The sequence below is a fragment of the Pseudarthrobacter sp. HLT1-7 genome (assembly GCF_059383435.1).
The window spans coordinates 1-57,250 of the sequence record NZ_JBWZCH010000006.1; the positions used below are offsets into that span (position 1 = coordinate 1).

At 67.6% G+C, this 57,250-nt stretch carries 54 protein-coding genes, 1 tRNA gene, 1 pseudogene and 1 riboswitch (1 of these 57 cut by a window edge); of the genes and pseudogenes, 36 read left to right on the top strand and 20 right to left on the bottom strand.

From position 1 onward, the window contains the following. The 5 genes and pseudogenes from AC50X6_RS07270 to AC50X6_RS07290 all read right to left on the bottom strand — a co-directional run. A pseudogene (locus AC50X6_RS07270) lies at window positions 1–326 on the bottom strand (hypothetical protein); the annotation flags it as partial. A gap of 194 nt (window positions 327–520) precedes the next feature. Further along, window positions 521–982 carry an AAA family ATPase gene (locus tag AC50X6_RS07275; RefSeq protein WP_494965575.1) on the bottom strand — a complete coding sequence of 154 codons (462 nt, stop codon included), beginning with the start codon at window positions 980–982 and terminating at the stop codon, window positions 521–523. A gap of 6 nt (window positions 983–988) precedes the next feature. Next, window positions 989–1,780 carry a spermidine synthase gene (locus AC50X6_RS07280; protein WP_494965576.1) on the bottom strand — a complete coding sequence of 264 codons (792 nt, stop codon included), beginning with the start codon at window positions 1,778–1,780 and terminating at the stop codon, window positions 989–991. Window positions 1,781–1,782: 2 nt separating this feature from the next. Next, complete coding sequence (locus AC50X6_RS07285) at window positions 1,783–2,991, bottom strand: aminotransferase class I/II-fold pyridoxal phosphate-dependent enzyme (protein WP_494965577.1); 1,209 nt, start codon at window positions 2,989–2,991, stop codon at window positions 1,783–1,785. Beyond that, the gene (locus tag AC50X6_RS07290; RefSeq protein WP_494965578.1) at window positions 2,988–3,917 is read right to left on the bottom strand and encodes an SDR family NAD(P)-dependent oxidoreductase; all 930 of its coding nucleotides are present in this window, start codon (window positions 3,915–3,917) and stop codon (window positions 2,988–2,990) included. Before AC50X6_RS07290 ends, AC50X6_RS07285 begins: the two co-directional genes overlap by 4 nt. A 48-nt stretch (window positions 3,918–3,965) precedes the next feature. On the opposite strand from AC50X6_RS07290, the gene coaD reads away from it, so the two are divergent. From coaD to mutM, 5 genes are all read left to right on the top strand, one after another. Next, the gene (gene coaD / locus AC50X6_RS07295; RefSeq protein ID WP_494965579.1) at window positions 3,966–4,445 is read left to right on the top strand and encodes a pantetheine-phosphate adenylyltransferase; all 480 of its coding nucleotides are present in this window, start codon (window positions 3,966–3,968) and stop codon (window positions 4,443–4,445) included. 193 nt (window positions 4,446–4,638) lie between these two features. Continuing rightward, entirely contained in the window at window positions 4,639–5,163 is a 525-nt protein-coding gene (locus AC50X6_RS07300; protein WP_494965788.1) for a YceD family protein, read from the top strand. A gap of 36 nt (window positions 5,164–5,199) precedes the next feature. Next, window positions 5,200–5,403 carry a 50S ribosomal protein L32 gene (gene rpmF, locus AC50X6_RS07305; RefSeq protein WP_009356569.1) on the top strand — a complete coding sequence of 68 codons (204 nt, stop codon included), beginning with the start codon at window positions 5,200–5,202 and terminating at the stop codon, window positions 5,401–5,403. A 20-nt stretch (window positions 5,404–5,423) separates the two neighbouring features. Then, complete coding sequence (rnc, locus tag AC50X6_RS07310; protein ID WP_494965580.1) at window positions 5,424–6,134, top strand: ribonuclease III; 711 nt, start codon at window positions 5,424–5,426, stop codon at window positions 6,132–6,134. Window positions 6,135–6,143: 9 nt separating this feature from the next. After that, complete coding sequence (gene mutM, locus AC50X6_RS07315) at window positions 6,144–7,109, top strand: bifunctional DNA-formamidopyrimidine glycosylase/DNA-(apurinic or apyrimidinic site) lyase (protein ID WP_494965581.1); 966 nt, start codon at window positions 6,144–6,146, stop codon at window positions 7,107–7,109. Here the strand turns inward: mutM and AC50X6_RS07320 are convergent. The 3 genes from AC50X6_RS07320 to AC50X6_RS07330 are packed head-to-tail and all read right to left on the bottom strand — an operon-like array spanning window position 7,061 to window position 11,786. Beyond that, window positions 7,061–8,083, bottom strand: a complete 1,023-nt coding sequence (locus tag AC50X6_RS07320; RefSeq protein WP_494965582.1) for an NAD-dependent epimerase/dehydratase family protein — start codon at window positions 8,081–8,083, stop codon at window positions 7,061–7,063. The two genes, mutM and AC50X6_RS07320, sit on opposite strands and share 49 nt — an antisense overlap. Beyond that, a complete protein-coding gene (locus AC50X6_RS07325; RefSeq protein WP_494965583.1) occupies window positions 8,080–10,770 on the bottom strand; it encodes an alpha/beta fold hydrolase in 2,691 nt (896 codons plus the stop codon). Before AC50X6_RS07325 ends, AC50X6_RS07320 begins: the two co-directional genes overlap by 4 nt. Next, window positions 10,764–11,786, bottom strand: coding sequence for a 3-oxoacyl-ACP synthase III (locus tag AC50X6_RS07330; protein WP_494965584.1), 1,023 nt, complete (start codon window positions 11,784–11,786; stop codon window positions 10,764–10,766). Before AC50X6_RS07330 ends, AC50X6_RS07325 begins: the two co-directional genes overlap by 7 nt. 271 nt (window positions 11,787–12,057) lie before the next feature. On the opposite strand from AC50X6_RS07330, the gene smc reads away from it, so the two are divergent. From smc to AC50X6_RS07345, 3 genes are all read left to right on the top strand, one after another. After that, entirely contained in the window at window positions 12,058–15,702 is a 3,645-nt protein-coding gene (gene smc, locus AC50X6_RS07335; RefSeq protein ID WP_494965789.1) for a chromosome segregation protein SMC, read from the top strand. A gap of 94 nt (window positions 15,703–15,796) precedes the next feature. Then, a complete protein-coding gene (ftsY, locus tag AC50X6_RS07340) occupies window positions 15,797–17,008 on the top strand; it encodes a signal recognition particle-docking protein FtsY (RefSeq protein WP_494965585.1) in 1,212 nt (403 codons plus the stop codon). 140 nt (window positions 17,009–17,148) lie between these two features. Then, window positions 17,149–18,843 (top strand): hypothetical protein, encoded by a 1,695-nt coding sequence (locus tag AC50X6_RS07345; protein ID WP_494965586.1) that lies wholly within the window; start codon window positions 17,149–17,151, stop codon window positions 18,841–18,843. A gap of 394 nt (window positions 18,844–19,237) precedes the next feature. Here the strand turns inward: AC50X6_RS07345 and AC50X6_RS07350 are convergent, their stop codons facing one another. Continuing rightward, window positions 19,238–20,494: an MFS transporter gene (locus AC50X6_RS07350; RefSeq protein WP_494965587.1), complete on the bottom strand. Its 1,257-nt coding sequence runs from the start codon at window positions 20,492–20,494 to the stop codon at window positions 19,238–19,240. Between the two features lie 252 nt (window positions 20,495–20,746). Here AC50X6_RS07350 and AC50X6_RS07355 point away from each other — a divergent pair, with 252 nt between their 5' ends. After that, a complete protein-coding gene (locus AC50X6_RS07355) occupies window positions 20,747–22,108 on the top strand; it encodes an ammonium transporter (protein WP_494965588.1) in 1,362 nt (453 codons plus the stop codon). Then, a complete protein-coding gene (locus AC50X6_RS07360) occupies window positions 22,105–22,443 on the top strand; it encodes a P-II family nitrogen regulator (RefSeq protein ID WP_264354265.1) in 339 nt (112 codons plus the stop codon). Before AC50X6_RS07355 ends, AC50X6_RS07360 begins: the two co-directional genes overlap by 4 nt. A gap of 104 nt (window positions 22,444–22,547) precedes the next feature. On the opposite strand, the gene AC50X6_RS07365 is transcribed toward AC50X6_RS07360, so the two are convergent. Next, window positions 22,548–23,936 carry a glucose-6-phosphate dehydrogenase gene (locus tag AC50X6_RS07365; RefSeq protein WP_494965589.1) on the bottom strand — a complete coding sequence of 463 codons (1,389 nt, stop codon included), beginning with the start codon at window positions 23,934–23,936 and terminating at the stop codon, window positions 22,548–22,550. Window positions 23,937–24,087: 151 nt separating this feature from the next. On the opposite strand from AC50X6_RS07365, the gene ffh reads away from it, so the two are divergent. Then, window positions 24,088–25,674, top strand: a complete 1,587-nt coding sequence (ffh, locus tag AC50X6_RS07370; RefSeq protein WP_494965590.1) for a signal recognition particle protein — start codon at window positions 24,088–24,090, stop codon at window positions 25,672–25,674. A 58-nt stretch (window positions 25,675–25,732) separates the two neighbouring features. Continuing rightward, window positions 25,733–26,482, top strand: coding sequence for an alpha/beta fold hydrolase (locus tag AC50X6_RS07375; RefSeq protein WP_494965591.1), 750 nt, complete (start codon window positions 25,733–25,735; stop codon window positions 26,480–26,482). Here AC50X6_RS07375 and thiC read toward each other — a convergent pair. After that, window positions 26,479–28,299: a phosphomethylpyrimidine synthase ThiC gene (thiC, locus tag AC50X6_RS07380; RefSeq protein ID WP_494965592.1), complete on the bottom strand. Its 1,821-nt coding sequence runs from the start codon at window positions 28,297–28,299 to the stop codon at window positions 26,479–26,481. The genes AC50X6_RS07375 and thiC overlap by 4 nt on opposite strands. Continuing rightward, a riboswitch (TPP riboswitch) is annotated at window positions 28,295–28,402 on the bottom strand. (Overlaps the previous gene by 5 nt.) 76 nt (window positions 28,403–28,478) lie before the next feature. Between thiC and AC50X6_RS07385 the strand changes: the two genes are divergently transcribed. The 17 genes from AC50X6_RS07385 to AC50X6_RS07465 all read left to right on the top strand — a co-directional run bounded on the left by AC50X6_RS07385 (window position 28,479) and on the right by AC50X6_RS07465 (window position 41,720). Continuing rightward, window positions 28,479–28,979, top strand: a complete 501-nt coding sequence (locus tag AC50X6_RS07385) for a GNAT family N-acetyltransferase (RefSeq protein ID WP_494965593.1) — start codon at window positions 28,479–28,481, stop codon at window positions 28,977–28,979. Between the two features lie 239 nt (window positions 28,980–29,218). Further along, a complete protein-coding gene (locus AC50X6_RS07390; protein ID WP_494965594.1) occupies window positions 29,219–30,094 on the top strand; it encodes a VOC family protein in 876 nt (291 codons plus the stop codon). Between the two features lie 248 nt (window positions 30,095–30,342). Continuing rightward, window positions 30,343–30,780 carry a hypothetical protein gene (locus AC50X6_RS07395; protein WP_494965595.1) on the top strand — a complete coding sequence of 146 codons (438 nt, stop codon included), beginning with the start codon at window positions 30,343–30,345 and terminating at the stop codon, window positions 30,778–30,780. Window positions 30,781–30,986: 206 nt separating this feature from the next. Next, window positions 30,987–31,409 carry a 30S ribosomal protein S16 gene (rpsP, locus tag AC50X6_RS07400; protein ID WP_326965452.1) on the top strand — a complete coding sequence of 141 codons (423 nt, stop codon included), beginning with the start codon at window positions 30,987–30,989 and terminating at the stop codon, window positions 31,407–31,409. A 1-nt stretch (window position 31,410) separates the two neighbouring features. Beyond that, entirely contained in the window at window positions 31,411–31,653 is a 243-nt protein-coding gene (locus tag AC50X6_RS07405) for an RNA-binding protein (protein ID WP_326965451.1), read from the top strand. Window positions 31,654–31,783: 130 nt separating this feature from the next. Next, window positions 31,784–32,416: a ribosome maturation factor RimM gene (rimM, locus tag AC50X6_RS07410; RefSeq protein WP_494965596.1), complete on the top strand. Its 633-nt coding sequence runs from the start codon at window positions 31,784–31,786 to the stop codon at window positions 32,414–32,416. Continuing rightward, window positions 32,417–33,241 carry a tRNA (guanosine(37)-N1)-methyltransferase TrmD gene (gene trmD / locus AC50X6_RS07415; RefSeq protein WP_494965597.1) on the top strand — a complete coding sequence of 275 codons (825 nt, stop codon included), beginning with the start codon at window positions 32,417–32,419 and terminating at the stop codon, window positions 33,239–33,241. Window positions 33,242–33,473: 232 nt separating this feature from the next. Continuing rightward, complete coding sequence (gene rplS / locus AC50X6_RS07420) at window positions 33,474–33,833, top strand: 50S ribosomal protein L19 (protein ID WP_307462529.1); 360 nt, start codon at window positions 33,474–33,476, stop codon at window positions 33,831–33,833. A gap of 105 nt (window positions 33,834–33,938) precedes the next feature. Beyond that, on the top strand, window positions 33,939–34,622 hold the full coding sequence (lepB, locus tag AC50X6_RS07425) for a signal peptidase I (RefSeq protein WP_494965598.1): 684 nt from the start codon (window positions 33,939–33,941) through the stop codon (window positions 34,620–34,622). Beyond that, window positions 34,623–35,489, top strand: coding sequence for a signal peptidase I (gene lepB, locus AC50X6_RS07430; RefSeq protein ID WP_494965599.1), 867 nt, complete (start codon window positions 34,623–34,625; stop codon window positions 35,487–35,489). It abuts the gene before it with no gap. Window positions 35,490–35,493: 4 nt separating this feature from the next. After that, window positions 35,494–36,177: a ribonuclease HII gene (gene rnhB, locus AC50X6_RS07435; RefSeq protein ID WP_494965600.1), complete on the top strand. Its 684-nt coding sequence runs from the start codon at window positions 35,494–35,496 to the stop codon at window positions 36,175–36,177. 105 nt (window positions 36,178–36,282) lie between these two features. After that, window positions 36,283–36,609: a DUF2469 domain-containing protein gene (locus tag AC50X6_RS07440; RefSeq protein ID WP_326965445.1), complete on the top strand. Its 327-nt coding sequence runs from the start codon at window positions 36,283–36,285 to the stop codon at window positions 36,607–36,609. Between the two features lie 122 nt (window positions 36,610–36,731). Beyond that, a complete protein-coding gene (locus AC50X6_RS07445) occupies window positions 36,732–37,088 on the top strand; it encodes a YraN family protein (RefSeq protein ID WP_494965601.1) in 357 nt (118 codons plus the stop codon). Further along, window positions 37,089–38,630: a YifB family Mg chelatase-like AAA ATPase gene (locus AC50X6_RS07450; RefSeq protein WP_494965602.1), complete on the top strand. Its 1,542-nt coding sequence runs from the start codon at window positions 37,089–37,091 to the stop codon at window positions 38,628–38,630. 80 nt (window positions 38,631–38,710) lie between these two features. After that, entirely contained in the window at window positions 38,711–39,898 is a 1,188-nt protein-coding gene (gene dprA, locus AC50X6_RS07455) for a DNA-processing protein DprA (protein ID WP_494965603.1), read from the top strand. A gap of 89 nt (window positions 39,899–39,987) precedes the next feature. Further along, on the top strand, window positions 39,988–40,914 hold the full coding sequence (locus AC50X6_RS07460; RefSeq protein ID WP_494965604.1) for a tyrosine recombinase XerC: 927 nt from the start codon (window positions 39,988–39,990) through the stop codon (window positions 40,912–40,914). Window positions 40,915–41,216: 302 nt separating this feature from the next. After that, on the top strand, window positions 41,217–41,720 hold the full coding sequence (locus AC50X6_RS07465; protein WP_494965605.1) for a DUF3145 domain-containing protein: 504 nt from the start codon (window positions 41,217–41,219) through the stop codon (window positions 41,718–41,720). A gap of 136 nt (window positions 41,721–41,856) precedes the next feature. Here AC50X6_RS07465 and fabF read toward each other — a convergent pair whose 3' ends face one another. The 6 genes from fabF to aceE all read right to left on the bottom strand — a co-directional run bounded on the left by fabF (window position 41,857) and on the right by aceE (window position 49,859). Then, window positions 41,857–43,092: a beta-ketoacyl-ACP synthase II gene (gene fabF, locus AC50X6_RS07470; RefSeq protein ID WP_494965606.1), complete on the bottom strand. Its 1,236-nt coding sequence runs from the start codon at window positions 43,090–43,092 to the stop codon at window positions 41,857–41,859. 152 nt (window positions 43,093–43,244) lie between these two features. After that, window positions 43,245–43,490, bottom strand: coding sequence for an acyl carrier protein (locus AC50X6_RS07475; RefSeq protein ID WP_326965438.1), 246 nt, complete (start codon window positions 43,488–43,490; stop codon window positions 43,245–43,247). 120 nt (window positions 43,491–43,610) lie between these two features. Next, the gene (locus AC50X6_RS07480) at window positions 43,611–44,684 is read right to left on the bottom strand and encodes a beta-ketoacyl-ACP synthase III (protein WP_494965607.1); all 1,074 of its coding nucleotides are present in this window, start codon (window positions 44,682–44,684) and stop codon (window positions 43,611–43,613) included. Continuing rightward, window positions 44,681–45,610 carry an ACP S-malonyltransferase gene (locus AC50X6_RS07485; protein ID WP_494965608.1) on the bottom strand — a complete coding sequence of 310 codons (930 nt, stop codon included), beginning with the start codon at window positions 45,608–45,610 and terminating at the stop codon, window positions 44,681–44,683. Before AC50X6_RS07485 ends, AC50X6_RS07480 begins: the two co-directional genes overlap by 4 nt. An 87-nt stretch (window positions 45,611–45,697) precedes the next feature. Beyond that, entirely contained in the window at window positions 45,698–46,942 is a 1,245-nt protein-coding gene (locus tag AC50X6_RS07490; protein WP_494965609.1) for a PucR family transcriptional regulator, read from the bottom strand. Window positions 46,943–47,108: 166 nt separating this feature from the next. Beyond that, window positions 47,109–49,859, bottom strand: coding sequence for a pyruvate dehydrogenase (acetyl-transferring), homodimeric type (gene aceE, locus AC50X6_RS07495; RefSeq protein ID WP_494965610.1), 2,751 nt, complete (start codon window positions 49,857–49,859; stop codon window positions 47,109–47,111). 426 nt (window positions 49,860–50,285) lie between these two features. Here aceE and AC50X6_RS07500 point away from each other — a divergent pair, with 426 nt between their 5' ends. The 4 genes from AC50X6_RS07500 to AC50X6_RS07515 all read left to right on the top strand — a co-directional run bounded on the left by AC50X6_RS07500 (window position 50,286) and on the right by AC50X6_RS07515 (window position 52,299). Beyond that, window positions 50,286–50,705 carry a DUF3052 domain-containing protein gene (locus tag AC50X6_RS07500; RefSeq protein ID WP_326965433.1) on the top strand — a complete coding sequence of 140 codons (420 nt, stop codon included), beginning with the start codon at window positions 50,286–50,288 and terminating at the stop codon, window positions 50,703–50,705. After that, window positions 50,702–51,217, top strand: coding sequence for a peroxiredoxin (locus AC50X6_RS07505; RefSeq protein WP_494965611.1), 516 nt, complete (start codon window positions 50,702–50,704; stop codon window positions 51,215–51,217). Before AC50X6_RS07500 ends, AC50X6_RS07505 begins: the two co-directional genes overlap by 4 nt. Window positions 51,218–51,221: 4 nt before the next feature. Next, window positions 51,222–52,142 carry an NAD-dependent protein deacetylase gene (locus AC50X6_RS07510; RefSeq protein WP_494965612.1) on the top strand — a complete coding sequence of 307 codons (921 nt, stop codon included), beginning with the start codon at window positions 51,222–51,224 and terminating at the stop codon, window positions 52,140–52,142. An 81-nt stretch (window positions 52,143–52,223) separates the two neighbouring features. Then, window positions 52,224–52,299: transfer RNA gene (locus AC50X6_RS07515), tRNA-Val, on the top strand. A 133-nt stretch (window positions 52,300–52,432) separates the two neighbouring features. Here the strand turns inward: AC50X6_RS07515 and AC50X6_RS07520 are convergent. Beyond that, entirely contained in the window at window positions 52,433–53,251 is an 819-nt protein-coding gene (locus AC50X6_RS07520) for a bacteriorhodopsin-like (RefSeq protein WP_494965613.1), read from the bottom strand. A 173-nt stretch (window positions 53,252–53,424) separates the two neighbouring features. On the opposite strand from AC50X6_RS07520, the gene AC50X6_RS07525 reads away from it, so the two are divergent. Both AC50X6_RS07525 and AC50X6_RS07530 read left to right on the top strand, forming a co-directional pair. Further along, the gene (locus AC50X6_RS07525; protein ID WP_494965614.1) at window positions 53,425–53,877 is read left to right on the top strand and encodes a MarR family winged helix-turn-helix transcriptional regulator; all 453 of its coding nucleotides are present in this window, start codon (window positions 53,425–53,427) and stop codon (window positions 53,875–53,877) included. 100 nt (window positions 53,878–53,977) lie between these two features. Further along, complete coding sequence (locus AC50X6_RS07530) at window positions 53,978–54,256, top strand: hypothetical protein (protein ID WP_494965615.1); 279 nt, start codon at window positions 53,978–53,980, stop codon at window positions 54,254–54,256. A gap of 205 nt (window positions 54,257–54,461) precedes the next feature. Here AC50X6_RS07530 and AC50X6_RS07535 read toward each other — a convergent pair whose 3' ends face one another. Then, window positions 54,462–55,517, bottom strand: coding sequence for a D-2-hydroxyacid dehydrogenase (locus AC50X6_RS07535; RefSeq protein WP_494965616.1), 1,056 nt, complete (start codon window positions 55,515–55,517; stop codon window positions 54,462–54,464). 49 nt (window positions 55,518–55,566) lie between these two features. Further along, the gene (locus AC50X6_RS07540) at window positions 55,567–56,295 is read right to left on the bottom strand and encodes a FadR/GntR family transcriptional regulator (RefSeq protein ID WP_494965617.1); all 729 of its coding nucleotides are present in this window, start codon (window positions 56,293–56,295) and stop codon (window positions 55,567–55,569) included. A 702-nt stretch (window positions 56,296–56,997) separates the two neighbouring features. Here AC50X6_RS07540 and gnd point away from each other — a divergent pair. Then, window positions 56,998–57,250 carry the start of an NADP-dependent phosphogluconate dehydrogenase gene (gnd, locus tag AC50X6_RS07545; RefSeq protein WP_494965618.1) on the top strand. The gene runs 1,184 nt beyond the window's last position, so 253 of the gene's 1,437 nt are visible here — the first part of the coding sequence; its start codon is at window positions 56,998–57,000; its stop codon lies off the right edge, out of view.

Sequence of the window (57,250 nt, forward strand, 5' to 3'; positions counted from 1 at the left end):
CGGGTGGCCTGGGCGTAGTCCGCGGCCAGCCGCACTTTCAGTGCCGCGGTCCGGGCCTCCAGCCGGGCCACGTCCGCGAGAGCGTCCAGGCAATCATCGGCCAGATCACGCACCGGATTGCCGTCCCGCAGCGAACCGGCACCGGACGGATCAACGTCTCCCAGCGAACCGGCACCGGACGGATCAGCGTCTCCCAGCGAACCGGCACCGGACGGATCAGGGTGGTCAGCGCCGGCGCCGATGAAGGCGGCAAGCTCAGCAGCGGACGCGGCGACAGCCGCCAGGGCCGCCCTGCTCTCCGCACTCCACGCTGTCCCGGTATCCATACACAAAGCCTAATAGGGAGCACCGACAATTGGAGGCGGCGGGCCGGGCCCGGGCACTGACTAACGCCCGCGAACCGGAGTCGTCTTCAAAGACGAGGGGTGGCCGCCGGTTTCCGGGCGTCTGACGGGAAATGGTTCCAGCACGCCAACTCCGTCGCGAACCACATGGCGAGAGGCGCCTTGGGTTCGCCCGGTCAGTTTCGCGCGGAGATGGCGATCAACGCATCAACGGTCCGGTCGAGCGGCCGGGTCGTGTCCAGCTCGTGCGTCGCTCCGGCGCGCAACAGCGGCTCCACGTCCGCGATGTCCTGCACGATTTTTGCACGCTCGGCGTCCGACTTTCCGAAGTGGTTGGTGGTCCGGGTCCGCAGGCGTTCCAGAATCACATCGAGAGGTGCGCTCAACAGCACCACCGCATCGAACCGGTCATAGAAAAGCCCCTGGTTAGCGACAGTTCCCAGCACAAAAAGCGGCCCCTGCCGCGGCCGGGACAGCAACCCGTCCATAGAGGGCTCGTGCCACGACGGCTCGCCGCCGAGCACGCGGATCCAGCCGCCGTCGTCGGTGTCCACCGTGTCGAAGCCGCGCCGGGCCAGTTCACTCAGCACCGAAGACTTGCCAACGCCGGACATGCCGGTCAGGAGAACCGCAACCATCAGACCTCAGCCTGCCCGGTCCGAGAGGACGTCCAGGCCGACGCCGGACAGCACCGTGGCAGGGTGCGGCCCGCGGGCGGTCAGCGCCGCGGTCCACACCTCTGGCCACGGCCCCTGCGTCCCGGTCAGGATGATGTTGCCGGGATACCGTCCGGAGAACATGCCCGACTCGGCGAACGCCGCGACGTCCGCCATGGCCCGGCGCAACGCGGCCACCTGGCGGCGGACCAAGGTCAGCCCGGGTTCGTCGCCCACGTTAACAATCAGCACCCCGCGCGGACCCAGCCTCGCCGCGGCCTCGCGGTAGAAGTCCGTGCAGGCAATATGCGCCGGCGCGTCCGGACCGGAAAAGATGTCAAGGATTACGACGTCGAAGCGCAGCTCCGGGGGCAGCCCGGCCAGGGCCTCCCGGGCGTCGCCGATCAGCGTGTGCAGCTCCGTGCCGCCGGGCAGGGGCAGGTGCTGCAGCACAAAGTCCAGCAGTTCCCGCTCCAGTTCCACGGCGTACTGCACGGAGCCGGGCCGGGTTGCCTGGATGTAGCGGGCCAGCGTCAGCGCCCCGGCGCCGAGGTGGAGGGCACTGATGGGCGCACCCCACGGCGCCGCAAGGTCCACCACATGGCCGATCCGGCGCAGGTACTCGTAGAAGATGTCCGAGGGGTCCGCGAGGTTGACATGGGACTGCTCCGCGCCGCCGATGCTGAGCACAAAGCCGCCCTCGGTAAATTCATCCGGCTCGATCGTGGCGTGCTGGCCCGTGGTCCGCAGGAACCGCGGCGCCGCGGCGGATTCCGGCATCCCTAAAGCCTGTCACGCAGGGTCGCGAGCCGTTCGGCGGCCTCTTCGAGGACATCGATCTTCTTGCAAAACGCGAAGCGCAGCAGGCTTCGGGTGCGCTGGGCCCCTTCCGGATGGCAGAACACCGGAACCGGGATCGCCGCGACGCCCACCAGTGCCGGCAGGCGCCGGGCCAGGTCCACGGAGTCCGAGATCCCCAGCGGCGCGGTGTCGACGTTGACGAAGTACGTACCCTGCGGCGTGAAGACGTCCAGGCCGGCCGCGCGGAGGCCCTCGCTGAGGACGTCGCGTTTGTGCCGGAGTGTGCCGGCTATTCCGGCGTAGAACTCGTCCGGCAGGCCCAGGCCCACAGCGATGGCGCCCTGGAACGGGGTGCCGGAGCTGTAGCTGAGGAACTGCTTGACCGTCCGGGCGGCAGCGACGAGGTGCTCCGGGCCGCTGAGCCAGCCGATCTTCCAGCCGGTAAATGAGAACGTTTTGCCGGCCGAGGAGATGGTGAGGGTTCGCCCGGCCGCTCCGGGCAGGGTGGCCACGGGGATGTGCCGGACGCCGAAGGTGAGGTGTTCGTAGACCTCGTCGGTGATGATGACGGCGTCGAACTTGGTGGCGAGTTCGACGACGCGCTCCAGCACCTCCCGGGGGAACACCGCTCCGGTGGGGTTGTGCGGGTTGTTGACCAGGACCACTTTGGTGCGGTTACTGAACGCCGCTTCGAGGGCGTCCAGGTCGGGCATAAAATCCGGTGCCAGCAGCGGCGCGGTGACGTGGCGTGCGCCGGACAGGCCGATGATGGCGCCGTAGGAATCGTAGAACGGCTCGAAGGTGAGGACCTCGTCGCCGGGGCCCACGAGGGCCAGCAGCGAGGCGGCGATGGCCTCGGTGGCGCCGGTGGTGACGATGATTTCGCTCTGCGGGTCCGGGGTCAGGCCGTAGAACCGCTCCTGGTGGACGGCGATCGCCTCGCGCAGTTCAAGGATGCCTTTGCCCGGGGCGTACTGGTTGTGGCCCGCGGCGATGGCGGCCTGCGCGGCCGCCTTGATCTCGGCCGGGCCGTCCTCGTCCGGGAAGCCCTGGCCGAGGTTGATGGCGCCGGATTGCAGCGCGAGGGTAGTCATCTCCTCGAAGATGGTGACCCCCAGGCTGCCGTCCGCGGCGAGCAGGTTGGCGCCCGTCGCGGCACGCTGCCACGGGTACTGGAGCGGAGCGGTCACCGGGTGCCCGCCTGACCTGCGGCGTCCGTGCCGGTGGCCTGGCCCGGTTCTGCCGTCCGGGCGCCGTGCCCCGGTTCAACCGTGCCGGCACCGCGCCCGGTGAATTTGTCCATAGTGGAGTAGATCCCGAACACCTTTCCGCCCACGAAGTCCCAGGCCCGTACCGGCAGGATTCCCCTCAGGACCTTGCCGAGGGCCGCCATGGCCGGGGCGATCAGTTGGGGCTGCCCGGCGGCTGTAGCCCGCCAGGCCCGGTCCACGGCGTCATCCGGGGTCATCAGCGGGGTCATGAGGGGGCCGCGGGCGCCGTCGAACATGCCGGTGGAGATATAGCTGGGGCAGAACGTGGTGACCTTCAGGTGACGGTGGCCCTGCTGCTCCAGTTCCAGCCGGAGCGAGTCGCTCCAGCCGATCACAGCCCATTTGGAGGCGGCATAGACGCTCATCCGCGGGTTGGAGACGGTCCCGGCGGCGGACGCGATGTTCAGGATCCGGCGCTGCCGGCCGCCGTCGGACATCATGGCCGGCAGGAACGCATGGGTGACGTACATGGGGGCCAGCGCGTTGATATTCATGGTCGGGGCGATGTCCCGTTCCGGGCTGTGCTCCCAGAACAGTGCGCCGCGGACGATTCCCGCGTTGTTGACCAGCAGGGCCAGCGGACCCTCCGACGCCGCTTCCGCCGCGGCGTCGGCGATGGACCGGCGGTCCGCGAGGTCCACCGTGCGGACGACGGCGCGCGCCCCCAGGGCGGTCACCTCACCGGCGGTCGCCGCCAGTCCCTCCGCGTCAACATCCCAAAGAATGACGGTAGCGGCGCCCTCGCGGGCCGCGCGGAGGGCGTACAGACGGCCCATGCCCATGGCGGCGCCGGTCACGAGGACCACGCCGCCGGCCACGGTGAAGGGAATGCTCGATGCTGACATCCAGTCATGCTATCCCGGCCGGCGGCACGGATACGGTAGGTTCGGAGCATGAGACGCGCTATCTGCCCTGGCTCCTTTGACCCCATCCACAATGGACACCTGGAAGTCATCGCCAGGGCTGCGGGCCTCTTCGATGAAGTGATCGTGGGCGTCTCTACCAACTACGCCAAGAACTACCGTTTCACCCTCGAGGAACGGATCGACATGGCCAGGGAGACGCTGGCCTCCCTGCGCGGCATCGTGGTGGAGCCGGTGGGGGAGGGACTGCTGGCGGAGTACTGCCGCAAGCGGGGCGTCTCCGCGATCGTCAAAGGCCTCCGCTCCTCCTCGGACTTCGACTACGAACTGCCGATGGCCACGATGAACCGCCAGCTCTCCGGCGTCGAAACGGTCTTCCTGCCGGCCGAAAGCCACTACCTGCACTTGTCCTCCACACTGATCAAGGAAGTTTTCACCCTCGGCGGGAATGTCTCGGAGTTCGTTCCCCGGTCGGTGCTCAAACGGCTCCGCTCGGGCGAGGCGGTTTAGGACCAGCCGCGCAGAGGGTAAGCTTGATCGGTACTCGGCGGCCTGCTGCCGGTTGACGGCCCGGAATTGAGGCTGCTTGCGGTGTGAACCGCGGGCATGTCCCGGTTTGGGTCCGTCCGGAAGTTCAGGCTAAGATAATACGTCGGTCACATGTTCAACAGGAGTTCTCATTAAACGAGATGCTAGTTCGCCCCTGGCGTTCGACGTCAAGGATGTCGGACGTAGTCCGGGAAGCATGTGGACGCTGACGGAACATGTACCCGCACCACGTGATCTGGGTGTGGCGCTCATCGGTGTGCAGGAAGGCTCGGATGTTGGGCTGGATCTGCGGCTGGAGGCCGTACACGAAGGAATTCTGGTATCAGGAACCGTAACCGTCCAGGTGACTGGCGAGTGCGGCCGATGCCTGGATCCCCTTGCGTATGACCAAGAGGTCGAAGTGCAAGAACTTTTCTTCTACGCGGACGCTGAGTTCTCGGATGAAGAGGAAGAAGAAGAGCAACGTCGAGTCGAGCACGATCTGATCGATCTTGAGCCGGTGTTGCGGGACGCAGTTGTAACCATGCTGCCGTTCCAGCCGGTGTGCCGGGAAGACTGCCAGGGCCTTTGCTCCGAATGCGGAGTACGCCTGGAAGACGAGCCGGGGCATCACCACGAGATCGTAGATCCTCGCTGGGCTGCCCTAGCCGACCTGGCTAAGCCTGACCGGCAAAACTGATTTGTAAGTGTTGGACTAGAGAGAAATGAGTTAGCCGTGGCTGTTCCGAAGCGGAAAATGTCTCGCTCAAATACCCGCGCCCGCCGCTCCCAGTGGAAGGCAACTGCCCCCCACCTGGTGAAGACTGTCGAAAACGGACAGGTTACCTACAGCCTGCCGCACCAGGCAAAGGTCGTTACCGACTCGGCTGGCACCGCGCTGTTCCTTGAATACAAGGGCCGCAAGGTCGCAGACGTCTAATCCGCCAACTGGCTTAATAGATGTCTTCAACTGAAGAGCTTCTGAAGCGTCTCGGTGTCACTATTGACGCCGGGACGCTTCGTCTTGCGCTCACACATCGTTCGTACGCCTACGAAAACGGCGGAATCCCCACCAACGAACGGCTCGAGTTCCTTGGTGACTCCATTCTGGGGTTTTCCGTAACGGACGCGTTGTACCGGGATAACCCCACGCTGCCCGAGGGCGATCTGGCGAAGCGCCGCTCCGCCGTCGTCAGCACCCGGGCACTTGCGGGCATCGGCCGCAGCATCGGTCTTGGCGAGTTCATCTACCTCGGACAGGGCGAAAAGCTCACCGAAGGCAAGAACAAAGCTTCCATCCTCGCGGACACCATGGAGGCGCTGATAGGCGCCACGTACATTTCCAACGACATCGAGACGGCACGCCAGCTGGTCATGCGGCTGGTGGGGCCGCTGCTCGCGGACGCTGCCGCGCTTGGCGCCGGCACCGACTGGAAGACCAGCATCCAGGAGCTGGCGGCCAGCCGTCAGCTCGGGACCATCAACTACGCCGTGGAGGGCTCGGGCCCGGACCATGCGCGGGTGTTCGAAGCGATCCTGCGCATCGGCGGCAACGACTACGGCAGCGGCGCGGGAAATTCCAAGAAGGAAGCCGAGCAGGAAGCAGCCGCGGACGCCTGGCGCAGACTTTCCGCACCGGCTGCCGCGGCCAAGTCTCAGACCGGCAGCTAGGCACGGACTGTGCCCGAACTGCCCGAGGTGGAAGTTGTCCGCCGTGGCCTGGTGAGCTGGGTACGGGGCCGGACCATCACCGCCGTCGACGTGCTGGATCCGCGCTCCGTCCGGCGGCACACGCTCGGGCCGGAGGACTTCGCCGGCAACCTCGAAGGCGCCCGTGTCCTTGATGTGGTCCGGCGCGGAAAGTTCCTCTGGCTGCCGCTGGCGGACCCGGGAGCGGGGGATCCCGACGCACCGGCAGCGGAGAAACCCGCCGTCGCGCTGATGGCACACCTGGGCATGTCCGGCCAGCTCCTGATGCAGGACGCCGGCGTTCCGGATGAAAAGCACCTCAAAGTACGCCTGCGGCTCAGCCCGGCGGAGGGCATGCCGGAACAGCTCCGGTTCGTGGACCAGCGGATCTTCGGCGGACTTTTCCTGACCGCCCTGATCCCCACGGCGGACGGCGGTCCCGGCGGCCTCGCGGAAACGCCGCTGCCGCTGATCGCCGCGGAAGCCGCGCACATCGCCCGGGACCCGCTGGACCCGTACTTCTCCTTCGAGGGGTTCTACCGCCGGCTCCGCGCCCGGAAGACCGGCCTTAAACGGGCACTGCTGGACCAGGGGCTGGTCTCCGGGATCGGCAACATCTACGCCGACGAGGCCCTCTGGAAGGCCCGGCTGCACTACGCCCGGCCCACGGACACACTGCGCAGGGCGGAGGCCGAGCGGGTGCTCGACGCCGCCCGGGAGGTCATGACCGACGCCCTGGCTGCCGGCGGCACGAGCTTCGATTCCCTCTACGTCAACGTCAACGGTGCCTCCGGCTACTTCGACCGCTCCCTCAACGCCTACGGCCGCGAAGGCCAGGAATGCAAGCGGTGCGCGGCCGCCGGCCTGGTGAGCACGCTGCGGCGGGACCAGTTCATGAACCGCTCCTCCTACAGCTGCCCCGTCTGCCAGCCCCGGCCAAGGAACGGCCGCTGGTAGGGGAGCCTGCGCCCGTAGTGCTCGGCCAGCCTCGCCAGGCCCTGGTCAAGTGAAACCGCGGGGGCCCAGTTGAGGAGTCTGCGGGTCTCGCGCTGGTCGAACCAGTGGGCGGTGGAGAGCTGCTCAGCGAGGAATCGGGTCATCGGCGGTTCCCCTGCCCGGCCGGCCCGGGTCCAGACCCTCTCCACCACCGATCCTGCCGCCCGCGCGATCCGGCCCGGCACCGTCCACGACGGCGCCGGGACGCCGCCTGCGGCGCAGATTCCCGCCAGCAGCTCGCCCACCTGGCGGGGCTCTCCATTGCTGACGACGAGCGCCGCGCCGTGGATGTGCTCCATGCGGTGCAGTGCGGCGACGATAGCCGAGGCGGCGTTGTCCACGTAGGTGGTGTCGATCAGGGCCGCCCCGGCGTCAAGCAGCGGCAGCCGGCCGCGGCCGGCACGTTCCAGTACCCGTTCCACCAGTTGCGTGTCGCCGGGGCCCCAGACGATGTGCGGGCGCACCGCCGCGACCCGGAATTCCGGCGAGTCCGCCGCCAGCGCCAGCAGTTCGGCCTCGGCCTTGGTCCGGGAATAGTGGCCGTGCGCGCGGGCCGGGTCCGCCGGCTCGGCGCCCGCTCCGGCGATGGCGGCCCCGGAGTTGGCCACGGACGGGGAGGAGACGAACACCAGGTCCCGCACGCCGGCCCCGCGGGCTGCACGGAGCAGCCGGCGCGTGCCTTCGACGTTCACCTCGTGAAAGTCCGCGGCGCGCCCGGTGAAGGAGACCTTCGCGGCCAGATGGATGACGGCCTCGGCGCCCACCACGGCGCGACGGACGGCGTCGTGGTCCGTGACGGACCCGCAGAGGTCCACGGCGCCGTCGACGCTCGCGGGACGGCGCTGGAAGGTGGTGACGGCGTGGCCCTGGCGCACCAGCAGCCGCGCCACTTCCTGTCCGAGCAGGCCGCTCGCCCCAGTCACGAGGACCCTCACGGCTTGCCCGGCCGGCCGCCGGCCAGCACCGCGGAAGCCCACCGGGACAAGCGGGTCCGGTCGATCTTGGCGTTGTGGCGGATGTCGGTGGGCTGGGAGGGGACAACCAGCACGGCGGAGACGCTGACGCCTGCCTCCCGGGCCGCGTGCCGGACCAGCCCTGCGAGCTGCGCCGGGGCAGGACCGGCCCGGCGGGCAGGCGGTACGGTTTCGACGACGGCGACGACGGCCTGCGTCCCGGACGGGCCCACCCCGACGACGGCGGCCAGCCCGACGTCGTCCAGACGCTCGATGGCCTGCTCGGCGCCCACGGGCGTGACCACGCTACCCGGTGCGGTGACAACGTGCGCAAGGCGTCCTTCCACCCAGAGCCGCCCGGCGGCGTCGAAGTGCCCGACGTCGCCGGTGCGGTGCCACCCGGCCGTGCGGCCGCTCTCCCGCTGGGTCAGCCAGAGCCTGTCATAGGCTTCCTTCACGTGCGGGGCGCTCACGAGGATCTCGCCCGTCACTCCCGCCGCCGTGACTGCGTCCGTGACCGAGCCGGTCCCGGGTGCGGTGCCGTCCGCAGCAAGCGGGATGACGGCCACGCGGGCACCGTGCACCGGCCGGCCCACGCACACGCCGTTGCCGGCCCCCGCCATGGTTCCGGCGGCGGCGTCGGCCCCGGCGGCGCGGATCTGTTCGAGGCTGATGTCGGTGACTGGCAGCGCCTCGGTCATCCCGTACGGGGTGTGCAGCGCGGCCCGGGGCAGCAGCCGCGCTACGTCTGCGAGGAGGGCTTCGGCGACGGGCGCGCCAGCGGAGAGCAACAGCTCCACCCGCCCCAGGGTCTGGTGCCCGGCCCGGCTCAGGCCGCCCTGGGTCGCGAGGACGTTGCGCAGCGCCGCGGGGGAAGCGAAGACCACGGTGGCGTCGATGGCTGCGGCAGCGTCCGCCAGCGCGCGGGCCGTCAGGGTGCGGGGAGCGGTCACGTCCATGGCAGGCGTCACGGAGACGGCCCCCAGCGCTGGTCCCAGCAGGGCGAAGGGCGCGAAACCCGCCACCAGGCGTGCGCCAGGGCGGATTCCCAGTGTCGCGGCCACGGTGTCCCTCATCGCGGCCAGCCGCCGGTGGGTGTAGAGCACGCCCTTGGCGGGGCCGGTGGATCCGGAGGTGAAGAGCACGGCGGCGGGGGCGTCCGGGTCCGGAACCTGCAGCGGCGGTGATTTCTTCGCGATGAGTTTGCCCCGGCCGGCGAGGAAGGCCAGGGAGGTCTCGACGGCGAGCAGCCGGCGGCGGGCGGCCGGCAGGTCCCGCACGCTGATTCGCCGTCCGGGCCAGTTGAGTATCGATGCGGCGGCGAGGGCCTTGTCGATGCCGATGAGGAAATCCGGGGTGGCGCCCTTGACAGCGCGGCTCAGGCCGCGGGTGCCGAGGCCTGCATCGGCTACGACCACCACTGCGTCGAGCCGGAGGCAGGCGTAGAGGACCACGGTCAGGTCCACCCCCGGCGGAACCATCAGGCTCACCCGGCTGCCCTGCCGGACGCCGGCTTCCCGTAGTCCTGCCGCGAGCGCGGCAATATTCTGTTCCAGCTCCTGCCAGCTGAGCGAGCGGGCGACGCTGCCGTCCGCGGCCATTTCGGCGACGGCGGTGTCCCTGCCGGCGGGCCCCGCGGCGAGTTCCGTCAGCGGCGCCCACAGCGGCGGTGCGGAAAGGGCGGGGGCGTCGGCCGGGCGGTTGGCGGCGCCTGCCGGACGGCTGTCCGGGTGCTGGCCCAGGCTCTGCCAGGTCAGCCATTCGAAAACGGGCGTGGCGATGTCCCGGTCTTCCGCGACCAGGTGGCCGGCGCCCTCGAAGCGGTGCACTTCCGCGGACGGCAGCCGGCTGATGAGGTCCTTCAGGTACCGGTCCGAAAAGATCGGGTCCCGCGGTCCCCAGAGCATCAGGGCCGGAACCCGCAGCCCATGCAGCCCATCGGCAACGCGGCGCAGTGCCGGGAAGCTCGGGTGGGACGCCCCGGCGGGAATGTCCGCGACAAAGTTCCCCACGCCGGCGCGGCGGCCGGCGCCCCGGTACGGGGCCATAAAAGCGCTGCGGACATCCGCGGCCAGCGGAGGGCGGGCCAGGGAATGCGTCACCCGCAGGAAGGCGTCCGACGTCGTCGTTCCCCAGCGGTGCACTGCGGGGTGCAGGGCAAGCCGCAGCGCCGGCGGGATGCGGGAGCCCGAAGGTTGGTGGACGGCGGTGTTGGTCAGCACCACTCCGGCCAGCTGCTGTGGATGCGCCAGGGCCCAGCCGAGGCTGATCACGCCGCCCCAGTCGTGGCCGACGGTGACCACCGGCCCGCCCAGCCCAAGCGCGGCGGTGAGGTCGCCCAGATCGTTGATCCGGTCCGCCAGACGCCGGAATCTGCCGGTGCGCTCCGAGAAGCCCATATCCAGCTGGTCCACCGCCACCACGCGCCAGGGATGCGCGGGGTCGGATCCGGCGGCCAGCAGGGTCCGCCACAGGTAGGACCAGGTGGGGTTGCCGTGCACGCACAGCAGGGTGCCGGCAGGAGCCAGGCCGCGGCGGGAGAGCTGCGCGCCGTTGTCGAGCAGGTGCCAGCGGCGCACGGTTCCGGGCTCATCCGCGGCGGAGGTGGACGCCACATCTATCTCGCGCGACCACTCCGGGTCGACGCCGGGCCAGTCCGCGGCTACCAAACGATTTCCACCATGGCGGTGTTGAGCCCGGAACCGACCCCCATGCACAGCACGCGGTCCCCGGCTGCGAGGCTCTGCGCTTCGGCGGCTAGGGTCATGGGGAGGGAGGCCGGGCCCACATTGCCCCAGTGCGGGAACGTGATGGGCACCTTGTCCGGGTCCAGATCAATGGCGTCGATGATGGCCTGGGTGTAGGTGGTACTCACCTGATGCGTGACGTAGCGGTCCATCGAGGTCCAGTTCCACTCCGGCTGGGCCTCGTGCCAGGCGTCGACCACCAGCTGCAGGCCGCCGTCAAGCAGGCCCTTGGTATCGGTGGCCATGCCGTCAATGCCGCCCACGCACAGTTCATGGTGCTCGGTGCCGGCGCGCATCACGCCGCCGAGGATCCGGTGCGCCCCCGGGTGCCGGTCCGCCGGGCCCAGGACGGCAGCGGCGGCTCCGGAGCCCAGGGTGAGGGTGGCGAACTCGCGGTTGAAGTCCTCGCGGGTGGTCTCGGGACGCTGCAGCCGGGCCAGAGTGGCCTCCTGCGTTGCCTGGGCATCCTCACCGTTGACAATCACCGCGTACTCGATCTGGCCGGAGTCGATCATGTTGGCCGCCAGGGTCATGCCGTTGACGAATCCGAGGCAGGCGTTGGCTACGTCGAAGTTCATGGCCGACGACGGCAGGTTGAGTCCGTGGTGGATCTTCACCGCGACAGACGGTTCGAGGTTGCGCCGCGTCACGGATGTGTTAATCAGCAAGCCGACTTGGGACGCTTCGATGCCGGAGTCGGCCAGGGCTTTCGCGCCCGCCTCGATGGCGGCGTCGTCGAAGGATGTCCCGGCGGCCCACCAGCGCCGGTGCGTGACGCCGGCCACCCGTTCCAGCAGCTTCGGGGGAAACTTCAGCCGCCGCAGGGTCGAAGCCAGCCTGTGATCGAAATCCGTGGAACTGACGATCCTCGGAGCTTCGACGCTGCTCACCGAAAGCAAGGCGGTGTTGCGGTGCCGGAATGTCGCATTCCCTATCAAGTCAAGCCTCTGTTCGTGTCCGTACTGTGCTCCGGCGGTTGACCGCACCGTCAAGCACAAGCCCAAGAGCTTAACTATGCCCGGTGCAGATCTGTTCCCGCACATGCCGGCCGGGGCCGCTGCGACGGCTCCGCACGGGTTCTGCGCGGAATTGTCACCGCTCCGCAGTAGATTATAGGTAACCGGGGCCGTCCCCGACATCCGCGTCCGTCCACATTATGCGACCGTGAAACCGTGTGCCCAGTCCGCCGAGCAGGAGGCCAGAAACACTTTGCACCTCAAGAGCCTGACTGTCCGGGGATTCAAGTCGTTCGCGTCGGCCACGACTTTCGAATTCGAGCCCGGCGTCACCGCTGTGGTGGGCCCCAACGGTTCGGGCAAGTCCAACGTGGTGGACGCGCTGGCCTGGGTCATGGGCGAGCAGGGGGCCAAGACGCTCCGTGGCGGCAAAATGGAAGATGTCATCTTCGCGGGAACATCCGGGCGCCCGCCACTGGGCCGCGCCCATGTCTCGCTGACCATCGACAATTCCGACGGCGCACTGCCGATCGATTACAGCGAAGTCACCATCTCGCGCACCCTGTTCCGCACCGGCGGCTCGGAATACGCGGTCAACGGCGCCAGTTGCCGGCTGCTGGACATCCAGGAACTCCTCTCCGACTCCGGCCTGGGCCGCGAAATGCACGTGATTGTGGGCCAGGGGCAGCTGGACAAGATCCTGCACGCGACTCCCGAGGACCGGCGCGGCTTTATCGAGGAAGCCGCCGGCATCCTCAAGCACCGCCGGCGCAAGGAAAAAACGGTCCGCAAACTTGAAGCCATGCAGGCCAACCTCGCCCGGCTCGGTGACCTCACCGCTGAGATCCGGCGGCAGCTGACCCCGCTGGGCAAGCAGGCAGAGGTGGCCCGGCGCGCCCAGACCGTGCAGTTCGAGGTCCGCGACGCTCGCTCCCGGCTCCTCGCCGACGACCTCGTCCTGCTCCAGTCGGCCCTGGCGCAGGACGTCGCGGACGAGTCCGGCCTCAAGGCCCGCCGCGCCGTCGTCGAACAGGAACTCGACGACGGCCGGCAGCGCCAGGCGGCACTGGAACAACTCGCCGCGGAGGCGACGCCCAGACTGAACGCCGCGCGGGACAACTGGTATCAGCTCTCTGCGGGGCGCGAGCGGCTGCGGTCCCTCGGCTCCCTCGCCGGAGAACGACGCCGCCTCCTTGGGGCTGCCGATCCGGCCCCGGACACCGGCCGGGACCCCGATCAGCTCGACCAGCAGGCCGCCCGGGTCCGCGAGGAACAGGCCGGGCTGGAGCGTCAGATCATGGACCGCCGCGCTGCCCTGGACGCGGCGGCGGCCGCGAAGCAGGACGCCGAAAACGCCGCCGCCGCCGAGGACAAGCGGCTCGCTGCCCTGCTCCGCGCTGCCGCGGACCGGCGCGAAGGCCTGGCCAGGCTTGCCGGGCAGGTCGGCGCGGCACGGTCCCGGGTCGAGTCGGCCCAGGCCGAAATCGGACGGCTCCGCGAATCGCAGAAAGCAGGGGAGGAGCGCCGGCGGCTGGCCCAACGCGAGTTCACCGCGCTGGAAGCCCAGGTGGCCGGCGTCGAGGACGGCGAGGAAACCCTCGACGCAGACTTCGAGGACGCCAGCGCTGCCCTCGACGCGATCAACGCCGAAATCGATGACCTGACGGCGTCTGAACGCGAAGGCGAGCGGGAACGCGGCGCGCTGGTGGCCCGCCGCGACGCCCTGCAGCTCGGCCTGAACCGGAAGGACGGCTCAGGCCACGTGCTCGCTGCCGGGCTCCCGGGCGTGCTGGGCTCTCTGGCGTCCATGATCACCGTGGAGCCCGGCTTCGAGGCCGCCATCGCCGCTGCCCTCGGCAGCGCCTCTGACGCCGTCGTGGTCCACGATGCCGAGGCTGCCGCCGCAGCCGTCCGGCGTTTGAGGGACGACGACGCCGGCCGCGCCTCGCTGCTGCTGGCTAACGCCTCGCTGCTGCCGGCCGATGCCACAGCATCTTCGGGTGAGGCCGGGCAGCATGCGTCGGGCCGTGAACTTCCGGACGGCGCCCGCTGGGCCGCGCACCTGGTCACGCCTTCCGGGTCCGGCGGCCCTGCCCGCGGGCTGCCGTTGACCGGGCTGGAGTTGACCGGGCTGCTGGCGGGAGTCGCCGTCGTCGACGATCTGGACGCTGCGGCGCGGCTGATTGCTGCACGCCGCGACCTGACCGCCGTCACCCGCGCCGGTGACGTCTTCACCGCCCTGACCATTAGCGGCGGCTCCGCGACGGCGCCCTCGCTCCTGGAAGTCCAGGCCGCCGTCGACGACGCCGCCCGGAAGCTGGGAACGGTGACCGGCGCGCTGGAGCGCAACCGCTTCGCTCTGTCCGCCGCACGGGCCCGGAAGGCCGCGGCGCAGGACCGGGCCGATGCGGCGCTGGAGAAGCTCCACGATTCGGACGCCCGGCTGGCCGCCGTGGCGGAGCAGTTGGGCCACCTCAATTCCGTGCTGCGCAGCGCCGTCGCCGAAAGCGGCCGCCTCGCCGCGTCCCTCGCCAGGGCCGAGGCGAACATCGCCAGCGAACAGGAATCCCTCGACGCCGTGGCGGCCCGGCTCGCCGCCGCCCAGGAGGCACCCGCGGAAGAGGAGCCGTCCCCCGCGCACCGCGATGCCCTGGCACTGGCCGCCTCGCTGGCGCGCAGCGCCGAAATGGAGGCCCGGCTCGCCCTGCGCAGCGCCGAGGAGCAGCTCACGGCAACCCGCAACCGGGCCGCCTCGCTCGAACGCGCCGCAGCCACCGAACGCCGCGCCCGCGAGGACGCCGCCGAACGGGCCCGCCGCCGCCGGCTCCAGGGCCGGCGCGCCGCCGCCGTCGCTGCCGCCGTCGAACGCGTGATCGGCTTCATCGACGTGTCCGTGGAGCTCGCACGGCAGGAGCGGGACGGCGCCGAGGAGCGCAAGGAGCAGCTGGACCGCGGGCTCGCCGGAGTTCGCAGCGGCAACGACGCGTTCGCCCGTGAACTGGCCGAGCTCACCGATTCCGTGCACCGCGACGAGCTTGCCCGCGCACAGCAGCGACTGCGGATCGAAGCTCTTGAACTGAGAAGCGTTGAGGAGCTGGGGCTGACCGCGGACCAGCTCGTCGCCGATTTCGGCCCGGACCAGCCCGTGCCGCTGCCCGCAGGCGAAACGGGGGACAAATGGGCGGCCCTGCGCGCCCCGGTCGATGAGGAGGGCCGCGAGATCGCGGCGGGCAAGCCCTTTGTCCGCGAGGAACAGGAGAAACGGCTCAAGCGGGCCCAACGCGATTTGTCCGCGCTGGGCCGGGTCAATCCCCTGGCACTTGAGGAATTCGCTGCCCTCGAGGAACGCCACCAGTTTCTCAGCACCCAGCTCGAAGACCTCAAGTCCAGCCGGAAGGACCTGCTGGACATCATCAAGGAAGTCGATGACCGGGTGCAGAAGGTGTTCGCGGAAGCGTTCGAGGACACCGCCGCCCAGTTTGTCCGGATTTTTGCCCGGTTGTTCCCGGGAGGAGAAGGCCGGCTGGTCCTGACGGACCCCGCCGACATGCTCACCACCGGCATCGAGATCGAGGCCCGGCCCGCCGGCAAGAAAATCAAACGGCTCTCGCTGCTCTCCGGCGGCGAACGCTCGCTGACCGCGGTGGCACTGCTCGTGGCGATCTTCAAGGCCCGGCCCTCCCCGTTCTATGTCATGGACGAGGTGGAAGCGGCGCTGGATGACACCAACCTGGGCCGGCTCATCACCATCTTCGAGGAGCTGCGCGAATCCAGCCAGCTGATCATCATCACCCACCAGAAACGCACCATGGAGATCGCCGACGCGCTCTACGGCGTCACCATGCGCGGCGACGGCGTCTCCACCGTCATCAGCCAGCGGCTCGGCGCCCAGGTCTGAGCGGGACTGAGGATCCGGCACGGGTCTGAGGCTGCGCCGCCCGGGTCGTTTTTGCCCCCGCGCCGGTTATCTGCGTTTGTGAGAAGCTAGGGGAGTGAACGACATCCTCCCCATTCTCCTGCCCATTCTCGCTGCCCTGGTGGTCCTCGGCGGGCTTATTCCGGTCCTCATGAAGACCCGGCGGAACATCACCAGCTACCCCGGAAAGCGCGACGAGAACGATCCGGTGCAGCCGGGCGCGGGCGGTGGAACCCTTGTTGAGGAACGCCCCGCGCCGCCGCCCGGACGCAGCGCCCCGGCGGGCGCCGAGCTGGACGAGCTCGAAACCGTCGACGTGCCGGACAACGTCGCAGGCCTCGAAACCGTCCCGGTGGACACTCCGTTGCCGGTGGCCGGCCGACTGACCCGGCTGCGCGAACGCCTGGTAAAATCCAACAACATCTTCGGTAAAGGCCTGCTGGCGCTGCTGTCCGCGGACAACATCGACGAGAACGTGTGGGATGAGGTGGAGGAGACCCTCCTGCTGGCGGACCTCGGGACCGAACCGACCATGCAGCTGGTGGACGCGCTCCGCGAACGGGTCAAGGTCCTGGGGACGCGTTCCCCCGAGCAGGTCAAGGCCCTCCTCCGCGAGGAGCTCATCAAACTCGTGGATCCCACGATGGACCGCACCCTGCGGGTGGAGCGCCATGGTGACAAGCCCGCCGTCGTGCTGGTGGTCGGCGTTAATGGCGTCGGCAAGACCACTACGGTGGGCAAGCTCGCGCGCGTGCTGGTGGCCGAGGACAAGGACGTGCTGCTGGGTGCCGCCGACACCTTCCGTGCCGCCGCCGCCGAGCAGCTGGCCACCTGGGGGCAACGCGTCGGTGTCCCTACCGTCAAGTCCGATGTCCACGGTGCGGACCCGGCGTCGGTGGCCTATGAAGCGGTGCAGGCCGGCATCGACCAGGAAGTCGACGTCGTGATGATCGACACCGCTGGACGCCTGCAGAATAAGGTGGGCCTGATGGACGAGCTGAGCAAGGTCAAGCGCGTCATCGAAAAGCTTGCCGAGGTGGACGAGGTGCTCCTGGTCCTGGATGCCACGACGGGGCAGAACGGCCTCAACCAGGCCCGTGTCTTCGCCGAAGTGGTGAACATCACCGGCATTGTCCTGACCAAGCTGGACGGCACGGCCAAGGGCGGCATCGTGGTGGCCATCCAGAAGTCCCTAGGCGTCCCGGTCAAGCTGATCGGTCTCGGCGAGGGCGCGGATGACCTCGCGCCATTCGACGCCGAAAGCTTCGTCGACGCGCTGCTGAACTGACGTCTCGCGGGGAGTCCCTCAACCCTACTGACTCGCAGCAGGGGTTGTGTTCAGCGTTTTGAGCGCTCCAGGTCCTGCGGCTCCTGAGGACTTCGCTAGGCTGTGGGAAGATGCCAGTCAATAGCTGAAGAAAGTACTGAATGACCACCCAAGACCCCACACCCGAACACGCCCCCGAACAAGGGCCCAAGGAAGCGGCGGGAACGAAGCGAACCAAGCGGCGTCTTGTCGTCGTCTCGGCAATTGCGGCTATCGCCTTGTTGGCGTCCCTGATGTTCCTGTTCAGGCCCAGCAGCTCCACGGAGGCAACGAGCGTTCCCTCGACCGCTCCCACGGCTTCGCCTGAACCCACGCCGACGAAGACGCCAGCTCCCGCGCCGGAAGTCCAGTACTACAAGCAACCCGGGCCACCGGCCGGCTCACCCCTGGAAGCAGTTGAGCCACTCAAGGTAAGCGTCTCAAAGGACCTGGTGGGCACCTCTCTGGCCAAAGGCCTGGCCGGAATCTCGCTCGAAGCCACCGACCTGGCCGATCCGGCCCTCGGCAGCAGCAACGCCTCCCTGGTGAAACTGTTCCAAGAAGCAGACCAGCCGGTGCTCCGCTTCGGAGGCAACGCCGTTGACCGCCGCTTCTTCTGGACGTCCACCAACGAGGCGGTCCCTTCCAACTACACGGGAGATAAGGCACACCCGGTCAGGGCCGTGGGTCCCGCGGACCTGGCCCGGGTGAACACGCTGCTGGACGCCGTCGATGCCAAGATTGCCCTCACCGTTGACCTGGGCCACTACGACCCTGCCCGGGCCGCAGACCTGGCCCGCCATGCCACGGAAATCTTCGGTGCGAAGCTGCTCAGCATCACGGTCGGCAACGAGCCCAACGGCTACGGAGCCAACGGTGTCCGCCCCGGCGGATACAGCGTGGAGCAGTACGTCACGGAGCTCAAGGCCTACGCGAAAGCAATCAACGCTGCGGCGCCTGCTGTGCCGATCTCGGGCCCCGGCGCTTACGACCAGACGTGGTGGCAGCCATTCATTGATGCGGACATCCCGCAGAAGAAGATCCTGTCCTTTCACAACTACCCGCTCCACAGTTGCGACGGAAAGGCGGACCCCCAGGCCTCGCCGACCCTGGCGAATCTGATGAACCCCCTGATGCACGTCCGGGCCGAGGACTATCAGAAGGCGGCTCTGAAGGCCGGAAAAGATGCGGGCTTGGAAGTCTGGCTTCCGGAAACCGGCATCGCGGCCTGCCCCGGCTCCAATGAAACGTCACGCACCCACGCCTCCGCCCTCTGGACCGCCGATTACGCTCTCAATGCCGCGCAGTTGGGGATCACGCGGATCGGCTTCCACAGCTCGATGCTGACCTGCAAGGGCGGGCCCCCCATGTCCGCCATCTGCAGCGGCGGGGCGTACCTGAAGCCGGACGGAAATGTTTCCGGCCGGGCAAACTTCTTCGGCATCTCCATGGTCGCGGAGCTGGAGGGCGGAAAGTACCTGAAGCTGGATAACACAGGTGGCGGATTGACGTTCAGTTATGCCTTGCAGAACGCGGACGGTAGTACAACCGTCGCTATCGTCAATCAGAACAACCCCGAAAAGGCCGCGCAGACCGACGTGAGTCTCAAGCTCCCAGGAAAGGCCCTGACCGGAACCATGACGCAGCTCTCCGGACCAAGCTACAAGGCCGAGGACAGTACGGTAATCGACGGGGTAAAGTCAGAACCCATCCCCCTCCCCGAGCGTGCAACCGTCCCGGGCTTCGCCTACGGGTCGGATACCCAGAAGTTCAAGCTTACGGCGGGCACCGTCACCGTCCTGAACTTCAAGTACTAGGCAACTCAAGGAACTGACTCGCAGTTGTGGCCGTTTTGAGCCGCCGTTCTGAGCGCTCAAAACGGCCCCTGCTGCGAGCTGGTGGGCCTTTTCGTTCGTTCGTCGGGGGTCCGGGCGCGTTGGCCGTGCTCTGGGACATGCCCCGCGCCGGGGCCAGCGGGTGGACATAGTGTCATTCTGCCCAGTCGCGGGCGCGAAGAATGGGCATGTCCCGCTGGACTGGATACCGGCCCCAAAGGGACATGCCCCGCGCCGGGGCCAGCGGCTGGACATAGTGTCATTGTGCCCAGTCCCGGGCGCGAAGAATGGGCATGTCCCGCTGGACAGGACACCGCCGCGGCGCGAAAAGGTCCCGGCTCCGTCTGACCCCCGACGAACTAAACGAAAGTGACCGCTAGTTGGGCTTAGCCGCGTGGCCCGCCGGGCGCTGGAACGTTTCCCGCGCCATGAACCAGCCCGCGGCCGCCGCGATCAGGATTCCGCCGGTGACGCCGAAGGCCCAGCCGTAGCCGAGCCGGTCCGCCAGCAGCCCGGCCAGCACCGGCCCCACAATGGCGCCGCTGTCCGCCGTCATCTGGAAGACCGCGAGCACCCGGCCGCCGGAGCGCTGATTGCCGACCACATCGGCGATGGCGGCCTGCTGGGCGGGCCCGAGCAGGCCGGAGCCGATGCCGGCGACGGCGGTCGCCACGAGGAACCACAGCAGTTCGTGGGTGAAACCGATGGCCGCCGTGGCCGTTCCGGTCACCAGCAGGCCGGCAATCATCATCGGCTTCCGGCCCAGCCTGTCCGCGAGGCGGCCGGAGAACGTCAGCGCCACTGCGTTCGCCGCGGCGAACACGGCCAGCGCATAGCCCGCCGCTTCGGGCCCCGCGGAGAGGGCGGCCACCGCGAACAGCGGCACCGTGGCCATCCGCACCCCGAACGTCGCCCAGCCGTTGGCGAAGCTGGAGAACAATCCCGCGCGGTAGGCGCTGTCCCGCAGCGCTTCGCGGAGTTCCATGGCCGGCGCAGTCCCGCCCTCAGGGCGGGACCCGGCCGGAACATGGCTGAGCTGGGTCTGCACCACAATGGCAGCCAGCACCAGGGCCGCCGCGTAGGCCAGGAACGGCACGCGGAGGCCGAAGCTCGCGAGCAGTCCGCCCACAATCGGCCCGCAGACGTTGCCGATCAGGAAGGCCGAGGCATACGCCCCGGCGACCCGGCCGCGGCTTTCGGGCGGCGCCAGCCGGACCACCAGCGCCATCGAGGCCACCGTAAACATGACCGAACCCGCGCCGCCCAGGCCCCGGAACACCAGCAGCTGCCAGTAGTCCTGCGCGAAGGCGCAGGCCGCCGTCGACGACGCAACGACCAGCAGCCCGGCCACATAAACCGGCCGTTCACCGAGCCGCACGATCAGGGCCCCTCCCGCCGGCGCGAACACGAGCCGCATCAACGCGAAAATGCTCACGATGATGGCCGCCTCCGTATTGCCGACGCCGAACGTGGTTGCGAACTGGGGGAGCACCGGCGCCACCAGGCCGAACCCGACGGCGATCAGGAAGGCCGCGACCAACATCACCTTGATGTCGCGCGGCAGCCGGTCCCCGCCGGGTTGACCGGAGCCCGCCTGGGGCCGGGCGGCAGCGGGTTGGGGGGTCTTACTCATGGGTGGTCTTCCTGGCGGTGGGGGGGGAGTTGGGCGAAGCGGCCCGATTATCAGCGTGAAACATAACCGTAACAAGGACGATATGCACCATTTACTTCCGGGAGGTTCTTGTAACACCCCGGCAATCTAAATCCTCCGCCGGCGAAACACGGCCCGGCCAAACTCTTCTTAGAACGCAAACCGCGTAGAGGCACGCGGAAAACTCCGCAAAAGCAAATTCGGATCGCATCCAAGCAAGGGAGGACGTGCACCATGGAACTTACCGCAGGTCACGTATGGCTGATGGTGGCAGCGGCACTCGTGCTGTTCATGACACCAGGACTCGCATTTTTCTACGGCGGCATGACACGCGCCAAGGCAGCACTGAACATGATGATGATGAGCTTCATCTCCATCGGCATGGTCGGAGTGGTCTGGGTGCTCTGGGGCGCCTCGATGAGCTCCGGCGAAGGCTTTATGCAGATTGTCGGCAACCCCTTCGCCACGTTCGGGCTGGAGGGCGTCACCACCCCCGACGGACTCATCAAGGTGGGCTACGCAGCAACCTTCGCCATCATCACCGTGGCCCTGATCAGCGGCGCTATCGCCGACCGCGCCAAGTTCGGCGCCTGGACGGTGTTCGTCCCGGTCTGGGTCACGCTGGTCTATTGCCCGCTGGCCTACATGGTCTGGGGCGGCGGGCTGTTCGGCCCGGAAGGCGCCATCGGCCAGGCCCTGGGCCCCGCGATTGACTTCGCCGGCGGAACGGTAGTCCACATCAACGCCGGTGTTGCGGCCCTGATCCTCGTGCTGATCATCGGCAACCGCAAGGGCTTCGGCAAGGACCCCAACCACCGCCCGCACAACATCCCGTTCGTGATGCTGGGTGCCGCCATCCTCTGGTTCGGCTGGTTCGGTTTCAACGGCGGCGCAGCCACGACGGCGGAGCAGGGCGGCCTGATCTGGGTGAACACCCTCGCGGCTCCGGCCGCGGCCATGCTCGGCTGGCTCATCACCGAACGCATCCGCGACGGGCACCCGACCTCGCTCGGTGCGGCCTCCGGAGTAGTTGCCGGCCTCGTCGCCATCACCCCGGCCTGCGCCAACGTCAGCCCGGTAGGTGCCCTGTGCCTCGGAGCCGTCGCAGGCGCAGCCTCCGCACTAGCCGTCGGACTCAAGTTCCGCTGGGGCTTCGATGACTCGCTCGACGTCGTCGGTGTCCACCTGGTCTCGGGCATCATCGGCACCGTGGCGCTGGGCTTCATCGCCCTCCCGGTCGAAGGCATCGGCGGCGGCCTCTTCTACGGCGGCGGCCTCGCCCAGCTCTGGGCCCAGCTCGCAGTGGCCGGCATCGCCATCGCCTACTCGGCAATCCTGACCGCCGTGATCGCCCTGGCCATCCACAAGACGATGGGCTTCCGGGTCTCCCAGGAGCAGGAAGTCGTTGGCGTGGACCTCAGCCTGCACGCCGAGACGGCCTACGAGTTCGGCGTCGGCGGCCATGGCGGAAGCTTCCAGCCGCTGCATGAACTGATCACCGGTCGGCCCGCCGCCGACGGGGCAGCAGCCCCGGTAGACGCGGCGTCCAACGGCAAGAAGACCGCAGCAGCAGGCAAGGAAAGTGTGGGGGCATGAAACTGATCACAGCAATCGTCCGGCCGGAAAAGCTCGACGCCATCCGCGAAGGACTCGAAGCCTACGGCGTGCAGGGCCTCACGGTCAGCGCGGCGAGCGGCTACGGGCGGCAGCGGGGCTACACCGAGGTGTACCGCGGCGCCGAGTACAACGTGGACCTGCTGCCCAAGATCCGGGTCGAGGTCCTGGCCACCGACGAACAGGCGGACGACATCCTGGATGTCATCATCGCCAGCTCGAACACCGGCCGGGCCGGTGACGGCAAGGTCTGGACGATGGACGTGTTCGAGGCGGTACGGGTCCGCACCGGCGAGCGCGGATCGGCCGCCATCTAGCGCAGGCTTTGAGCAAGCGCCAGATCAGAAAGCGGGCCGGGTACCTGGACAGGTAACCGGCCCGCTTTAGTGCGTCCAACCGCCTGAAGCGAGGACGACGGCGGTCAGGCCGGCCAGCCCTCCGGCCCCTCGCTCCCGGCAGCGTACTCCTGAAGCGGCACGCTGTCCCGGGCCCAGGCCTTGAGGACGGGTTCGAGGATCCGCCAGCAGTCCTCTGCGGTGTCGGCCCGGACGGAGAGCAGCGGATCGCCGGTGAGGACGCCTTCCAGGACTTCGCCGTACGGCAGCAGTTCGGACGCGCTCAGCTCGGCCTGGAGCGTGGCCCGGTCCAGGCTCAGGACGTTGCCGGGGCCATTCACGTCGACGTCGAACTGCAGTGTGTCCGGGCCAAAACCGATCCTGAGCTGGTTGGGGGAGTCCACCCCGGTGAAACCCCGGGGCAGGTGCGGCACCGGCCGGAAGGTGACCACGGCTTCCTTGCGTTTGATGCCCAGCGCCTTGCCGGAGCGCAGGATGAACGGGACGCCCTGCCAGCGCCAGTTATCGATCCCCACCTGGACCTCGGCAAGCGTCTCGGTGCCCCGGGCCGCGTCCACGCCGTCCTCCTTGGCATAGTCCGGAACCTTCCGGCCGTCGCTGGAGCCGGCGGTGTAGCGGGCACGGCGTGTGCTCTTCGCGTAGGGCGCCTTGATGCTGCTGGCCCGCAGCACGGTGGCGACGGCGTCGCGTAGATCCCGCTCGTCCACTGACGCCGGGGGTTCCATCGCCATCAGGGCCATGATCTGCAGCAGGTGGCTCTGGATCATGTCGCGCAGGGCCCCGGCGCCGTCGTAGTAGCGGGCGCGCCCCTCCAGCGCGAGGTCCTCGTCGAAGATGATCTCCACCTTTTCGATGTGCTCACGGTTCCATACGGGCTCCAGGAAGGTGTTGGCGAAGCGCAGCCCCAGGATATTGAGTACCGTCGCCTTGCCCAGGAAGTGGTCCACCCGGTGGATGTGGTCCTCCGGGACCAGCGCGGCCAGGGTCGTGTTGAGGTGCCGGGCGGAGTCCTCCCCTGAGCCGAACGGTTTCTCCATCACCAGCCGTGTCCCCGCGGGGACCTGCTCCGGCGTCAGCGCCTCGCAGGCGAGCTGGCTGATCCTTGGCGGCAGCGCGAAGTAGACCGCCACGGGACCCTCGAGCCGCGCCAGCAGCCCGGCCAGCTGCCCGTCCGCCGTGACGTCCAGCCGGTGGTAGCTGGTGGTGTCACGGATCCGCTTCAGTTCCCGCCGGCCGTAGGCCTCGGCTTGGGAATTGGCGTCGGCGAAGGACTCCTCGACGCGGTCCCGCCACTGTTCCGGCGCCCACGGATCGGATCCGGCGCCGACGAGCGTCAGGCCTTCGGTGTGCCCGCGCGCCACGAGCCGGGCCAGCCCGGGGAGCAGCAGCCGGCCGGTCAGGTCGCCCGAGGCGCCCAGGATGAGCAGTGTTTTCACAGGTGTTTGGCTGGTCACGTAGCCAGCATGCCATCTTGAAGGCGCGTCTTGGTACCCTAGATAGTCGAGTCCCGTTGTCGAGGCGGTTCGTTCAGGCGAACATCAGCCGCGACGCTGGCGTGCCGGACCGGCCGCCATCTGAAGATCCACTGAAAGAAGTGCACGGCGCGTGTTCAATTCACTCTCTGACCGGTTGACAGCAACCTTCAAGAACCTCCGTGGCAAGGGCCGCCTGACCGAGGCGGACGTTGACGCTACCGTCCGCGAGATCCGGCGTGCCCTGCTGGACGCCGACGTTGCCGTGCCCGTGGTCCGCGAATTCACCGGACGTGTGCGCGAGCGTGCTCTCGGCGAAGAGGTCTCTGCCGCCCTGAACCCCGGCCAGCAGATCGTGAAGATCGTCAACGAGGAACTCATCGAGATCCTCGGCGGTGAAACCCGCCGGATCCGCCTCGCCAAGACCGGTCCCACGGTCATCATGCTCGCCGGCCTCCAGGGCGCCGGTAAGACCACCCTCGCCGGCAAACTCTCGAAATACCTCAAGGCCCAGGGCCACAGCCCCATGCTGGTCGCCTGCGATCTGCAGCGACCCAACGCGGTCACCCAGCTCCAGATCGTCGGCCAGCGTGCCGGCGTGCCGGTGTTCGCCCCGCACCCGGGCGCCACCTCCACCGAGCTGGATCACCCCGCCGGCGACCCGGTGTCCGTCGCCCGCGCCGGTGTCGAGGAAGCCCGCCGCACGCTGCACGACGTCGTGATTGTGGACACCGCGGGCCGTACCGGCGTCGACGCCGACATGATGGAGCAGGCCCGCCAGATCCGCCAGGCCATCGTCCCGAACGAGGTCCTGTTCGTGATCGATTCGATGATCGGCCAGGACGCCGTCAACACGGCCCTTGCCTTCGATGAAGGCGTCAATTTCACCGGAATCGTGCTCTCCAAGCTCGACGGCGACGCCCGCGGCGGTGCCGCGCTCTCCGTCGCGTCGGTGACCGGAAAACCCGTGATGTTTGCGTCCACCGGCGAGGGCCTGGACGACTTTGAGCTCTTCCACCCGGACCGCATGGCCTCGCGGATCCTGGACCTCGGTGACGTGCTCACCCTGATCGAGCAGGCGGAGAAGTCCTGGGACAAGGACGAAGCGGCCCGGATGGCGCAGAAGTTCGCCGACCAGGAAGACTTTACGCTGGACGATTTCCTCGCCCAGATGCAGCAGATCCGCAACATGGGCTCCATGAAAAAAATGCTCATGATGATGCCGGGAGCGCAGAACATCCGGCAGCAGCTCGAACAGTTCGACGAACGCGAAATCGACCGTGTCGAGGCCATTGTCCGCTCCATGACGCCGCACGAACGGGTAGCTCCGAAGATCATCAACGGCTCCCGCAGGGCCCGTATTGCCCGCGGCTCCGGCGTGCACGTCTCCGAGGTCAACGGCCTGCTGGAGCGCTTTGCCCAGGCGCAAAAGATGATGAAGAAGATGGCGGCCGGCGGCGGGATGCCCGGTATGCCGGGGATGCCCGGTACGGGCGGCGGCGGCGCCCGCAAGGGTGCCAAGAGTGCGCCTAAGAAGAAAGCCCGCTCCGGCAACCCGGCCAAGGCCGCACAGGAAGCCAAGGATGCCGCGGCCCGGCGTGCCGCCGGACCCAAGGCACTGCCCACCGGGGCGGCATTCGGCCAGCAGGGCGCGGACTTCGATCCCTCCCAGCTGAACCTTCCGAAAGGCTTTGACAAGTTCCTTGGCGGCAGCAAATAGGCGCTGCCGGCCGAGATGTCGGCGGCCCGTCCTCGGACCGGTGTCATAGGGTTGGACCATGTTCAAGCAGCGCGTAGTCTTCGTCCACGGAGCGGGCAGCTTCGGCGCTGCCGCGTGGCCGAAACAGCACGGAATGGCGCTGAACTACGACGCGCTGTTCCTGCGCCGGCACGGCTATGACCCCGCCGCCGAGCCGCTGGAAACGGACTTCGCCGCCGACGCCGCCATCGTCCTCGGTGCCCTGGCCGACGACGGCCGCGGCGAGGCCGGCGGCCACGTGGTGGCGCATTCCCAGGGTGCCATCGCCGCGATGATGGCCGCCGTCGAACGCCCGGATCTGGTGCACTCATTGACGCTGGTGGAACCGGCCTGCCTCTCGCTCACCGCGGAACTTCCGGCGACGGCCGCGCACCGCGCCCTGATGCAGCCGCTTTTCGAGGTCCGCCGGCACCTCAGCGATGAGGACTTCCACCGCGAGTTCGTCCGCCGGGTGTTTGCGGCCCACACTCCGGCGCAGGCAACCCTTGGTTCCCCGGACCCGGAAGACCAGCGGGAGGCCCGCCGGCTGCGGCTGCAGGCGCCGCCCTGGGAAGCCCCGCTGCAGATCGTCCCCGGCGTGCCCACCCTGGTCCTGACCGGCGGCTGGGAACCGCTGTATGAAGAGATCGCCGGCTACCTGCGGGAAACCGGTGCCCTGCACCGCACCGCGGCGGGCGGGCACCGGCCCCAGGACTCTGCTGAGGGAAACCGGCTCATCCGGGCGTTCATCGCCGGGGTCAGGCGGCGCCAGCACGCCCAGGCGTCCTAAACGGCCGGGGGTCCGCCCACGGAAGGCTCCGGCAAATAGACCTTGCCGCCGGAGGCCAGGAACTCCTTGCTCTTCTCCCGCATCCCTGCGGCCATTCCGGCGAGGGCCGCCTGGGAGTCCGCTGAGCCGAATTCGTCCCGGATGTCCTGGCTGATCCGCATCGAACAGAACTTCGGCCCGCACATGGAACAGAAATGTGCCGTCTTGGCCGGTTCCGCCGGCAGCGTCTCGTCGTGGAACGCCTCGGCTATGACCGGGTCCAGCGACAGCGCGAACTGGTCCCGCCAGCGGAATTCGAAGCGGGCCCTGGACAGGGCATCGTCACGTTCGTGGGCGCCGGGGTGGCCTTTGGCGAGATCGGCTGCATGGGCTGCGATCTTGTACGTGATCACACCGGTCTTCACATCGTCCTTGTTGGGCAGTCCGAGGTGTTCCTTGGGTGTCACGTAGCAAAGCATCGCGGTGCCGTAGCGGGCAATCTCCGTGGCCCCGATCGCCGAGGTGATGTGGTCGTAGCCCGGCGCGATGTCGGTGACCAACGGCCCCAGCGTGTAGAAGGGGGCGCCCTTGCAGAGTTCCTGCTGGCGTTCCACGTTTTCCCGGACGAGGTGTAGCGGTACGTGTCCGGGGCCCTCCACCATGACCTGCACGTCATACTCCCAGGCACGTTGCGTGAGTTCGGCCAGGGTGTCCAGCTCGGCGAACTGGGCAGCATCGTTCGCGTCCGCCGTCGCCCCCGGCCGCAGCCCGTCCCCGAGCGAAAACGCGACATCATAGCGGGCAAAGATTTCGCACAGCTCACCGAAGTGGGTGTAGAGGAAGTTCTCCTGGTGGTGGGCCAGGCACCAGCCCGCCATGATCGCGCCGCCGCGGGAGACAATTCCGGTGACCCGGTTGGCCGTCAGCGGCACATAGCGCAGCAACACCCCGGCGTGGATGGTCATGTAGTCCACCCCCTGCTCGCACTGTTCGATCACGGTGTCCCGGAAGATCTCCCATGTGAGGGCATTGGCCTCGCCGTTGACCTTCTCCAGCGCCTGGTAGATCGGCACCGTGCCGATGGGTACGGGAGAGTTGCGGATGATCCATTCCCGGGTGGTGTGGATGTCGTCGCCGGTGGAAAGATCCATCACAGTGTCCGCGCCCCACTGCGTGGCCCACTGGAGCTTGTCGACTTCCTCCGCGATGGAGCTGGTCACGGCCGAGTTGCCGATGTTGGCGTTGATCTTCACCAGGAAGGCTTTGCCGATGATCATCGGCTCGGATTCGGGATGGTTGACGTTGCTGGGAATGATGGCGCGCCCCGCCGCCAGTTCGGAGCGGACCAGTTCGACGTCGCAGTTCTCGCGCAGCGCGACGAACCGCATCTCAGGCGTGACGACGCCGTTGCGGGCGTAGTGCATCTGGGTCACCGTCCGGCCGTCGACGGCGCGGCGCGGGACCGGGCGCGTGCCCTGCCACTCGGCCGACGCGGCGCCCCGGCGCACGGCCGACTTTCCGTCGTCGAGCAGGGTCCGTTCCCGGCCGGTGTAGGGTCCGGTGTCCGCCCTGGCCTCGATCCAGGGGCCGCGGAACGGCTCCAGCCCCCGGACCGGATCGCTCCCGGGACCGGCGGTGCGGTACACCCGGAACGGCGGATTCGCTACGCCGCCCGGTGAATCCGCCAGCTTGATTTCCGTCACCGGGACGCGGATGCCGTGCTCGTCATCCGTGGTAAACGCCAGAGAGCGGGATTTCAGCGACTGGGTGGGGGCCGTGGGCTGACATTGGCCTGGCTGATTTTGGACGTGGCTGTGCTGTGTCAATTGCGTATTCACGGAAATACTCACTTCCTTCGCCGGCATTACCCGGACAGGTTCAACGGTCGCAAGCTGCTTCAGCCCGATCTCAGCCCCTGCAAGGGCACCCGTGTGGTCGTAGACGAAGCTATCACAGGGCTTCGGCGCCCGGCCGCGTGTGACGGCGCCGAGGGAGGCCGCGGTGCTAGCGTGGCATCGTGACTCAACCCAGGGCCGTGCCCCGCGTCAGGACGGCGACGCCGGAAGACCTCGCGGCGCTGCCGGTTCTCGAGGCAGCGGCCGACCGTCTCCTCGCATCGGAGTTAGCGCACCACGTGCTTCCGGCCCCGGAGCTGGCGACGCCGATTGAGCCGCTTTTTATGCTGGTCGCCGGAAACCCGCCCGTGGGTTTCGCCCGCGTTGACGAAGTCGGCGGCCAGGCGCACCTGGAACAACTTTCGGTGTATCCCGACTTTGCCGGGCGCGGGATCGGACGGTCCCTTGTTGAGGCGGCCATCGACGCGGCGAGGGGCCGTGGCTATGAGTCGATGTCGCTTTGTACTTTTGCGGACGTTCCGTTCAACGCTCCGTTTTACGCGAGCTGCGGCTTCGAGGAAGTTGCCGAGCCAGGGAAGGCGCTGGCGGCACTGCGTGCCCGCGAGGCGAAGCTGGGGCTGGATGCCCTGGGCCGGCGGATCGCGATGCGGATATGGCTTTAAGCTTCAGGCCATGACCAGCAGGCCGTCACGGATCGGAACGCCGGAACCCTCCTCGGACGCCGCCCCGGCGGCCCCGCAGCAGCCTGGCCACGCTGCACGAGCTCAAGCACAGCGTGCTGCGCGGAAAACCGGTCCGCCAGGAACAGAGGCGGGCACAGGAATAAATTGAAGCTTCAAGTAATTATCCTAGTGAACAGGTCATCGAAGGTCGATGGCCGCCTAAGCACCGGAGCGATCACATGACTGCAGCAGCCAGCACCCGGGATCTTCTTCCCGCCGAACTCACCATGGGCACCGTGATGCTCAAGGTCGGCGACCTGTTGCTCATGACGGACTACTACCAGCGCGCCCTCGGCCTGGACATCGTGGCCGAGCAGGACGGCGGACTGTACCTCGGACGTCGGCAGAAGCCGCTGGTCCACCTCGCCCCGGCGCCCGGGCTCAGCGTCCCGTCCCGCGGCGAAGCCGGCCTCTTCCACACTGCGCTGCTGTTCGAGGACCAACCTTCTCTGGCCGCGACTGTCGCCACCGCCGCCCAGTATGAGCCCCAGTCCTTCACCGGCAGCGCGGACCACCTCGTGAGCGAGGCCTTCTATTTCACCGATCCCGAAGGAAACGGGATCGAGCTGTACTGGGACCGTCCCCGCGATGCGTGGTCCTGGGACGGCAGAAACGTGGTCATGGACAGCCTGGCCCTCCCGCCGCAGCGCTACCTCGACGAGTTCCTCACCGAGGAATCCGTGGCCGGGCAGCGCGACGCCGACGCCGGCATCGGCCACGTCCACCTGCAGGTGGGCGACGTCCAGTCAGCCCAGGACTTCTACGTCGGAACCCTCGGGTTCGAAAAGACGGCGGGCTGGCATGGGCAGGCGCTGTTCGTCTCGGCCGGCGGTTACCACCACCACATGGCCATGAACGTCTGGAACAGCCGCGGCGCCGGACCCCGACGGGACACCCTGGGCCTCGGCGAGGTGCTGATCGAGGTGCCGGCCGGCGACGATGTGGGCGCCCTCGCCGACCGCCTCAAGACCGCGGGAGTGGAGTCCCACCACACCGGCGCCGAACTGCGTTTTGAGGACCCGTGGCGCAACCGCATCCGCGTGGCCGTTCGCTGAGCCGCCGCGGGAATCCCCACTGCAGTTACCCACGGCCGCAGTTGTCTCTGGGACATGTCCACCGCGTGCGGCCGGAAATGGACATAGTGGCTGTATGTCCATTGCTCAGGGTGAGGTGAGGACATGTCCATTTTTCGCCGTCGACACCGGGGGCATGTCCAGTCCTCGGCGGGGCAGGGCTGAAGCGACTAGGCTGAAGCGACGCCGAAAACAGCGGACCAGCGCCGCCGAACATAAGGACGAGATCCATGGGATTCACCGAAATCTTTGTCTCCACCCACGATGAAGCCCTCAAGCGCGCGGCCGCCCTCGACGGCGGGGATGCCGCCGGGGAGGGGTCCGTCCGGATCCCGGACATCAGTGACTTCGAAGTCGAACGGCTGGGTGACCTGGCCGGGACCGCCGTCCACGCCGCCGGTGCCGACTACGGGCTCGCGATGGTGGACGTGGCGAGCGACTCCCTGCTCGGCGTCCCGCCGGCTATGCTCCGGGCCCTCGCCGATCTCCTCAGCTACGAGACCGAAGGTGAAGGCGACGTCCTGGCGGACGTGGCTGAAAGCTGGGCCGCCGAGGAGGACATGCCCTTCGGTGTGGACCAGGCCGCCCGCTACGTCCGGCAGCTCGCCGAACTTGCTGCCGGCGTCGATCCCGCCACCAAGTCCGGGCTGTATGTTTGGACGTCCTGACAGGCCGTTAGGCGGCAAAATGGAGAGGCTGCGGGTGTCAAGTCGAAATCCCCGCGCTGATCTGGCACAATGGACGGGTACTTGATCTGCGTGGCCCCTCTCTCCGCGTCCGGATCTTGTCCTTTTAGAGCCCCCTAGTATGGCCCGCCCCACGGGTGCAGAACGCCGGGATCGACCCCGTTTTAGAAACAGGAGTGACCACTAAAGTGGCCGTAAAAATTCGCCTTAAGCGCTTCGGCAAGATGCGCGCACCGTACTACCGCATTGTCGTCATGGACGCACGCTCCAAGCGTGACGGCCGTGCCATCGAAGAGATCGGCAAGTACCACCCGACCGAAGAGCCCTCGTACATCGAGGTCGACGCGGACCGTGCCCAGTACTGGCTCGGCGTCGGCGCACAGCCGTCCGAGCAGGTTGCCGCGATCCTCAAGATCACGGGTGACTGGCAGAAGTTCAAGGGTCTCCCGGGCCAGGAGGGCACCTTGAAGACCAAGGCTCCCAAGCCTGCCTTTGTTACCCCGGAAAAGGGTTCCGTGATCATCCCGGAAGCCATCACCAAGAAGGCCAAGAAGGACGACGCAGCCGAGGCCCCCGCCGACGCCGCAGCAGAGACCACCGAGGCTGAGTAACTTGCTGGCAGAAGCGCTCGAACACCTGGTCCGCGGGATCGTTGACAGCCCTGAGGATGTCAAGGTCAGTGCGAAGAACAACCGCCGCGGGGACACCCTCGAGGTGCGCGTTCATGAGGACGACCTCGGACGGGTGATCGGACGCCAGGGCCGCACCGCACGCGCATTGCGCACTGTGGTGGCAGCGCTGGCGGACGGCGAGCCGGTCAGGGTCGACGTCGTCGACACCGACCGCCGCCGGTAACGCTTCCAGCACCACTTGTCTTGAGCCCGGCCCCTTCACCAGATAATGGTGGAGGGGCCGGACTGTTTTCCCCGTACATCCAGCCGGCAACAGGCCGGCACGGAATCACCAACCCCGAACAGAGGAACAGATGCAGCTTCAGGTGGCACGAATCGGCAAGCCCCACGGCATCCGCGGCGAAGTAACCGTCCAGGTGCTCACCGACGCACCCGGGGACCGCTTCGTCCCGGGCACCCGGTTCGTGGTGGAACCCGCCTCAGCCGGACCGCTCACCATCATCAGCGCCCGCTGGAACAAGGACATCCTGTTGCTCGCCTTCGAGGAGATCGAGACCCGCAACGAAGCGGAAACCGTCCGCGGCGCGAAGCTGTTTGTGGAAACCGAAGACCTCGACGACGATGACGACGACGAGGGCTGGTACGAGCACGAACTCGTTGGCCTTGACGTCCGCGTCGGTGACACGGTGGTGGGCAAAGTCTCCGGCCTGAACACCCTCCCGGTCCAGGACCTGATCGTGGTCACCGCGAACGACGGCACCGAAGTCCTGATCCCTTTCGTGGAGCAGATTGTCCCCGAGGTCAACGTCGGAGAAGGCTTCATCCTCGTGACCCCGCCGCCGGGACTCTTTGAGGTCAACGCCGACGACGACGCCGGGTCCGCTGACACGGCGAAGTCCGCCGGAGCCGCGAAGTCAACAGGCGTCGCGAAGTCTGCGGACGGCAGCACGGCCGAAGAAGGCGCCGGCACCGGGAACAACGCCTAAATGCGGATCGACGTCGTCAGCATCTTCCCGGACTATCTGGCACCCCTGGCGCTCTCGCTGATCGGTAAGGCCCGTCAGGACGGGCTGCTGGAGCTGAACGTCCACGACCTCCGGGACTTCACCACGGACCGGCACCGGAGCGTGGATGACACCCCGTACGGCGGCGGCGCCGGCATGGTCATGAAGCCCGAGCCCTGGGCCCAGGCCCTGGCCGCAGTGGCCGCTGCCCGGCCGCCCGCGGCCGGGCCCAACGCGGCGGCCAAACCGGTCCTCATTGTGCCGTCGCCGGCGGGGGAGCGGTTCACCCAGGCCACGGCCCATGAACTCGCCGGGGAGGACCGGCTGGTCTTCGCCTGCGGACGTTACGAGGGCATCGACGAACGGGTGCTGGAATGGGCCGCCGGCCACTTCACCGTGCGGCCCGTGAGCCTGGGGGACTACGTCCTCAACGGCGGCGAAGTGGCCGTGCTGGCCATGGTGGAGGCCATCGGCCGGCTGCTGCCCGGCGTCGTCGGCAATCCCGAATCCCTCGTGGAGGAATCCCATGCGGACGGGCTGCTGGAGTACCCCGTCTACACCAAACCCTCCAGCTGGCGGGACCGCGACGTTCCGGCCGTGCTCCTGAGCGGCAACCATGGCAAGATCGCGCAGTGGCGCCGCCACGAGCAGTACCGGCGCACCGCCGAGCGCCGTCCGGACCTGCTCGCGGAGTTCGACGCCGGCACGCTGCCCCGCGCGGACCGCACGGCCTTCGCGGACCTCGGGTACGACGTCGTCGACGGCCGGCTCAGGCGCCGCCCGGAGGTTGACGGGGAATCCGCCTGACCCGGATTGGCTGGAAGGCCGCGGATGTGGCAAAATTAGTGCTTGTGCCTGCTGGGTTGCGAACCTGCCACAGGGGGAGCGTCACCAACAGCCCGGCACCCCGGCGCCGTCAATTCCTGACGGGAGCCGGATCGACAAATTTTCGGCGGGAATCTCCGGCTGCTTCAGGCGCCCGGGTTTGGTCGCCGTGACCCAAAGTGAAGGACCTGTGGCGTTCACCAGGAGTGAATCAATGCATATCCTCGATTCCGTAGATGCAGCCTCGCTGCGCACCGATGTTCCGGTCTTCCGCGCGGGTGACACCCTCAAGGTGCACGTGAACATCATCGAAGGCAAGAACTCCCGTGTCCAGGTCTTCCAGGGCTTCGTCCTGGGACGCCACGGCGACGGCCTCCGCGAGACCTTCACCATCCGCAAGGTTTCCTTCGGTGTCGGCGTGGAGCGTACCTTCCCGGTGCACTCCCCGATCATCGACAAGATCGAGCTGGTCTCCAAGGGCGACGTGCGCCGCGCCAAGCTGTACTACATGCGTGATCTGCGCGGCAAGGCTGCGAAGATCAAGGAAAAGCGCGACTTCCAGCCCAAAAAGTAAGTCCCTTCCGGACTTCCTCCGCGGGTCCACGGAGCGTAGCCGGTTCGTTGCCGGAGCCTCCGCCACAGCGCCATTTAGTTCAGAACAGCGCTAGGGATACGGATCATGGAACAGACAAAGCGCCAGCCCAGGAAACTCGGCTGGCGTTTTGTGTTGCTGGCAGTTGTGCTGGCCGTACTCATCGGCGGAGTGGTCCGTTCCCTGTGGCTGGACGTCTACTTCATCCCCTCCGCTTCGATGGAACCGCTCTTCCGGGACGGAGACAGGATCCTCGTTTCCCGCACCGACTACCAGGCCGGGCCGGTGCGCCGCGGCGACATCGTCGTGTTTGACGGCCGGGGTTCCTTCGCCCCGCTGAACAGCGGCAGGGGGCCCGTCCCGGATACCCTGGCCGGCCTGGGACACTGGCTCGGGCTGGCCGGCGGCGAGGACACCTACGTCAAACGGGTTATCGGGCTCCCCGGCGACCACGTTCTGTGTTGTGACGCCGGCGGACGGCTCACAGTCAACGGCCGGCAGGTGGCGGAACCGTACCTGTACGGGGGAGACACCCCCAGCGACCTGAAGTTCAGTGTGATCGTGCCGGCCGGACGCCTCTGGCTGATGGGTGACCACCGTTCCATGTCGGCCGATTCCCGCAGCCTTCTGGGCGCCCCTGGCGGCGGCATGGTTCCGCTGGACCGGGTTATCGGCCGTCCGGTACAGATCATCTGGCCGCTTGATAGATTTACAGCAGTGCCGCGGCCCTCCGCGGCCGCCGCTCCAACGATGAACAAGAACGGACAGTAGATGCCCGAGACCGGACCCCGGACTCCCGATCCGCGGGGGCAGGACCAGCCCCGGGCTAACTCCTCGGCGATCCCCACCACGGAACACCCGGGGGTAGCTGACTACCCGGCCGAGAGGGAGCCCTCGCCCGGCGGGCCGGCGCATGCCGGCGCGTCCTCGGGACGCGCGAGGAGGGCGAAGGCCCGGGAACGGCACAGCCCGTTCTTCCTCTGGATGAAGGAAATCGCCACCGTGGTGATTGTCGCCATCGTATTGTCCTTCCTTATCAAGACGTTTCTGTTCCGGGCGTTCTACATCCCGTCCGAATCAATGGTCAACACCCTGGACGTGAACGACCGCATCTTCGTGAACCTCCTGGTCCCGGAACCCTTCGCGCTGGAGCACGGGGACGTCGTCGTTTTCCGTGACACGCAGGGCTGGCTGGTGCCCGCCGCCGAGAAGCCGGTGGGGCCGTTCACCTGGGTGCAGAACGGGCTGACGTTCGTCGGCCTGCTGCCGGACAACTCGGAGCAGCACCTCGTCAAGCGCGTCATCGGGCTGCCCGGCGACCGTGTGGCCTGCTGCGACGGCGGTGGCCAGCTCACGGTCAATGGCGAACCGCTGTCCGAGAAGTACATCAACCCCGCCGAAGTACCCCAGGTACGCGACTTCGACGTCGTCGTACCCGTCGGCAAGGTCTGGGTGATGGGGGACAACCGGAACCACTCCGCCGATTCCCGCGCCCACATGGAGAGCAATGGCGGTTTCGTGGATATCGCCGATATCGAAGGCAAGGCCGCCGTCATCGCCTGGCCGCTGAACCGCATCACCTCGCTGGACAACTACCCGGACGTCTTCCGCGGCGTGCCCGTCCCGGCCGGCAAGTAATGGCTTGCGCCTAGTGGCCGGCGCGACGTCCGCAGCACCTACCCTCGACTACGAGCGCCGTTTCCGCGGCGGCGCCCGGCTCCTCGCCGGCGTCGACGAGGTGGGGCGCGGTGCCCTGGCCGGTCCGGTCAGCGTGGGGATCGCCGTCGTGGACCTGGCTCGGCAGGAACTCCTCGCGGATGTGCGGGACAGCAAGCTGCTCAAGGTGGCGGACCGGGAACGGCTGGTGCCGCTGGTCCGGAGCTGGAGTGTCGCCTCCGCTGTTGGGCATGCCTCGGCCAACGAAATCGATGCACTGGGGATTGTGGGGGCGCTGCGGCTGGCCGGAACCCGTGCCTGGCTTTCCGTCCTTGCCGCCGGGGTGACCCCGGACGTGGTGCTGCTGGACGGCAGCCACAACTGGCTCTCGCCCCAGGCCCAGCCGTCGCTGTTCCACGACGGACCGTCGGAGGCGGGCTGCGACGCCCCGGTGCACACGCTCGTTAAGGCGGACATGCAGTGCCTGAGTGTCGCCGCGGCGTCCGTGCTGGCGAAGGTGGAACGCGACGCGCTGATGCGCGGGCTGCACAGCGAATACCCGGCCTTCGGCTGGGACGACAACAAAGGCTACGGCACCGCGGCGCACAAGGAAGCGCTCCGCGCCGCCGGGCCCACGCCGTACCACCGGGTCAGCTGGCAGTTGCTTTAGGTCTCGCCGTGGTCCCTGCCCGGTCCGGCTTGGCCTGGCAGGGCAGCGGGCCCGTGTGGACAGGGGGTGGCGCGGGGGCCGCGCCGGATGGTGCAAGATGGAACCATGAGTGCCGAGGACCTTGAAAACTATGAGACCGACATGGAGCTCCAGCTCTACCGCGAATACCGGGACGTTGTCGGGCTGTTCAGCTACGTGGTCGAGACCGAGCGGCGTTTTTACCTGGCCAACCATGTTGACCTGCAGGCCCGCAGCGCCGACGGCGAGGTGTACTTCGACCTGACGCTGCAGGACGCCTGGGTCTGGGACGTCTACCGTTCCGCCCGGTTCGTCAAGAGCGTCCGCGTCATCACCTTCAAAGACGTCAACGTCGAAGAGCTCCCGCGCAGCGAGGAGCTGTCTGTGCCCAAGGTCGAGGACCTGGGCAACTGATTCTTGCTGGTAGCCGGGGAAAGACTGCCCACTCTTCCTCCACACCACCAACCCTGAGTTGGCTTTCCACATAGCGTCCTGATCCTCTGGTCAGCCCTCCTGCGGTCCCGCAGGCTGGTGCCATGAGAGCTAAGGACGTGCTGGGCCGGCGCGGGGAGGAACTCGCAGCCGGCTACCTTGAAGCCCAGGGCATGCGGATCGTGGACCGGAACTGGCGCTGCCGGGAGGGCGAAATAGATATCGTCGCGCTCGACGGCGACGCGCTGGTCATCGCCGAGGTGAAGACCCGGAAATCCCTCGACTTCGGACACCCCTTCGAGGCTGTCGGCGTCGACAAACTTGCCAGGCTCCACCGTCTGGCTTCCGCCTGGTGCCGCGACCACGATTTACGGATGCCGCTCCGGCGGGTTGACGTGATTGCCGTGCTCGACGACGGCATCGGCGAGCCCTTTGTCGAACACCTCAAAGGGGTGGGATAAGTGGCGCTGGGCCGGACATACTCCGTTGCCCTCGTCGGCCTCAACGGCTACATCGTCGAAGTCGAGGCGGACATAGGCCAGACCCTCCCGGCATTCATCATCCTGGGCCTGCCGGACGCCTCGCTCAACGAGGCCAAGGAACGGATCCGCTCCGCCGCCCAGAACTCCGGCATTCCACTGAGCCGCCGCAAGATCACGGCCAACCTCATACCCGCATCGCTGCCCAAACGTGGCTCAGGCTTTGACCTCGCCATCGCCATGGCTGCGCTGCTGGCCTCTAACGATGTCCGATCCACCGGGCGCACGGTCTTCATCGCGGAACTGGGTCTGGACGGCAGGCTCCGCCCGGTCCGCGGCATTCTCCCCGCAGTCATGGCCGCGGTCCGGGCAGGCTTCCCCGACGTGGTGGTGGCGCAGGCCAACACCGCCGAGGCCGGGCTGGTGCCCGGCGCACGGGTGCAGGGCTACAGCACCCTCGCCCGTCTGGCCTTCGACTTCGGCGCCGATCCGCAGGAGCTGGCCCTCGACTTCGATCCCGAGCCCGGACCCGAGGACACCGGAGAGCAGGCCGTTACCCTCAGCCCGCCGGATATGTGTGATGTCTCCGGCCAGGCCGATGCCCGGCGGGCCCTGGAAGTAGCCGCAGCCGGCGCCCACCATATCCTGCTGACGGGGCCGCCGGGAGCGGGTAAAACGATGCTGGCGGAGCGGCTGCCGGGGCTCCTGCCCGATCTCGGCGATACCGAGGCCATGGAGGTGACCGCGATCCACTCGCTCTGTGCACTGACGTCGGCCTCCGTGCAGCTGCTGCGCCGGCCACCTTACGAGAACCCGCACCACACGGCCACCTCCGCGGCCATCATCGGCGGCGGATCCGGGTTGCCACGTCCGGGGGCCGCTTCCCGGGCCCACCGCGGCGTGCTCTTCCTGGATGAGGCTCCCGAGTACGAACGCCGGGTCCTCGACGCACTGCGGCAACCGCTGGAGAGCGGCGAGCTGGTTATCCACCGGTCAGCCGGCACTGCGGCCTACCCGGCCAGGTTCCAGCTGGTCCTCGCGGCCAACCCCTGTCCCTGCGGCAAGGCATCGGGAAAGGGCATCGACTGCATCTGCACTCCGACCATGCGGCGCCGCTATTTGGCCCGCTTGTCCGGACCTCTGCTGGACAGGGTCGATATCCAGCTGCACGTGGAGCGCGTGTCGCTCGCCGACTTCGGGCAGTCCGGCGTCGAGGAGGACACTGTCACCATCGCCGGACGGGTCAAGTCCGCACGCGAGCGCCAGCTCGGGCGGCTCCTTCCGTTCGGCATGGAGACGAATTCCCAGGTGCCCGGGAGACTGCTGCGAGGTGCCTTGCGGCTCGATGCCCGCACGACGCGGATCCTGGATCTCGCAATGGAACGCGGGGTACTCACGGCCCGCGGCTACGACCGGGTACTGCGCCTGGCCTGGACGCTTTCGGACCTGGCCAGGCGGGACACGCCCGATGCCGACGACGTCGGCCAGGCGCTCAACCTCCGGCAGGCGTCCGCGGCCGCCTAGCAGGTGTCGTGGCCTACCATCCCCGAAAAACTGCGCCGAGCGAACGCCTAGCGGACGATCAGCCCAAGAAAGGACACATTATGACCGAGACCGAAAGGACCGCGCGGGCGGCACTATCCCGGCTCTTCGAGCCGCAGGACAGTGCGGGCCTGGCGCTGGTGCAGATCGCCGGGGCGGAGGATGCGCTGAGAATTGCCACCGGTCAGCTGGCCGCCGGGCCGGAACTGGAACGCGAAATGTCGCGCCTGCTGGAGGACAACACCTCCGGCGGCGGCTGGACGGGCCTGGGGACTGCGCAGAAACGCTGGGCCCCGCGGGTGCCGGATCTGGCGCCAGGACGGGACTTGGCCACCCTGCAACGGCTCGGCGGGCGCATGATCATCCCCTCGGATGAGCTGTGGCCCCGGCAGCTGGCGGATCTTGGCCTGCAGGAACCCCTGTGCCTGTGGTGGCGCGGCCTTGAGCAGGAGCTGCCTCCTGCCGCCAGGTCCATTGCCCTGGTCGGCTCCCGCGACAGCACCTCCTACGGCTCCGCCGTGACCGGTGATCTCGCCTACTCGCTGGCTCAGCGCGGCTTCACCATCGTCTCCGGCGGCGCCTACGGAATCGATGCGCATGCGCATCGGGCTGCCCTGGCCGGCGGCAACGGCGGCGTGCCCACGATCGCTGTGATGGCAGGGGGAGTGGACCGGTTCTATCCCTCCGGCAACGAGGACCTGCTGCGGGCGGTCGCGAACCAGGGAGCCGTACTCGCGGAGGTTCCACCCGGCTCTGCCCCGACGCGGTACAGGTTCCTGCAGCGCAACAGGCTCATCGCCGCGCTGGCGTCCGTCACGGTGGTCGTGGAGGCCCGGTGGCGCTCGGGTGCGCTCAACACGGCCCACCACGCCGAAACTCTGGGCCGGGCCGTCGGTGCCGTGCCGGGGTCGGTCCACAGCGCCAACTCCGCAGGCTGCCATCGCCTGCTCCGCGACGGCGGAGCGGTCTGTGTCACCGATGCGGGGGAGATCGCCGAGCTCGCCTCCCCAAGCGGGGAATCGCTGCCTGAGGCCAGGACCGGTCGCGTGGAAGTCCATGACGGCCTGACGCTGGAAGACCTCATTTTGCTGGATGCCCTTCCGCTGCGGAGCACCAGCCCCGTCGAGAAGCTCACTGCCGTGGCAGGCCTGAGCGCTGACTCGGTCAGGGCCGGCCTTGGTCGGCTCGGATTACTGGGCCTCGCAGAGTCCCACCGCGGCGCCTGGAAGAGGTCCGGTAAAGCCGACTGAGGTCCGGCCGCGGGACCATGGCTGCCGGCAGACCCGCGGCTCGCCGTCGGGCTCCTTGATTGCCGGGCGATTGCTGCGAGAGTAGGGGCGTGTCTACCCAGAAGATCCCGGCCGCGCTGGCCACCGCCACCGAGCGCTTTGGCCGCTACCTCGAGGCGGAACGCGGGCGCTCAGCCCATACCGTGCGCGCCTACCTTTCTGATGTCGGCAGCCTGCTGGCCCATGCGGCGTCAGAGGGTGTTGAAGATCTCGCCGGGCTGGAGCTCGGCACCTTGCGGCGCTGGCTCGGCTCCCAGAGTGAAGCGGGCATGTCCCGGGCCACCCTGTCCCGCCGCTCCGCCACAGCCCGGGCCTTCACGGCCTGGGCCGTCCGTGAGGAACTCATCGACGCTGACCCCGCCCTGCGGCTGAAGGCGCCGAAGCGGGAGAAGACCCTGCCCGGAGTCCTGCACCAGGCACAGATCCGGCGGCTCGTCGAGGACACGGACTCCGCCGCGGCGGGGGGCGGGCCCCTGCCCCTGCGTGACCGGGCCATGGTCGAGGTCCTCTACGCCACCGGCATCCGGGTCGGCGAACTGGCCGGCCTGGACGTTGACGACCTCGACCCCGACCGCCGGACCCTGCGCGTTCTCGGCAAGGGCAATAAGGAACGGACCGTGCCCTACGGGCTCCCAGCCGCGCTCGCCGTCGACGACTGGCTCCGCCGCGGCCGGCCCGCCCTCGCCACGGACGGCTCCGGCCCCGCACTGTTCCTCGGGGCCCGCGGGAAACGCGTGGACCAGCGGCAGGTCCGCAGCGTCGTTCACGACCTCCTTGAAGCCCTCGGGGATACCGCCGCCACCGGCCCGCACGCGCTGCGGCACTCCGCCGCCACGCACTTGCTCGACGGCGGTGCGGACCTCCGCGCAGTGCAGGAAATCCTGGGCCACAGCAGCCTGGCCACCACCCAGATCTACACGCATGTTTCCGTCGAGCGGCTCCGCCAGAGCTACCAGCAGGCCCATCCGCGGGCCTGAAAGCAGGGATTCACGCCGCGCCCGCTGTCCGGAACGGGCCACAATTTGAGCCCGCCCGGCGCGCCGGGAAAGACGCGCCGAATTGCACTGGCGTAATTAGGTGGCGTACGGCAGAATGGGACTCACGCCCGGCAACTTTCAAGTGTTGCTTGAAGCTCTTGAGCATCAGGTCCCACCCAGGAACCGGGCAGTAACTTAATAGTCTGGCAAGGACCACCCGCATCACCACGGACCCGCGCAACAGACAGACATCCAGGCAAGAGGTCGTTGGGGAAGACGTACCTACAGCTATGGAGGATGGAATGTCTGTTGCACTGACCCGCGGTGTGTTGTTCGTTCACTCGGCCCCGACTGCCCTGTGCCCCCACGTTGAGTGGGCCATAGGCTCTGTCGTGGACAAGCGGACGTACCTTGAGTGGACTGCTCAGCCAGCTGCGCCCGGAATGTTCCGGGCCGAGCTGTCGTGGACCGGAAATCCGGGCACGGGGGCTCAATTGGCGTCCGCGCTCCGCGGCTGGGCGCATTTGCGCTATGAAGTCACGGAAGAGCCCAGCCAGGGCGTTGATGGCGGCCGCTGGTCCCACACGCCGGAGCTTGGCATCTTCCACGCCGTCACGGACGTGCACGGCAACATCATGGTCTCCGAGGACCGCATACGCTACGCCTACGAATCCGGCGCCGGCGACCCGTCCGCGGTGTACCACGAGCTCTCGCTTGCCCTCGGCGAAGCCTGGGACGAGGAACTCGAGCCCTTCCGGCACGCCGCGGAAGGCGCCCCGGTGCGCTGGCTCCACCAGGTCGGCTAAGCGCCGGGACCAAGGCTCGCCCCCACAACACTCCATAGCTACGCCAAACGCCAGATGGCGGCAATGTCCACGGAACATTGCCGCCATCTGGCGTCTCGGCGAGGAGCGCGCCGGCAAAGGCGCGCCCCAAGGAAAACTAGTTGCTGCGCACGGCGATGACGGCGTTGTGGCCGCCGAAGCCGAAGGAGTTGCTCAGTGCCACGATGCTGCCGGAAGGCAGGTCGCGGGCCTTGGTGACGACGTCGAGCGGGATCTCCGGATCCTGGTTCTCCAGGTTGATGGTCACCGGCGCCTTGCGCTCGTACACGGCCAGCACGGTCAGCACGGCTTCCACCGCACCGGAGGCGCCCAGCAGGTGCCCCATCTGCGACTTGGTGGCCGAGACCGCCACGTCGTCCACGTGCTTGCCCAGGGCGGCCTTGAGGGCCGCGTACTCGGGCTTGTCACCCACCGGGGTCGAGGTGGCGTGCGCGTTGACGTGCACCACGTCGTCGGCCTGGATGCGGCCGTCGAACATGGCAGCCTTCAGCGCGCGGGTGGCTCCCAGCCCCTGCGGGTCCGGGGCGGTGATGTGGTAGGCGTCGGCGGTGACCGAGGTGCCGGCCAGTTCGGCGTAGATCCGGGCGCCGCGTGCCAGCGCATGTTCCTCGGCTTCGAGGACGAGGGCGCCGGCCCCTTCACCCATAACGAAGCCGTCGCGGTCACGGTCGTAAGGCCTGGACGCATGCTCGGGATCGTCATTCCGGCGCGAGAGCGCCTGCATCGCGGCGAACGCGGCGATCGGCATCGGGTGGATGGCGGCTTCCGCGCCGCCGCAGACGACGACGTCGGCCTTGCCGGAGCGGATCAGGTCCAGGCCCACGTGGACCGCCTCGGTGCCGGAGGCGCAGGCGGAGACGGGGGTGTGGGCGCCCGCGCGGGCGCCCAGGTCAAGGCTGACCGCCGCTGCCGGGCCGTTGGGCATCAGCATCGGGACGGTCATGGGCAGGACCCGGCGGGGGCCCTTCTCGCGCAGGGTGTCCCACGCGTCCAGGAGGGTCCAGACGCCGCCGATGCCGGTGGCGAACGCCACGGCCAGCCGGTCGTGGTCGACGTCGGTGATGCCGGAGTCGGCCCAGGCCTCGCGGGAGGCGACGACGGCGAACTGCGTGGACGGGTCCATGCGCTTGGCTTCGACCCGGCTCAGGACGTCGGTGGCCGGAGTGGAAGCACGCGCGGCAAAGTGGACGGGCAGCTCGTACTTGGCCACCCAGTCGTCTTCAATGGTGTGCGCGCCGGAGACGCCCTTGAGCGCGTTTTTCCACATCGTGGGGACATCGCCGCCAATGGGTGTGGTGGCACCCAGACCGGTAATGACTACTTTGCGTGTCATGGGATCACTCTCTGTCGGTGCGCCCGCCGTATCGAAAACCTGGGAAGGCGGCCGGGGCTTGCGTTCGGAAAACTATGGGGTCTTGTATGTGCGGTTCCTGCAAACGGCGCGGTCCGGGGTGCAGCTGCGCCCCGGACCGGCCCGGGCCGAGACTAGGCCTGTGCGCTGGCGATGAAGCTGACGGCGTCGCCGACGGTCTTGAGGTTCTTGACCTCTTCGTCCGGAATGCGCACGCCAAACTTCTCTTCTGCGTTGACCACGATCGTCATCATCGAGATGGAGTCGATGTCCAGGTCCTCGGTGAAGGACTTGTCCAGCTCGACGGCTTCGGCGGCGAGGCCGGTCTCTTCGTTGACGATTTCGGCCAGACCGGCCAGGATCTCTTCGTTGCTAGCCATTGATGGCTCCTTTTCTTGTTATGCCCTGGACTGCCGGTGTGCCGGCCGCTTCGGGCGGAAATGATGCAAACCGAGGGTTCGGCTTGGTAAGGGATGTGAAGACGGGAGAGCGGTGGGCGCCTACGGAAGCACGATCACCTGGGCACCGAAAACCAGTCCGGCCCCGAAGCCGATCTGCAGTGCAAGCCCGCCGCTGAGCTGCGGGTTTTCCTGCAGCAGGCGGTGGGTGGCCAGGGGGATGGAAGCGGCGGAGGTGTTGCCGGCGTCGGCGATATCCCGCGCAATGATGACCGACTCCGGGAGTTTAAGCTTCTTGGCCATCTCGTCGATGATGCGCATGTTCGCCTGGTGCGGGATGAAGGCCGCCAGATCGTCGGCGGTGATGCCTGCGACGTCCAGGGCCTGCTGGGCCACCTTGGCCATCTCCCAAACGGCCCAGCGGAACACGGTCTGGCCGTCCTGGCGCAGCGTCGGCCAGACGGCGGGGCCGGTCGCGTCGCCGGTCCCGGCGGCTTCGTCGTCGCCGGGCGCCCCGCCGTGCTTGCCGGTGGTGGCGAGCTCGCGGAGGTCCAGCATGGAGTTGGTCATGCCGATCGCATCCCACTTGCTGCCGTCCGAGCCCCAGACCGACGGGCCGATGCCCGGGGTGTCGGAGGGGCCAATCACGACAGCGCCGGCGCCGTCGCCGAGCAGGAAGGAGATGCTGCGCTCGGTGTTGTCGATGACGTCGGAGAGCTTCTCCGCGCCGACCACCAGGACGTAGCTGGCCGCCCCGGAGCGGACCAGGGAATCGGCCTGGGCGATCCCGTAGCAGTAGCCGGCGCAGGCGGCGGAGATGTCGAAGGCGGGGGCCGGCGTCGCGCCGAGGCGGTCGGCGAGGCTGGCGGCGGCGGACGGCGTTGCATAGGGGTGGGTCACGGTGGAGACGATGACGGCGCCGAGCTGGGACGCCTCGATTCCGGCCTTCTGCAGCGCCTCGAGGGCGGCGCCTTCGGCCATGTCGATGACGCTGACCTCGGCGGGGGCACGGTGCCGGGTGACGATGCCGGTGCGCTGGCGGATCCACTCATCGGAGGAATCGATCCATTGGCACACGTCATCATTTGTGACGATCACGCTGGGCCGGTAGGCGCCGACTGCCATCACACGGGTGTTCTCGTGCAGGGGCAACTGCTTCAAAGTGGGCACGATCATGCCTGTCCTTCCAGTTCTGCGAATAGGGCCAGGGCGGCGGACAGGTCGTCCGGGGTCTTGACGGTAACGGTTTTGACGCCGGGCATGCCGCGCTTGGCCAGGCCGGCCAGCGTTCCGGCCGGGGCCAGCTCGATCAGGCCGGCCACGCCGCGCTTCGCGAGCGTTTCCATGCAGAGATCCCAGCGGACCGGGCGGGACACCTGGGCGATCAGGCTCTCGACGGCGGCGGCACCGTCGGTGACTTCCGCGCCGTCGAAGTTGGAGAGCAGGGGAACCTGCGGCGTGCGGGGGTGCAGCGAGGGCCGGAGGGCCCGCAGTGCCGCGACAGCGGGGGACATGTGTGAGGTATGGAAAGCGCCTGCAACCTTCAGCGGGATCACCCGGGCCTTCGCCGGCGGGTTCTCGGTGAGGGCCTTGAGCTGCTCCAGCGTTCCGGCGGCGACGGTCTGGCCTGCGCCGTTGACGTTCGCCGCGGTGGCGCCGCAGGCTTCAATCGCGGCCATGACCTCGGCCGGGTCCCCGCCCACGACGGCGCTCATGCCGGTGGGGACGGCCGCAGCCGCAGCGGCCATGCTGTTGGCGCGTTCGCGGACGAACGTCATGGCTTCGGTTTCGGTCAGGACGCTGGCCAGGGCCGCGGCCGTGATTTCACCGACGGAGTGGCCGGCGAGGATCACCGGAAGGGTGCCGAGTTCGACGTCGAACAGGGACCTTGCGGCGATCAGCCCGGCGGCGACGATCAGGGGCTGCGCGACGGCCGTGTCCTTGATGGTCTCCTCATCGGAGGTGGTGCCGTGGGCGGTGAGGTCGATACCTGCGATTTCGCTGAGGGAGGCCAGGTGGCCTGCGACGGACGGCAGTTCCAGCCAGGGGGCGAGAAAACCGGGGGTCTGGGAGCCCTGTCCAGGGCAAACGATTGCAAGCACGTATCCAGCTTTCCAAATTACTGCGTGATTATCGGTGTATTCATGCACCAAGCTCACGGGGTCGCTTTGTAGGAAGTCTACAACTGATCAGGCGCTGTTACGGGACGGCTGGCGTTCGGTGGCAGGCTTCGGCGGGGCCGCGAGCCGGCCTACCACCAGGGCTGCCTGAAGGACGAAGGCCTCCCGGGGCAGGAGTGGATCCCACCCGGTCACGTCGCAGACCCGCTTGAGCCGGTAGCGCACGGTGTTCGCGTGGACGAAGAGTTCCCGGGCCGTCGCCTCGAGCGAATGGCCCAGTTCGAGGTAGGTCCCGAGGGTCTCCACGAGTCCGTTGGAGGCCGCCAGCAGGGGCCGGTAGATGTTCTTGACCAGGGAGCGCCGGGCGGCGTCGTCGCCGGCGATCACCCGTTCGGGCAGGAGGTCATCGGCTGCCACCGGGCGCGGCGCGGCGGGCCAGGCACGGGCCGCGGTCAGACCCGCGAAAGCAGACTGGGCGGAACTGCTGGCCTCCAGCAGGGAGCCCGCCTCAGCGCCGTAAACCACCGGTCCCGGGGCGAAGAGTTCGGCCAGCTTGAGGTAGGCGGTCTCCCGGTCATGGACCCCGCCGAGGATCAGTATGAGCCGGTCACCCTGGATGCCGACGAGGGCGTCTTCGGCGAAGCGCCCGGCTGTGCGGCGCAGGTCGCTGACGTAGCTGGCACTCGGTTCTGACGGCGAATTTCCCACCATCACGGTAAAGCGTTCCTGTGCCTTCCAGCCCAGGGCGGCGATCCGGGACCGCAGGGCATCGGTGTTTTCGCCGCGCAGGATGGCGTCCACAATGAGCGCTTCCAGCCGGGTGTCCCAGGATCCGCGGGATTCGGCGGCGCGTGCGTAGACGTCGGCCGCGGCGAAGGCCACCTCGCGGGAATAGCGCAGCACCGCTTCGCGCAGGGCGGACTGGTCCGCCTCCGGCGCGATGATGGGCACCTGGTCCTCGACCACTTCGACCACGATCCGGATGAGCTGGAGGGCTTTCTGCAGGCTGATGGAGCGGGTGAGTTCGGTCGGTGCGGTGCCGAAGACGTCGGAAAGGATCCACGACGGCGAGCTGGGACGCTCGTACCAGCTGACGAAGGCCGCGATGCCGTTCTGGGCCACCATGCCCAGCGCGGAGCGTTCGTCGGAGTTCAGCCGACCGTACCACGGCAGCGACTTTTCCAGCTGGCGCAGCGTCGTGGTGGACAGTTGGCCCACGCTTCCCCGGAGCTTCTTGAGGGTCTCGGTCTTCTCCGGGGACATGGCCTTCGCGGCGGGCTTGCGTTTTGCGGGAGTGGTGATTGGCTCTGCCATGCATCGAGCATACGGTGCCTGCCGTCCAGGTCCCATTTGTGCAAAGGCTACAACGCAGGTTGATGGGGATCACAGCGCGTTAACGCCGACGGCGGCACCCACCCTCCGGTGGGGACCGCCGTCGAACGTCCGCTCTTACACTGTCCGCTCTTGCACTGACGGGCTGTTAGGAGTCGCCGCCCGCGTTGCCGGTGGTGCCGGCATTGACGTTGTGGAGGCGGTACTTCTCGATGGCCTGCGCCGGAGCCTGGGCATCCACTTCGCCGCGGCGGGCCAGCATCTGCAGCGAACGGACCACCACTGAGTGGATGTCGTTTTTGAAGAAGCGGCGTGCCGCTGCGCGGGTGTCGGAGAAGCCGAAGCCGTCAGCCCCGAGCGAGGCGAACTCGTTCGGGAGGAACTGGCGGATCTGGTCCGGGACGGCTTTCATGTAGTCGGTGACGGCCACAATCGGCCCGGTGGCGCCGGCGAGCTGTTCGGTGACGAACGGAACGCGGGCGGGCTGGCCGGGGTTGAGGAAGGCATCCTCCTCGGCGGCCATGGCGTCGCGGCGCAGCTCGGTCCAGGACGTCACGGACCAGACATCCGCGGAGACGCCCCAGTCCTCGGCGAGGACCTTCTGGGCTTCGAGGGCCCAGGGGACGGACACGCCGGAGGCGAGGATCTGCGTGCGGGGGCCGTCGATCTTGGCCGGTGCCAGCAGGTAGATGCCCTTGATGATGCCTTCGACGTCGAGTTCCGCCGGGGCCGGCGGCTGCACGATCGGCTCGTTGTAGACCGTGATGTAGTACATCAGGTTCCGCGAGGGGTCGGTCTCCGCAGGGCCGGGGCCGTACATCCGGTTGAGGCCGTCGCGCATGATGACGCCGATCTCATAGCCGTAGGCAGGGTCGTATGAGACGACGGCCGGGTTGGTGGAGGCCAGGATGGGGGAGTGCCCGTCCGCGTGCTGCAGGCCCTCGCCGGTCAGCGTGGTGCGGCCCGCGGTGGCGCCGATGATGAACCCGCGGGTCATCTGGTCCGCCGCGGCCCAGAAGGAATCCCCGGTGCGCTGGAACCCGAACATCGAGTAGAAGACGTAGACCGGGATCAGCGGTTCGCCGTGGGTGGCATAGGACGTTCCCGCGGCGGTGAAGGCCGCCACGGACCCGGCCTCGTTGATGCCGGCATGAACGATCTGGCCTGAGATGGACTCCTTGTACGCCAGGACCAGTTCGCGGTCCACGGAGAGGTAGTTCTGGCCGTTCGGGTTATAGATCTTCGCGGTCGGGAAGAACGCGTCCATCCCGAAGGTGCGTGCCTCATCCGGGATGATCGGCACAATCCGCTGGCCGAACTCCTTGTCCCGCATGAGGTCCTTTAGCAGGCGGACGAAGGCCATGGTGGTGGCGGCGTGCTGCTTGCCGGAGCCCCGGTTGGCGACTTCGTAGACTTTGTCATCCGGGAGGCTGATCTCGCTGTGCTTGGAGCGGCGCTCGGGGACGAAGCCGCCGAGTTCCTTGCGGCGGCCCATCAGGTACTGGATCTCGGGTGAGTCCATGCCCGGGTGGTAGTACGGCGGCCGGTACAGGTCGGCGTCGAGCTGCTCATCCGTGATCGGGATGCGCAGGTGGTCACGGAAGGCCTTGAGGTCCGCCATGGTGAGCTTCTTCATCTGGTGCGTGGCGTTGCGGCCCTCGAAGTGGGTGCCCAGGCCGTAGCCCTTGACCGTGTGCGCCAGGATGACCGTGGGTTTGCCCTTGAACTCGGTGGCGGCCTTGTACGCGGCGTAGACCTTGTTGTAGTCGTGGCCGCCGCGCTTGAGGTTCCAGATCTCGTCATCAGAGAGGTCCTGGACCATTTCCTTGGTCTGCGGGGTCTGGCCGAAGAAGTGCTCGCGGACGAACGCGCCGGACTCGGCCTTGTACGTCTGGTAGTCGCCGTCGACCGTTTCGTTCATGATCTTGACCAGCGAACCGTCCTCGTCCTTGGCCAGGAGCTTGTCCCACTCCCGGCCCCAGACCACCTTGATGACGTTCCAGCCGGCACCGCGGAAGAAGGCTTCGAGTTCCTGCATGATCTTGCCGTTGCCGCGGACAGGTCCGTCGAGGCGCTGGAGGTTGCAGTTGATGACAAAGTTGAGATTGTCCAGCTTGTCATTGGCGGCCAGCTGGAGCAGGCCGCGGGACTCGGGCTCATCCATTTCGCCGTCACCCAGGAACGCCCAGACCTGCTGGTCACTGGTGTCCTTAATGTTGCGGTTGTGCAGGTACCGGTTGGACTGCGCCTGGTAGATGGCGTTCATCGGGCCGATGCCCATCGAGACCGTGGGGAATTCCCAGAACTCCGGCATCAGGCGCGGGTGCGGATACGAGGAAAGGGCGTGGCCCTCCTTGGACTTTTCCTGCCGGAAACCGTCCAGGTCCTCTTCGCTCAGCCGGCCTTCCATGAACGCGCGGGCGTACATGCCGGGTGAGGCGTGGCCCTGGAAGAAGACCTGGTCTCCGCCGCCGGGGTGGTCCTTGCCGCGGAAGAAATGGTTGAAACCGACCTCGTAAAGGGTCGCGGCACCGGCGTAGGTGGAGATGTGGCCGCCGACGCCGATATCGGCGCGCTGGGCGCGATGCACCATAACGGCAGCGTTCCAGCGAAGCCAGGCGCGGTACTTGCGCTCGATGTCCTCGTCCCCGGGGAACGGTGCTTCCTGGTCCACGGGGATCGTGTTGACGTAGTCCGTGGTGGTGACCATCGGTACGCCCACGCTCTGCGCGCCGGCCCGCTGGAGCAGGCTGCGCATAATGTACTGGGCACGTTCGGTGCCCTGTTCCTGAATCAGGTCATCCAGGGACTCCAGCCATTCGGCGGTCTCTTCCGGATCACGATCAGGCAGCTGGTTAGTCAACCCGCTGAGGATATGGGAGGAATCTCCTGCAGCCACGTCCAACCTCTCTTTGAGCGCATCCCGCGGCGCCCTCAGCTCCAGGCAGGGTAACTGCCCGGCGTGGACGCGACGTGTGCGACATATCGGTTACAACAGCCCGGTCATGTGTGCCGGGCAAGGTCCAATCACAACTATGCCTGCCGGTTTCGGCAGGGCGGCCGCCCTGCCGGGCGTAGTCGTCATCAGCCACTCTAGCCGCGGGAGCTTGAGGATGCGTAGCGGGACGCATGAAGGCACTGTCGTATTTCACGGGCATACTTGTTGTGTGACGAAGAACCGCCCGGCGGTCTTCGGGCCGCCCTGTGTGACGCAGAATATGGCGGATCGCGGTGCCAACAGCTTGAAGCGCAGGCTCAAAGGGTGTTGGCTTGGAGTAATGGAAATCACTAGAGCTATTGAAGACACTATGCATAGGAGCAACACGTGAGCGAGGCCGACGCCGCCACTTCGGTAAATGTGGCGGAAAAACTGGGTTTCAAAACCGGGGATCTGATTCAGGAATTCGGTTATGACGACGACGTCGACTTCGACTTGCGTGATGACATCGAGGACCTCACGGGTTCGGAACTCCTGGATGAGGATGATCACGACGTCGTCGACGCCGCTATTCTCTGGTGGCGGACCGGCGACGGCGATCTGGTTGACACCCTTGTCGACTCGCTGACCACCCTGACCGAGGGCGGTGTGGTCTGGGTGCTGACGCCGAAATCCGGCCGCGTGGGCTACGTTTCTCCGGCGGACATCCAGGATGCCGCGCCCACCGCAGGCCTGCACTACACCACGTCTGCGGGCGTTTCCAAGGACTGGAGCGCTACCCGCCTGGTCACCCGGAAGAACAAGTGACCCCAGCGGGCGCAGCCGCAACAGCGGTGCAGCAGGCGGTCGGCACCGCCACGCCCGCCGTCGGCGAGCCGGCTCCTGACTTCGAACTGGTAAACCAGTACGGCGAGCCCGTGAGGCTCTCTGAGTTCGGGGGCCGCAACGTGGTTCTCGTGTTTTTCCCGTTCGCATTTTCCGGCATCTGCACCGGGGAACTGTGTGAGATCCGGGACAATCTGACGCTTTTCGAGGACTCCGGCGCCACTGTGCTGGGCATCTCGGTGGACAGCAAGTTCGCCCAGCGGGCGTATGCGGAGAAGGAAGGCTACTCCTTCGACCTCCTCGCCGACTTCTGGCCGCACGGCGCGGTCGCCGAGCAGTACGGCGTGTTCGATCCTGAAAGCGGCATGGCCAGGCGGGGGACGTTCATCATCGACGCCGACGGCATCGTGCGCTTCGTGCTGGTGAATCCCCGCGGCCGGGCCCGGGATTTCGCCGAGTACCGCGCCGCCCTGGCGGGACTCGCCGGGAACTGATCCGATGAGGCAGCGGCGCCCGGGGATCGGCATGACTGGCTTCGCCAGTCTTCCCCCGGTCGCGGCCGCCGCGCCTGCCCGTGATGAACTCCGCGTACTGCAGGACATCCACGCCGTGCTGTCCGGCGGGCGCTTTGCCCTCCTCACCGGCGCCGGCCTCAGCACGGACTCCGGCATTCCGGACTACCGCGGCCCCGGTGCCGCACCCCGGGCGCCCATGACGTATCAGGAGTTCATCGGCGAAGCGGACAACCGGCGCCGCTACTGGGCGCGCAACCACATCGGCTGGTCGCATCTGCGCCGGGCGGAGCCCAACGGCGGCCATGCCGCCGCCGCGCGGCTGGAACACCGCGGCCTGCTCACCGGACTCATCACCCAGAACGTCGACCGCCTCCACGAGGACGCCGGCAGCATCAACGTGGTGGATCTGCACGGCCGCTTCGATCAAGTGGTCTGTCTCGGCTGCCACCGCCGCTACAGCAGGACCCTGCTGGCGGGCGTGCTGGAAGAACTCAACCCCGGCTTCCTGGAGCGCGCCCTGGCCACCGGCGCCGTCGAGGCCGCTCCGGACGCCGATGCTACCGTCGAGGACGCCGGGCTGATCGAGAGTTTTGTGGTGGCCCAATGTCCGGCCTGCGGCGGTACCCTCAAACCGGACTTCGTGTACTTCGGCGAGAACGTCCCCAAGGACCGGGTGGAGCGCTCCTATGCCATGGTCGATGACGCGGACGCCCTTCTGGTCGCGGGGTCCTCGCTGACAGTGATGAGCGGCCTGCGCTTTGTCAGGCACGCCGCCAAGCACGGTAAGCCGGTGGTCATCATCAACCGGGGCCAGACCCGCGGGGATGGGCTCGCCTCGATTAAGCTCGACGCCGGCGTCGGCGAATCCCTGAGCTGGCTTGCCGGGGAGCTTCCTTCGCTCTGATCCCGATTGGCGCTCTGCCCGGTATATCCGGTAGAGTTACCGTTCGTTGGTTGACGCGCGGGGGCGCAGAAACAACGGTTTGGGTCTTTAGCTCAGCTGGTAGAGCGCCACGTTTACACCGTGGATGTCATCGGTTCGATCCCGGTAGGACCCACCAAGGAATACCCCGTTGCTGCAGGCCAATTGGCCCGCACGGCGGGGTTTTGCTTTGTTACTCTGGGACGTTGTCACCCTGGGCATAAAACAGTGGCCTCCCACCCCGGAGAGTGGGACGCCACCGTGACCGTGGACTACTTATTGACTGCCACAGCGTCTTCCTTTGACATTTCGCGCATTGCGAATTCCGGGTCGTCTTCGAACGACTTCATGCGAGCAACGTGGAAGATGATGAGCGCGTAGACCGCCTTCGCCGCAATGTCAGCGACGGAGTAGCCGACCTGCTTGAACACCCATGCATCCGAGCCCGCGATGTTGAGTAGCGGAAGCAGATATGCGATCGGGTACACAATCCAACTCGCGAGGAGCAGGAAGCGCAGCCGGCTGAGGGTGCCACGCACCGCGACGGGCTGATTGCCCAGCGACTTGGTGAGCTGCACGAACAGCACGTAAAGGATGTACGCGAACGGGATGGTCGAAAGCAGTCCGAAGAGTCCGCGGATGCCGTTGTCGCCGCTGATCTCGCCCGGGTAGCCGAGGATGATCATGAGCGCGGCAGCGGGGATGAGTTGCATGATGAGCCGTTTCTGGACCGATCGCGCGAGCGCAAGAACTGCAATGAGTTCAAAAAGCAGCAGCGGCACGGTCAGCAGCCAGTCGACGTAGCGGTATCCCTCGTTGAACGATTCGCCGACTGCCTGCGTGTAGTCACCCTTGCCGCCCACGGCGTCAGTCACGAACGACGCCCGGAAGGAGTCGAAGATCCTGAAGTAGTGGTAGGCGGCGATGCCGCAGACGATGATTGCCACCGTGATCGCTTGCCGGTAGCGCGGCAGGATTCGCGGCAATGCGATCAACAGAAACAGCGCCGTGAACAGCTGTGACGCAATGACCAGCGACAGAAAGTTGTAGACGGTATCGTATTGGCCCTGTGTAAGAGAGTCAGTAATCACGGATCCTCCGTAGTTGTGGTGTGCCGAGCGCGGTCTTCGACGAACTCAGGCGGACTTGCAGTATAGTTGACTTAGTGAGTAAGTTACTAGATGATTCATGGAATTCTCAGCGGAAACTGAACTAGACTCTTACAGTCGAGGTAACCGCGCCTCGACCGGGAGGGGCGGTAGGAGTGGAAACGCCACGCACGACGCACGCCCTCGTTGGCTTTCCGCACGCAGCGACCAGATTCGTTCGAGCACTCGAGCGCAACCGCGAGAAGATCGCCACCGACCACGGCCTCTCGCCCAGTGAACTCCGGGCGCTGTTCTGGATTGCCGAGCACGCCAGCGTCACGCCCAAGCAACTCGCGGAACACATGGAGCTCACCACGGGTGCCATCACGGCGATCTCAACCCGGCTGGTGAATCTCGGGTGGCTCGGACGGCTGGCCCATCCCAACGACCGGCGAAGCCTGTACCTCGAGTTGACAGTCGACGGGCACGCGGTGATGGCCGACATTCACACCGAGTTCAACGGGATGATCGCGGCGTCCACCACGGGCCTCACAAAGGCAGAACTGGCAGCGTTCGAAGCGGCCCTCCTGACCGTGGCCGAAGAAGTGGCGCGGCGCACAGGGGGGTAAGGCCGTGGCCGTGCAGGTGCAGGTTGATCCCGCCATACCCGGAGCCGTTCCATCAAAACTGTCGCAGCCCCGCCCTACAGTGACGGGCATGGAACATGTGATGGTGAGGACTGACCCGGACGGCCGGCCCGTGGCGGTGGTCCGCGGCAGCCGCGAATGGACGGTCGGCGCCGAGCCTGTCCGCTGGTTTGAGCGGGTGAGCTGGTGGGAGGCCGAACGCCGGATGCCCAAGGGTCTGAGCCGGGTGGATGTGGAGGTCTGGCAGGTCCAGGCGAGGCTGGGGCGGAACCGGGGCTCGGCCCTGACCACCATGGAACTCATCAGGGACGGCCTGGGCGGCGGCTGGCGGCTACGGGAGGCCGTAGCCGACGCGGCGTAGCCGGGCCCAACCGGAACGGGCAATACCGGCCGGGACTGAATCAGGCAATGGAAAAGCCTTCCACCGCGACTATTGGGGGATGCCGCGGTGGAAGGCTTGTAATGAATATACCGTGAATATTAGGAAATGTGAAACGTTCAGCGGAGTGTTTGCCGCCGCCAATTGGCCTAATCGATGGCTGAATCGGGGCCCCGGCCGGGCCGTCCTAGTAGAAGTGGACCGGGTCCACAAGGTGGGGGAGTTCGCCGTCGTCGAGGAAGGCCCGAAGGTTGCCACAGAAGCGTTCCGCGATGAGGCGGTTTTCCTCCGTGCTGAGAGCTGAGGTGTGCGGGGAAACCATCACCCTGGGGTGGCTCCACAACGGGCTGTCCGCCGGGAGCGGCTCGACGGCGAACACGTCCAGGCAGGCGTAGGACACCTGGCCGTTCTCGAGAGCCTCCAGCAGGGCCTCCTCGTCCACCACGGTGCCGCGGCCAACGTTCACGAACACAGTGCCGGGCTTCATCGCGGCGAAGACCTCGCGGTTGAACAGCATCTCCGTGGACGGCGTCCCGGGCAGGGTGTTCACGACGGCGTCCGCCATCGGGAGCAGCCCGGCCAGGCCGGCATTGTCCGTCACCGCCTCGATCCCGCCGATCGCCTCCACCGTGCGCTTAGTGCCGCTGACCGTCATGCCCAGGGCGCGGGCGATCCGGGCCGTCTCGAGCCCGATCTCGCCGAGCCCGGTGATGACCAGATGCGAGCCGTTGACAAGCCTCGGGGGCGTACGCACCTCCGGCCACACCTTTGCGGCCTGGTCCTGGGCCAGTTCGGCGCTTCGCTTGAAGCCGTTGAGGATGCCCAGCGCGGAGAACTCCGCCAGCGGCAGCGCGTGCACGCCCGCGGAGCTGGTGATCTTGAGACCGGTGAGGGCTCCGGCGTCGAGCCCCGACGCCTTGACCGTGCCGCCGGCCCCGGCTGCCATCGCGTGGATCCACCGCAGGCGCGGATTGCTGCGGGCGATCCTTGCCAGGCCGTCCGGAGTTTCGTTCGGGAAGCCGTAGAGGACGTGCGCCTGGTTCAGCAGCTCCCAGTATCGTTCCTCCTGCTCGGGGCTGCGGCGGAAGGCCGGGTCACCGGCGTGGTCCGCGGGGTAGCGTTCCGGCGGGAGCAGCCCGGGTTCGTAGAGAACCGTCACGGACGGATCTACGGCGCGGATGCGCTCAACGTGCTCGGCTTCGAGGGGGACGGCGATCGCGACGACGGTCTCAACTGGGGTCATGGAACCATCCTAGAGACTGGTGCCGACCTGCCTGGTGTTCGCCGTCCGGCTAGCGGCGCCGGACCGGAACGAAGACCCTCGGCTGGTTCTTCCACTCCGGCTCCATCTCGGTGATGGTCTCCCGCATGATCCGGTCCGACGCTTCACGGGCCGCGGCGGCGTTCCCGGCGGCAATCGCCTCGGCCACGTCCACATGCCATTGCAGGGCTGTTTCACGCGGGTGGTCGGGCATCAGGCCGTGCTCGGTGCGCCCGGTCAGCGTTTCGGCGACCTGACCCACCAAGTTGGCGAACATTTCGTTCCCGGAGCCCGTCAGCAGCAGCGAGTGGAAGTAGATGTCCAGTTCCAGGAAGCGCGCCACGTCCCCGGCCCGGCCGGCGTCGCGCATGGCGTGGGAGATCTCCACCATCTCGCGGCGCAGTTCCTCGGGGGCATTGGCTGCGGCCAGTTCGGCGGCCACGGGCTCGACGGCGGTGCGCAGCTCCGCGAGGGAGCGAAGCTGGGCACCTCGGCCCTCGCCGGCGAGGCGCCAGCGGATCACCTGGGAATCAAAGGGGTTCCAGCGGTTTGCCGGGAGCACCCGGATGCCGACCCGCTTGGTCGTTTCGACCAGGCCGAGGGACTGCAGGACGCGTACTGCCTCGCGGACCACCGAGCGGGAGACTTTGAGTTCGTCTTCGAGGTGCTCGGCCAGCATGACGTGGCCGGCCGGGAGCTGGCCCGCGACGATGCGGGTGCCGAGGTGCTCGACGGCACGGTGGTGGAGGCTGGTGGGCATAGTCGTAAGCATAGTGCGGCGGACATCCAGCGAGCCGCCGTTTCGGACCGGGTCCGGGGCACACCGACGGGGACGGGGCTGATGCGAAGTCGTGGGCGGGTCCGGCAGACGACGGCGCCACACCGCGGTGTGCCGGGTTCCCGGGTTCGGGCAGACGCTCCGGACTCCGGCATGACGCTCCTGCCCAGTTACTTCCACGCGCGCCGGCCGGCACCCGCGGAATCCCGCGGTTCCCGGGGGCCGACATGGGTTCCGGACGCGAGTAACTGGGCTGGAACGTCGGCACCCGAGGACCGGGACCACCGAGTTGATGTGGCCCCGGGGTAGTCGCGGGTTTTGGCCCCACCGCAGGTAGGGTTCCGGCCTGCCGTCCGGCGCGGTGGGGTTTCGTGGGTGCGGGCCGGCGGATCCTTCGGGACATGGTGGCCGACGGAAACGCCAACCTCGCGCCCAAAAGCCAGCCGGAATCTACCCCCTGCCGGCCCACACACCCAGCACTGGCAGGAGGGGAGGGTGCCGGGAATCATAGCCGGGAATCATAGACTGTTTGTGACGGGCCGTATTCCGCAGCGTGGGCGCCGCTTTCCCGTAGCCCGCGGAAATACATATGGTTTATTCAGAGCCACTGTTCTCATGAAGCGTGTTCCGCAGCAAAGCGCGGGACGATTTGCACTCGTTGCACAGAAATGAATTGGAGTTTTGATGTCAGCACACATCGGTGTCACCGGCCTTGCGGTGATGGGGGCCAACCTCGCCCGCAACCTGGCCCGGAACGGCTTCACCGTTGCCCTGCACAACCGGTCGGTGGAGAAAACCGACGCGCTTCTGGCCAAGCACGGCCAGGACGGCGACTTTGTCCGCACGGAAACACTCCAGGAACTCGTTGACTCGCTGGAGAAGCCGCGCCGCGTGCTGATCATGGTGAAGGCCGGCAAGCCGGTCGACTCCGTAATCG

Bases quoted from the DNA above. Each gene is read 5' to 3' on its own strand.
- AC50X6_RS07275 (WP_494965575.1), bottom strand. From the start codon at position 982: ATGGTTGCGGTTCTCCTGACCGGCATGTCCGGCGTTGGCAAGTCTTCG.
- AC50X6_RS07355 (WP_494965588.1), top strand. From the start codon at position 20,747: ATGGAACTTACCGCAGGTCACGTATGGCTGATGGTGGCAGCGGCACTC.
- AC50X6_RS07290 (WP_494965578.1), bottom strand. From the start codon at position 3,917: ATGTCAGCATCGAGCATTCCCTTCACCGTGGCCGGCGGCGTGGTCCTC.
- AC50X6_RS07535 (WP_494965616.1), bottom strand. From the start codon at position 55,517: ATGACCCCAGTTGAGACCGTCGTCGCGATCGCCGTCCCCCTCGAAGCC.
- coaD (WP_494965579.1), top strand. From the start codon at position 3,966: ATGAGACGCGCTATCTGCCCTGGCTCCTTTGACCCCATCCACAATGGA.
- AC50X6_RS07510 (WP_494965612.1), top strand. From the start codon at position 51,222: ATGAGGCAGCGGCGCCCGGGGATCGGCATGACTGGCTTCGCCAGTCTT.
- AC50X6_RS07440 (WP_326965445.1), top strand. From the start codon at position 36,283: ATGAGTGCCGAGGACCTTGAAAACTATGAGACCGACATGGAGCTCCAG.
- AC50X6_RS07540 (WP_494965617.1), bottom strand. From the start codon at position 56,295: ATGCCCACCAGCCTCCACCACCGTGCCGTCGAGCACCTCGGCACCCGC.
- AC50X6_RS07280 (WP_494965576.1), bottom strand. From the start codon at position 1,780: ATGCCGGAATCCGCCGCGGCGCCGCGGTTCCTGCGGACCACGGGCCAG.
- AC50X6_RS07465 (WP_494965605.1), top strand. From the start codon at position 41,217: ATGTCTGTTGCACTGACCCGCGGTGTGTTGTTCGTTCACTCGGCCCCG.
- AC50X6_RS07350 (WP_494965587.1), bottom strand. From the start codon at position 20,494: ATGAGTAAGACCCCCCAACCCGCTGCCGCCCGGCCCCAGGCGGGCTCC.
- AC50X6_RS07480 (WP_494965607.1), bottom strand. From the start codon at position 44,684: ATGATCGTGCCCACTTTGAAGCAGTTGCCCCTGCACGAGAACACCCGT.
- AC50X6_RS07345 (WP_494965586.1), top strand. From the start codon at position 17,149: ATGACCACCCAAGACCCCACACCCGAACACGCCCCCGAACAAGGGCCC.
- AC50X6_RS07360 (WP_264354265.1), top strand. From the start codon at position 22,105: ATGAAACTGATCACAGCAATCGTCCGGCCGGAAAAGCTCGACGCCATC.
- trmD (WP_494965597.1), top strand. From the start codon at position 32,417: ATGCGGATCGACGTCGTCAGCATCTTCCCGGACTATCTGGCACCCCTG.
- rplS (WP_307462529.1), top strand. From the start codon at position 33,474: ATGCATATCCTCGATTCCGTAGATGCAGCCTCGCTGCGCACCGATGTT.
- AC50X6_RS07390 (WP_494965594.1), top strand. From the start codon at position 29,219: ATGACTGCAGCAGCCAGCACCCGGGATCTTCTTCCCGCCGAACTCACC.
- AC50X6_RS07375 (WP_494965591.1), top strand. From the start codon at position 25,733: ATGTTCAAGCAGCGCGTAGTCTTCGTCCACGGAGCGGGCAGCTTCGGC.
- fabF (WP_494965606.1), bottom strand. From the start codon at position 43,092: ATGACACGCAAAGTAGTCATTACCGGTCTGGGTGCCACCACACCCATT.
- rimM (WP_494965596.1), top strand. From the start codon at position 31,784: ATGCAGCTTCAGGTGGCACGAATCGGCAAGCCCCACGGCATCCGCGGC.
- AC50X6_RS07530 (WP_494965615.1), top strand. From the start codon at position 53,978: ATGGTGAGGACTGACCCGGACGGCCGGCCCGTGGCGGTGGTCCGCGGC.
- lepB (WP_494965599.1), top strand. From the start codon at position 34,623: ATGCCCGAGACCGGACCCCGGACTCCCGATCCGCGGGGGCAGGACCAG.
- AC50X6_RS07395 (WP_494965595.1), top strand. From the start codon at position 30,343: ATGGGATTCACCGAAATCTTTGTCTCCACCCACGATGAAGCCCTCAAG.
- dprA (WP_494965603.1), top strand. From the start codon at position 38,711: ATGACCGAGACCGAAAGGACCGCGCGGGCGGCACTATCCCGGCTCTTC.
- AC50X6_RS07490 (WP_494965609.1), bottom strand. From the start codon at position 46,942: ATGGCAGAGCCAATCACCACTCCCGCAAAACGCAAGCCCGCCGCGAAG.
- rnc (WP_494965580.1), top strand. From the start codon at position 5,424: ATGTCTTCAACTGAAGAGCTTCTGAAGCGTCTCGGTGTCACTATTGAC.
- AC50X6_RS07475 (WP_326965438.1), bottom strand. From the start codon at position 43,490: ATGGCTAGCAACGAAGAGATCCTGGCCGGTCTGGCCGAAATCGTCAAC.
- AC50X6_RS07445 (WP_494965601.1), top strand. From the start codon at position 36,732: ATGAGAGCTAAGGACGTGCTGGGCCGGCGCGGGGAGGAACTCGCAGCC.
- lepB (WP_494965598.1), top strand. From the start codon at position 33,939: ATGGAACAGACAAAGCGCCAGCCCAGGAAACTCGGCTGGCGTTTTGTG.